The sequence below is a fragment of the Thermodesulfobacteriota bacterium genome (assembly GCA_040754335.1).
Lineage (GTDB): Bacteria > Desulfobacterota_D > UBA1144 > Nemesobacterales > UBA2774 > 2-12-FULL-53-21.
The window spans coordinates 1-57,671 of sequence record JBFMCV010000007.1 but is presented as its reverse complement, the minus strand read 5'-3'; the positions used below and the strand labels follow the sequence as shown (position 1 = coordinate 57,671).

At 54.4% G+C, this 57,671-nt stretch carries 47 protein-coding genes and 2 tRNA genes; 29 read left to right on the top strand and 20 right to left on the bottom strand.

Annotation, left to right across the window (positions count from 1 at the left end):
• Window positions 1-119 precede the first annotated feature (119 nt).
• Entirely contained in the window at window positions 120-749 is a 630-nt protein-coding gene (locus AB1598_13535) for a hypothetical protein (GenBank protein ID MEW6146027.1), read from the top strand.
• Window positions 750-1,358: 609 nt separating this feature from the next.
• On the opposite strand, the gene AB1598_13530 is transcribed toward AB1598_13535, so the two are convergent.
• From AB1598_13530 to def, 7 genes are all read right to left on the bottom strand, one after another.
• Window positions 1,359-1,898: an NTPase gene (locus tag AB1598_13530; protein ID MEW6146026.1), complete on the bottom strand. Its 540-nt coding sequence runs from the start codon at window positions 1,896-1,898 to the stop codon at window positions 1,359-1,361.
• An 89-nt stretch (window positions 1,899-1,987) separates the two neighbouring features.
• Window positions 1,988-3,130, bottom strand: coding sequence for a cysteine desulfurase family protein (locus tag AB1598_13525; protein MEW6146025.1), 1,143 nt, complete (start codon window positions 3,128-3,130; stop codon window positions 1,988-1,990).
• A 370-nt stretch (window positions 3,131-3,500) separates the two neighbouring features.
• Window positions 3,501-3,896, bottom strand: coding sequence for a DUF6573 family protein (locus AB1598_13520; GenBank protein ID MEW6146024.1), 396 nt, complete (start codon window positions 3,894-3,896; stop codon window positions 3,501-3,503).
• A 17-nt stretch (window positions 3,897-3,913) separates the two neighbouring features.
• Window positions 3,914-4,738 carry a cyclase family protein gene (locus tag AB1598_13515; protein MEW6146023.1) on the bottom strand — a complete coding sequence of 275 codons (825 nt, stop codon included), beginning with the start codon at window positions 4,736-4,738 and terminating at the stop codon, window positions 3,914-3,916.
• 22 nt (window positions 4,739-4,760) lie between these two features.
• A complete protein-coding gene (budA, locus tag AB1598_13510; GenBank protein ID MEW6146022.1) occupies window positions 4,761-5,552 on the bottom strand; it encodes an acetolactate decarboxylase in 792 nt (263 codons plus the stop codon).
• Window positions 5,549-5,998, bottom strand: coding sequence for a hypothetical protein (locus tag AB1598_13505; protein MEW6146021.1), 450 nt, complete (start codon window positions 5,996-5,998; stop codon window positions 5,549-5,551). The genes budA and AB1598_13505 overlap by 4 nt, the downstream gene beginning before the upstream one ends.
• A 50-nt stretch (window positions 5,999-6,048) precedes the next feature.
• Window positions 6,049-6,603, bottom strand: coding sequence for a peptide deformylase (def, locus tag AB1598_13500; GenBank protein MEW6146020.1), 555 nt, complete (start codon window positions 6,601-6,603; stop codon window positions 6,049-6,051).
• A 686-nt stretch (window positions 6,604-7,289) separates the two neighbouring features.
• On the opposite strand from def, the gene AB1598_13495 reads away from it, so the two are divergent.
• The 5 genes from AB1598_13495 to gcvP all read left to right on the top strand — a co-directional run bounded on the left by AB1598_13495 (window position 7,290) and on the right by gcvP (window position 14,535).
• A complete protein-coding gene (locus AB1598_13495) occupies window positions 7,290-8,789 on the top strand; it encodes an acyl-CoA synthetase (protein ID MEW6146019.1) in 1,500 nt (499 codons plus the stop codon).
• A 112-nt stretch (window positions 8,790-8,901) separates the two neighbouring features.
• Window positions 8,902-9,618, top strand: coding sequence for a hypothetical protein (locus tag AB1598_13490; protein ID MEW6146018.1), 717 nt, complete (start codon window positions 8,902-8,904; stop codon window positions 9,616-9,618).
• 394 nt (window positions 9,619-10,012) lie between these two features.
• The gene (gene gcvT / locus AB1598_13485; protein MEW6146017.1) at window positions 10,013-11,107 is read left to right on the top strand and encodes a glycine cleavage system aminomethyltransferase GcvT; all 1,095 of its coding nucleotides are present in this window, start codon (window positions 10,013-10,015) and stop codon (window positions 11,105-11,107) included.
• 12 nt (window positions 11,108-11,119) lie between these two features.
• The gene (gene gcvH / locus AB1598_13480; GenBank protein ID MEW6146016.1) at window positions 11,120-11,512 is read left to right on the top strand and encodes a glycine cleavage system protein GcvH; all 393 of its coding nucleotides are present in this window, start codon (window positions 11,120-11,122) and stop codon (window positions 11,510-11,512) included.
• Window positions 11,513-11,631: 119 nt separating this feature from the next.
• Window positions 11,632-14,535: an aminomethyl-transferring glycine dehydrogenase gene (gcvP, locus tag AB1598_13475; protein ID MEW6146015.1), complete on the top strand. Its 2,904-nt coding sequence runs from the start codon at window positions 11,632-11,634 to the stop codon at window positions 14,533-14,535.
• 335 nt (window positions 14,536-14,870) lie between these two features.
• Here gcvP and AB1598_13470 read toward each other — a convergent pair whose 3' ends face one another.
• The 4 genes from AB1598_13470 to AB1598_13455 all read right to left on the bottom strand — a co-directional run bounded on the left by AB1598_13470 (window position 14,871) and on the right by AB1598_13455 (window position 18,802).
• Complete coding sequence (locus tag AB1598_13470; protein MEW6146014.1) at window positions 14,871-15,758, bottom strand: prohibitin family protein; 888 nt, start codon at window positions 15,756-15,758, stop codon at window positions 14,871-14,873.
• An 86-nt stretch (window positions 15,759-15,844) separates the two neighbouring features.
• Window positions 15,845-17,539 carry a single-stranded-DNA-specific exonuclease RecJ gene (gene recJ / locus AB1598_13465; protein ID MEW6146013.1) on the bottom strand — a complete coding sequence of 565 codons (1,695 nt, stop codon included), beginning with the start codon at window positions 17,537-17,539 and terminating at the stop codon, window positions 15,845-15,847.
• Window positions 17,540-17,609: 70 nt separating this feature from the next.
• A complete protein-coding gene (gene aroQ, locus AB1598_13460; protein ID MEW6146012.1) occupies window positions 17,610-18,056 on the bottom strand; it encodes a type II 3-dehydroquinate dehydratase in 447 nt (148 codons plus the stop codon).
• A gap of 8 nt (window positions 18,057-18,064) precedes the next feature.
• Window positions 18,065-18,802, bottom strand: coding sequence for a tetratricopeptide repeat protein (locus tag AB1598_13455; protein ID MEW6146011.1), 738 nt, complete (start codon window positions 18,800-18,802; stop codon window positions 18,065-18,067).
• A gap of 151 nt (window positions 18,803-18,953) precedes the next feature.
• On the opposite strand from AB1598_13455, the gene AB1598_13450 reads away from it, so the two are divergent.
• Window positions 18,954-20,798 (top strand): cellulase family glycosylhydrolase, encoded by a 1,845-nt coding sequence (locus tag AB1598_13450; GenBank protein ID MEW6146010.1) that lies wholly within the window; start codon window positions 18,954-18,956, stop codon window positions 20,796-20,798.
• A gap of 518 nt (window positions 20,799-21,316) precedes the next feature.
• On the opposite strand, the gene murJ is transcribed toward AB1598_13450, so the two are convergent.
• Both murJ and AB1598_13440 read right to left on the bottom strand, forming a co-directional pair.
• On the bottom strand, window positions 21,317-22,894 hold the full coding sequence (gene murJ / locus AB1598_13445; protein MEW6146009.1) for a murein biosynthesis integral membrane protein MurJ: 1,578 nt from the start codon (window positions 22,892-22,894) through the stop codon (window positions 21,317-21,319).
• A 20-nt stretch (window positions 22,895-22,914) separates the two neighbouring features.
• Complete coding sequence (locus AB1598_13440) at window positions 22,915-23,139, bottom strand: DUF4911 domain-containing protein (protein MEW6146008.1); 225 nt, start codon at window positions 23,137-23,139, stop codon at window positions 22,915-22,917.
• 860 nt (window positions 23,140-23,999) lie between these two features.
• On the opposite strand from AB1598_13440, the gene mraZ reads away from it, so the two are divergent.
• From mraZ to ftsZ, 15 genes are all read left to right on the top strand, one after another.
• Window positions 24,000-24,446, top strand: a complete 447-nt coding sequence (gene mraZ / locus AB1598_13435) for a division/cell wall cluster transcriptional repressor MraZ (GenBank protein ID MEW6146007.1) — start codon at window positions 24,000-24,002, stop codon at window positions 24,444-24,446.
• Window positions 24,447-24,450: 4 nt separating this feature from the next.
• Complete coding sequence (rsmH, locus tag AB1598_13430; GenBank protein MEW6146006.1) at window positions 24,451-25,410, top strand: 16S rRNA (cytosine(1402)-N(4))-methyltransferase RsmH; 960 nt, start codon at window positions 24,451-24,453, stop codon at window positions 25,408-25,410.
• A gap of 2 nt (window positions 25,411-25,412) precedes the next feature.
• On the top strand, window positions 25,413-25,751 hold the full coding sequence (locus tag AB1598_13425) for a hypothetical protein (GenBank protein ID MEW6146005.1): 339 nt from the start codon (window positions 25,413-25,415) through the stop codon (window positions 25,749-25,751).
• Window positions 25,748-27,685 carry a penicillin-binding transpeptidase domain-containing protein gene (locus AB1598_13420; protein MEW6146004.1) on the top strand — a complete coding sequence of 646 codons (1,938 nt, stop codon included), beginning with the start codon at window positions 25,748-25,750 and terminating at the stop codon, window positions 27,683-27,685. The genes AB1598_13425 and AB1598_13420 overlap by 4 nt, the downstream gene beginning before the upstream one ends.
• On the top strand, window positions 27,682-29,172 hold the full coding sequence (locus AB1598_13415; GenBank protein MEW6146003.1) for a UDP-N-acetylmuramoyl-L-alanyl-D-glutamate--2,6-diaminopimelate ligase: 1,491 nt from the start codon (window positions 27,682-27,684) through the stop codon (window positions 29,170-29,172). The genes AB1598_13420 and AB1598_13415 overlap by 4 nt, the downstream gene beginning before the upstream one ends.
• Before the next feature lie 14 nt (window positions 29,173-29,186).
• On the top strand, window positions 29,187-30,551 hold the full coding sequence (murF, locus tag AB1598_13410) for a UDP-N-acetylmuramoyl-tripeptide--D-alanyl-D-alanine ligase (protein ID MEW6146002.1): 1,365 nt from the start codon (window positions 29,187-29,189) through the stop codon (window positions 30,549-30,551).
• 11 nt (window positions 30,552-30,562) lie between these two features.
• The gene (mraY, locus tag AB1598_13405; protein ID MEW6146001.1) at window positions 30,563-31,672 is read left to right on the top strand and encodes a phospho-N-acetylmuramoyl-pentapeptide-transferase; all 1,110 of its coding nucleotides are present in this window, start codon (window positions 30,563-30,565) and stop codon (window positions 31,670-31,672) included.
• Between the two features lie 71 nt (window positions 31,673-31,743).
• The gene (gene murD / locus AB1598_13400) at window positions 31,744-33,087 is read left to right on the top strand and encodes a UDP-N-acetylmuramoyl-L-alanine--D-glutamate ligase (GenBank protein ID MEW6146000.1); all 1,344 of its coding nucleotides are present in this window, start codon (window positions 31,744-31,746) and stop codon (window positions 33,085-33,087) included.
• Window positions 33,062-34,177, top strand: a complete 1,116-nt coding sequence (ftsW, locus tag AB1598_13395) for a putative lipid II flippase FtsW (protein ID MEW6145999.1) — start codon at window positions 33,062-33,064, stop codon at window positions 34,175-34,177. The genes murD and ftsW overlap by 26 nt, the downstream gene beginning before the upstream one ends.
• A complete protein-coding gene (gene murG, locus AB1598_13390; protein MEW6145998.1) occupies window positions 34,174-35,244 on the top strand; it encodes an undecaprenyldiphospho-muramoylpentapeptide beta-N-acetylglucosaminyltransferase in 1,071 nt (356 codons plus the stop codon). The genes ftsW and murG overlap by 4 nt, the downstream gene beginning before the upstream one ends.
• Window positions 35,244-36,611, top strand: coding sequence for a UDP-N-acetylmuramate--L-alanine ligase (murC, locus tag AB1598_13385; GenBank protein MEW6145997.1), 1,368 nt, complete (start codon window positions 35,244-35,246; stop codon window positions 36,609-36,611). Before murG ends, murC begins: the two co-directional genes overlap by 1 nt.
• Window positions 36,608-37,513, top strand: a complete 906-nt coding sequence (gene murB, locus AB1598_13380; protein ID MEW6145996.1) for a UDP-N-acetylmuramate dehydrogenase — start codon at window positions 36,608-36,610, stop codon at window positions 37,511-37,513. Before murC ends, murB begins: the two co-directional genes overlap by 4 nt.
• The gene (locus AB1598_13375) at window positions 37,503-38,258 is read left to right on the top strand and encodes an FtsQ-type POTRA domain-containing protein (GenBank protein ID MEW6145995.1); all 756 of its coding nucleotides are present in this window, start codon (window positions 37,503-37,505) and stop codon (window positions 38,256-38,258) included. The genes murB and AB1598_13375 overlap by 11 nt, the downstream gene beginning before the upstream one ends.
• Complete coding sequence (gene ftsA, locus AB1598_13370) at window positions 38,251-39,483, top strand: cell division protein FtsA (protein ID MEW6145994.1); 1,233 nt, start codon at window positions 38,251-38,253, stop codon at window positions 39,481-39,483. The genes AB1598_13375 and ftsA overlap by 8 nt, the downstream gene beginning before the upstream one ends.
• Before the next feature lie 39 nt (window positions 39,484-39,522).
• Window positions 39,523-40,599: a cell division protein FtsZ gene (gene ftsZ, locus AB1598_13365; protein MEW6145993.1), complete on the top strand. Its 1,077-nt coding sequence runs from the start codon at window positions 39,523-39,525 to the stop codon at window positions 40,597-40,599.
• Window positions 40,600-41,191: 592 nt separating this feature from the next.
• On the opposite strand, the gene rsfS is transcribed toward ftsZ, so the two are convergent.
• The 4 genes from rsfS to ftsY are packed head-to-tail and all read right to left on the bottom strand — an operon-like array spanning window position 41,192 to window position 44,841.
• Window positions 41,192-41,563, bottom strand: a complete 372-nt coding sequence (gene rsfS / locus AB1598_13360) for a ribosome silencing factor (GenBank protein ID MEW6145992.1) — start codon at window positions 41,561-41,563, stop codon at window positions 41,192-41,194.
• 23 nt (window positions 41,564-41,586) lie between these two features.
• Window positions 41,587-42,267 carry a nicotinate-nucleotide adenylyltransferase gene (gene nadD / locus AB1598_13355; protein MEW6145991.1) on the bottom strand — a complete coding sequence of 227 codons (681 nt, stop codon included), beginning with the start codon at window positions 42,265-42,267 and terminating at the stop codon, window positions 41,587-41,589.
• A gap of 34 nt (window positions 42,268-42,301) precedes the next feature.
• On the bottom strand, window positions 42,302-43,414 hold the full coding sequence (gene ribD / locus AB1598_13350) for a bifunctional diaminohydroxyphosphoribosylaminopyrimidine deaminase/5-amino-6-(5-phosphoribosylamino)uracil reductase RibD (GenBank protein MEW6145990.1): 1,113 nt from the start codon (window positions 43,412-43,414) through the stop codon (window positions 42,302-42,304).
• Window positions 43,415-43,458: 44 nt separating this feature from the next.
• A complete protein-coding gene (gene ftsY / locus AB1598_13345; GenBank protein MEW6145989.1) occupies window positions 43,459-44,841 on the bottom strand; it encodes a signal recognition particle-docking protein FtsY in 1,383 nt (460 codons plus the stop codon).
• A 299-nt stretch (window positions 44,842-45,140) separates the two neighbouring features.
• On the opposite strand from ftsY, the gene dnaE reads away from it, so the two are divergent.
• Window positions 45,141-48,581 (top strand): DNA polymerase III subunit alpha, encoded by a 3,441-nt coding sequence (gene dnaE / locus AB1598_13340; protein MEW6145988.1) that lies wholly within the window; start codon window positions 45,141-45,143, stop codon window positions 48,579-48,581.
• Between the two features lie 3 nt (window positions 48,582-48,584).
• On the opposite strand, the gene AB1598_13335 is transcribed toward dnaE, so the two are convergent.
• The 3 genes from AB1598_13335 to AB1598_13325 form a co-directional block, all read right to left on the bottom strand.
• Window positions 48,585-48,872 carry a DUF2103 domain-containing protein gene (locus AB1598_13335; GenBank protein MEW6145987.1) on the bottom strand — a complete coding sequence of 96 codons (288 nt, stop codon included), beginning with the start codon at window positions 48,870-48,872 and terminating at the stop codon, window positions 48,585-48,587.
• Between the two features lie 574 nt (window positions 48,873-49,446).
• Window positions 49,447-51,582, bottom strand: a complete 2,136-nt coding sequence (locus tag AB1598_13330) for a UvrD-helicase domain-containing protein (protein MEW6145986.1) — start codon at window positions 51,580-51,582, stop codon at window positions 49,447-49,449.
• 68 nt (window positions 51,583-51,650) lie between these two features.
• Window positions 51,651-51,724, bottom strand: a tRNA-Gln gene (locus AB1598_13325).
• Window positions 51,725-52,437: 713 nt separating this feature from the next.
• Between AB1598_13325 and AB1598_13320 the strand changes: the two genes are divergently transcribed.
• The 6 genes from AB1598_13320 (at window position 52,438) to rplT (ending at window position 56,684) form a co-directional block, all read left to right on the top strand.
• Window positions 52,438-53,322 carry a glycosyltransferase family 10 gene (locus AB1598_13320; protein ID MEW6145985.1) on the top strand — a complete coding sequence of 295 codons (885 nt, stop codon included), beginning with the start codon at window positions 52,438-52,440 and terminating at the stop codon, window positions 53,320-53,322.
• A 178-nt stretch (window positions 53,323-53,500) separates the two neighbouring features.
• A tRNA-Val gene (locus AB1598_13315) sits at window positions 53,501-53,575 on the top strand.
• A 16-nt stretch (window positions 53,576-53,591) separates the two neighbouring features.
• Window positions 53,592-55,526 carry a threonine--tRNA ligase gene (gene thrS, locus AB1598_13310; protein ID MEW6145984.1) on the top strand — a complete coding sequence of 645 codons (1,935 nt, stop codon included), beginning with the start codon at window positions 53,592-53,594 and terminating at the stop codon, window positions 55,524-55,526.
• Window positions 55,523-56,086, top strand: coding sequence for a translation initiation factor IF-3 (gene infC / locus AB1598_13305; protein MEW6145983.1), 564 nt, complete (start codon window positions 55,523-55,525; stop codon window positions 56,084-56,086). The genes thrS and infC overlap by 4 nt, the downstream gene beginning before the upstream one ends.
• The gene (rpmI, locus tag AB1598_13300) at window positions 56,067-56,270 is read left to right on the top strand and encodes a 50S ribosomal protein L35 (GenBank protein ID MEW6145982.1); all 204 of its coding nucleotides are present in this window, start codon (window positions 56,067-56,069) and stop codon (window positions 56,268-56,270) included. Before infC ends, rpmI begins: the two co-directional genes overlap by 20 nt.
• Before the next feature lie 60 nt (window positions 56,271-56,330).
• On the top strand, window positions 56,331-56,684 hold the full coding sequence (gene rplT, locus AB1598_13295; protein MEW6145981.1) for a 50S ribosomal protein L20: 354 nt from the start codon (window positions 56,331-56,333) through the stop codon (window positions 56,682-56,684).
• Window positions 56,685-57,671 lie beyond the last annotated feature (987 nt).

Genomic DNA, 57,671 nt, shown 5'->3' with positions numbered 1-57,671 from the left:
AACAACAAACCGGGGTGAGGCTCTCTCGGCCCAAGGCTCCTCGCTAGTGATCTCTCTCGTTTTATAATCATTGAAATTACGGGTAGATTCTAGGAAAGGATAATTTTAAGAATAAAACGATGATAAGAACCCTTCAGGCGTTCGGGATACTGCACTTCCTCTTGCTGGTTATTTTCATGCACTTAGCCCTCGCTGCGGACGATGCCCCCGAAGTTCCTTGCCCCGAAAGCTGTGATGACTCCCGGAAGAATTGCGAGCTCTCCTGTACCCAGATCGTAGGCGGAGGGGTCGAGAGCGGGAAAAAGAGGGAGTGTCTGGAAGCCTGCGCGGATGAGGAGATCGCATGCGACGAGAGTTGTCTCCACCCTACGCCGCGTCCCACGCCCAAACCCGGGCCTTACAGCGACAAGACCTGCGCTGTCGCGTGCGAGTACAGGTCGAGGGACTGCATCGAGTCGTGCACGAAACACGTAGGGGGAGGCGCCGCGAGCGTGGAGAGGGCCGCTTGCGAAAGGGACTGCGGTGATGAGCTCGATAAATGCAACAACCTGTGCGCGAATCCGGCTCCCGCTCCGACGTTAGACCCCCGGGTCTACGAGAATAACCCCTGCACCGCGACTTGCACGTCCGGGCTCGGGGAATGTGAGGGGAACTGCTCCATGTTCTCGGGTGAAGGCGGAAAGCGCGGCGAGTGCATGGAGGGATGTAAAACAGCCGAGTACGACTGCCTTTCTTCCTGCCCTCGATGAGGCCGGCTGAACAAACTTTACCAGCCCGTTTTTCCCGCAAAATAGATTCATCGGTTTTCGGTCTGAAGACGGCACATTCCGGCGGTCTGTAGATGTTTAAATAATTCGCGGCCGGAATATTTCTGGATAGCATGTAATGAAGGTGGGTTTGTATTTCCCGACATTCACAGAATCCGACAGCGGGTGAGCACCCGCGGGCATAAAGTCCATTCACCGACTCTGCTCAACCCCACCCGTTCGCCCTGAGGCGCAGAATCTGCGCTCATAAACGATTCTTTCCAACTTCCTCTGTCCGACTCGCAAGTGAGTCCCTACCCGTTCGTCCTGCATGTCCGGCGTAGTTTTAATGAAGCCGGAAGCCTGTCGAAGGACGGTCCCCGCTAGCATACGATCCTTCCATATCTCTTCCGCTTAAACCGGCAACGAAACCCAACCCGTTCGTACTGAGTTTATCGAAGTATGAATGGGTTGGGCTTACAATCAAACGCCTGAGCAGGAGCCTGTCCTGAGCGAAGTCGCTTAGACGAGTCATCAAGGAAAAGAAGAACAATATATCGCTTTTTATATATTGCTTTTATATATTGCGATGGGACTATTTTTGTCCTCGAATTACTTGACATCTGCAAGACCCTCGACCGCTTCTATTATCTCGTATCTTATCCTGTCCCTGTTTTCGAGGTTCATTTTAAAGAGCCTTACGTCGTCCCGTTCCTTGATCTTGCCCTTGATGCCCCCGTCGGTATGGGCTATGGTCGCGATGATGATATTTTTCGAGTCCAGCAGCTCCTGTATCATGCGCACGAATTTCGGGGAAAGACATTCCATTTTCCCTATCTCGTCGATTACTATGATGCCCTCTTCCGGCTCCGTTAGCTTGAGGGAATCGAGGAACGAATCAAAAGCCGTGACGTCGACCTTGTATTTCCCGATCTGGTACGGGCTGTCGATGAACACGTGGGCTAGTATGGATTTTCTCCCGTCTAGGCCGACGAGCTGAAACCCCTTCCTCTCCCCTTTGTGGCGTATCTCCTCGGTGTAGAACCCTGCCGGGCGGTATCTCGCGAGCTCGTATACGAGCTGCTTTATGAGTGTGGTCTTCCCGATTCCGGGGAGGCCCGTTATCAGGATGTTCTTTCTTGCCCTGTCCATGTTTTTTAGTTGATTTTATCAGACGGTGCGCGGTGAGCTCGGCCGGAGGTGTCCGAGAGAAGCGGGGGTGCTGGGAAATGGTGCGTCAGCTAGGTTCTCATTCTTTCGCAGATGTCTCTTATGATGCGGGCGGCCGTGTCTGCTTCATCGAGGGTGTTCTCTACCGAAAAACTGAACCTGATGCTTGAGTACGCTTCTTCCTCCGTGAGGCCCATCGCACACAAAACGTACGAGGGCGAGACCTCGAAGTTGGTGCACGCCGAGCTCTGCGAGCACCTCACGCCCGCCTCGTCGAGCTCCCTTACGAGCTTCCTCCCGTCTATCCCTCCGAACATGATATTCGTGGTGTTGCAAACCCTGTTCTTTACTTCGCCGTTCACCCTGGTCCCCGGGACGAAGTCGAGCACCATGGCTTCGAACCTGTCCCTCACATCCTTCATGTATGCCGTAAGCCGTAGGAGCTCGTTCTTTCTCAGCTCAGCGGCCTTGCCGAGCCCGACTATCCCCGGCAGGTTCTGGGTCCCCGGCCTGAAACCCTCCTCCTGGAACCCTCCGAACATCATCGGCGCGAGAAGGAATTTGTCTTTCGTGTAGATGGCTCCGGCTCCCTGGGGGCCGTGGAATTTGTGCCCTGTGAACGTAAGGAAATCGAACGGCAGTTCTTCGACCCTCATTTCGAGCTTTCCAACGGCCTGCGCCGCGTCAGTGTGGAAAGGCACGCCTCTCTCACGGCACATCTCTCCGACCTCGACTACGGGCTGAACGACGCCCGTTTCGTTGTTCACCCACTGCACGGAAACGAGCGAAGTATCTCCGTTCATCATTTTCCTGAACCCGTCGAGGTCGATCAGGCCTTTACCGTCGACCTCTACGAGCTTAATTTCCACGCCGTTGATGCAGAGATAGCTGCACATCTTCCTTATAGAGGAATGTTCTACGGTAGTCGTGATGATGCGGCATTTCTTCCCCTTGTCCCTGGTCGAGGAATAAAACGCCATGTTGTTCGACTCCGTCCCCGAGCTCGTGAACGTGATCTTGGACGGCTTCGAGCCTATGAGCTCAGCTACTTTTTCCCTGGCGCCCGCTAGGTGCTTCCTCGCTCTTTCTCCTCTGGAATGGGCGCTCGAGGGGTTTCCGAATTCGTCGCCCAGTATCTCATAGACCTCTTCCCTCACCTCGGGAAGCGGCTTCGTCGTTGCGTTGTTATCGAGATAAATTTCCCTGTATTCCATAACCCTGCCCGGTCATAAGATATTATACATCATCTGTGGTTTTTGTTCGTCAATGTAAATGTTAAACACTTCGGGCTGAAATTCTCCAATTTTCTTGTCGTGCTGAACTCGTTTCAGCATCTCGTCTTTTCCCGACATGTACAGAATCGGCGGCGGGTGAGCACCCCTCAGGCATGCGACTCTCGGCTCCTACTCTGCTAAACCAAACCCGTTCGCACTGCTAGTTCGGCGTAGTCACAACGCTCGTCTCGGCGACGGACCGAGCCGGGGCTGTCTCAACTATTATCCCCGTCCTCTGCATCGTCTTTTGTCCTCGGCTAAATTCGCGGCTTAAGATGGATGGGTCGTACGTGTCGGCAGGCGGGTTCAATCAAGGCTCTCTTTCAAGGTCGTATTCCTCAGGGGTCATAATAGTGATGCATGGCCTCCGGTCGGCCTTTTCGAGAGGGCCCAGGTGCGACATGAGCTGCACGTTCTCCTCTTTCCCTCCCCTCGTGAGCGGCACCGGAAAGTAAATCAGGTTGGATTTGTTGGTCTGGCGGTGGACTCTTATGAAATATAGAAGCTTGTCGAGTATGCTCCTCAGCCTTCTCTTCTCGTCCTCTTCCGTCTTCGCGCCCGGCCCCTCGGGCGTGATCCAGGTATCCCAGACGGCAGCAGTAATAAAGACGGGGACGAGCAGGCCCGCTTCCTTCGCCGTCTCCGTGATGTCCCTCTGCTTCCCTTCTTCGAGCGCCTGCTTTCTCGTCTGAATGCCGGGCTTCATTCTTATATTTTACCCGCTTAATCGGTTTCAGGTATGAGCGCAACGATCCTGAGAGGCCCTCCGCTCCCGCCCTTTATCTTCATCGGAAGAGCGACGACAAGGGCGCCCTTCGCCGGAACCAAGTCCAGGTTCGCAACGTTCTCGAAAGCCGGGATGTTCTCCTTGAACAAAATCCTGTGGCTTTCGAAAAGCACGGATTGCCCGTAATCTATGCTCGGGGTGTCGAGGCCGATCGCGCTTATCTTGCGGTTCTCCGTGAGCCACTTCGCTGCCGCCGGGTCGAGGCCCGGGAAATGGAGGTTTTTTATCGCTTCCTGTCCTTTTTTGTCGGTCCCCATGTATTTCACCCTGTCGGGCCAGTACTTCGCATAACCCGTATTGAGTAGGACTATGGCGTTGTCGGGGATCCTTCCGTTGGCGCCCTCCCATGCGGTAAAGTCCGCGACGCCTGCCTGGTAATCACGGTCGGAAGCGGCTTTCTTCGAAACGTCGATCACGACGGCGGTGCCGATGAGGCTTTCGAGCGGTATCTCGTCGAGTGTCTGCCTGCCCTCGGCGAAATGGCGCGGCGCGTCTATGTGCGTCCCCCCGTGCTCCTCGGCCGTATATTTATTAGCCGCGTAGTAGTAGCCCTTGTCTGTTGTGCCCTGGAATACCGTCTCGAGCCTGAAACCTTCCCCCGTCGGCCAGTAGACCGTATTGCCCGCGAAATCGTGCGTGAGGTCTACCCATTTCCCATCGGAGAACTGCAGAGCGGCCTCCCCGGAGAATGCCGTCCGCGTAAAATCCGCGGAGAGAAGCACGGCAATAACTAGCAGAGCTGCTTTGATTATGTTCTTCATATTTCACCTTTATCGACGAAGTTTATTTCTTTCCTTTTTCCACACTGCTCACGTCACTCCCGCTCGTCTCCGTGAGGTCCGCGTTGTAAAATCCGCCCGTTTCCGGGAGCGACAGGTCGAGGTCTCTCGAGTAATCGATTTCAATCTTCACGTCTCTTACCGTGCAGTCGAGCACGTGTCCCCCGGATTCTTTATCTTGTGTAATAAAATGCAGGTGGAATCCGGCCACGTTTATGTCCTTCACGTATGCGGGGAGCCAGAATCCCGCCATAGTGCCCTTAATGTCGCTGAGCTCGAAGTACGACTGGCGCTTCACCACTTCTGTGAGAGGCGGGTACGGTTTTTTCTGCCTCGGCACGCTCCTCGTTTTTACATGATCGAAGCTGCCTTCTATCTTGACGGCGTAGAAAATATTTTTCGAAGGGAAAAGGGATTCGAGATAACTCTCGAGATCCTTACAACTTAGCGCTTTTGTGAGAGTAAGGCTCCTGTCCGGCTCGAAAAAAGTCACGGCCGCAAAAGGCGTCACGGCCGTATCTGGCACGACAACGACCTTCCCGTCCGACCTCACCTGATAGAAGACCCCGTCCACTCCTATCATTTCCCCGTCGAGGCCGTTGAGCGTGCCGAGGCCGAGGTCCCCGTGCTTTTTCAATTCGCCGAACGTGAAGTCCCCGTCGTATACCCCCTCCATGAGCGCGCCTATGGTCGAGGTCTGGAAAATCGTATCGCTCCCGCCCTCTGCGTGTGTAATGGCGGTGAAAAAAAAGAGGGCCGCCGCGGCTGTGGATAGTCTCAGGAGAGTCGTCTTCATTCCGTCATTCCTGTAGATGGTAAATAGTTCATGGCTGGACTCTCCGGGCTAACATATAATGGGCGATCCGTATTTCCCGACATTACAGATTTGGCGTCAATAAAATCAGCTGTTAACGCGTTAAAAAATCTATCAGGGGACGATTCCGAACAAGTAAGGAATCGGTCGCCCTTGCTTATGAGCAACAACGTAAGTTCTTCTAGCATGTCAAATCTACATCGCACCTTATGGGCTGAATTGATAGATTTTAGCGTTAACTTGGGATTTTTAGCCAATTCTGTACAGTCGGTTGATTTTTGCTTCTTTTCATCAAGGAAAAGAAGGATAAAAAAATAGCCTTTCTCATTTTTTTGTATATTCATAAAAATCACGACGCGTGCACCTTCTTCAAGCTTTCCGAGTCCATAAGCGGGCTTAGAGAAGACAACGATCCGGGTTTGTCTCAACTTTAAATTCCTTCCTCCAAATCATTTTTTGTCACTGAGTTACTTGACGTCTACAATTCCGTCTCCCTCCGCAGCAGCTTCGCGTATTCTTTTTCCGTCATCAGATCAGCGCTCGAAAGGATACGGTCGAGGAAGAGCACACCGTTCAGGTGGTCGTACTCGTGCTGGAATATGCGCGCGATGAAGTCGGAGAAATCCTTCTCTTCCATTATTCCCTCCCTCGTCAGGTATTTGACATGCACTGACCTGTGCCGAGGGACGAGCCCCCTTATGCCCGGTATGCTGAGGCACCCCTCCCAGTCTTTCACCGTTTCGTCGGAGTATGAAATTATCTCGGGGTTGATCACGGCCGCGGGCTCCATCACAGGCGCGTTCGGATACCTTATGTTCGGGCGGGAGGAGATTATGAATATGCGCTTCTTGACGCTCACCTGAGGAGCGGCGATTCCGACGCCGTTCGCATTGCTGCCGGTCGCTATGAGGTCGTCGATAAATTTCTGAAGCTCGGGGTCGTGTATCTCCTCGACCTCCACCGCCCTCTCCCTGAGCACGGGGTTTCCCATCTCCGCAATCTCCAGAATTTTCCCCGCATCGATTTTATCCAAAATGAGCTGCCCCCTCCGACTATCGACTAATTTTACCAAATAATCCCGATAAATTATAATAATAGCTCTGAATTAAGCCGGAGTATCGGAATTGAAGATGTTAAAAACTCAGGGGTGGGATTCTCCTGTATAACATGTAATGAAGGGGGTTTGTATTTTCCGACATTCACAGAATCCGACGGCGAGTGAATACCCACAAATAAATTTCCTCCCCCTTGTGGGACGATTGCAAGCAACAGTTCTGAGCAGGCGTAAGAACTGGTCACTTCCGGCTGATTACTATTTAGGAGCTGTGTATGGTAATTGTGACATTAATACAAATTGCGCAATCGGTCGCTATTGAACAAAGGCATGAAACCACATCGACTACAGGTTAAATGTTGCATGAAATAAAATTAAGATTAAGGTGGGGGTGTCACCTTTCACTCATACATTTAACAAATCCCGTTCGCCCTTCCTTATAATTCCTTCCCCCTTGAGGGGGGAAGGGTAGGATGGGGGTGATAAAAACCAATTCGTGCTACCTGCGGCATGTCGCCCAAAGGCTATGAGCCGTAGGGGGATCGAAGTATGAACGGGTATCATTCCTGTATGGATGCAGCGGCATTACTAGAATTTCGACGAAATAAGGTATTTTAGCCAGGCGTATTATCTGACTTCCACAGGCAGGAGTACGGTATTTATCCATGGCACGATTGGAGTTCTTCGATAGACTCGCATCATTTGAAAACGATATAGCGATAATCGACAGGAACGGCTCGTACAGTTACGAAGCTCTGCTCGCTTACGCCCGCTCTGTCGCGTCGTGTCTTCTTTCGAACGAGAAAGACCTGAGGGAAAAACGGGTCGCGTTCATGGTCCCGTCCTCGTTCGACTACGCGGCCGTCATGCTCGGCGTGTGGCTCGCGGGCGGCATAGCCGTTCCTCTCTGCGTATCTCACCCCGACCCCGAGCTCGATTACGCGCTCCGGGACTCGGGGGCGGGATTCGTTATCGCATCGCCTGAATTCGAAGACAGGCTCAGACTACTCGCGGGTGAGAGGAATGCGGAATTCATCACCGTCGCGGATGCGCTCTCCTCCCGGCATCGGGACTTGCCTCGTCTGAGCGGAGAGAGGAGGGCGATGATAATTTACACGAGCGGTACAACGAGCAGGCACAAGGGCGTTGTCACGACACACGAAAACATCGGGGCGCAGATCGGATCCCTAGTCACCGCGTGGGAATGGTCCCGGAGCGATTTCGTTCTCGACGTGCTGCCCCTCCACCACCTCCACGGCATATTGAACGTGCTCCTCTGCGCCCTCTTCACGGGCGCGCAGTGCGAGATGATGCAGGGGTTCGATCCCCGGCGCGTGTGGGAGAAATTCATGGAGTGGGATTACACGCTCTTCATGGCGGTCCCGACCGTATATTCGAGGCTCATACGTACGTGGGACGAAGCCGGGGAGGAGGAAAAGAAAAGAATGAGCGCTGCCTGCCGGAAGATGCGTCTCATGGTCTCGGGCTCGGCGGCCCTGCCTGTGAGCACACTCGAGAAGTGGAGGGAGATAAGCGGACACGTGCTTCTCGAAAGGTACGGCATGACAGAGATCGGTATGGCGCTCTCGAACCCGCTCCGGGGCGAGAGGCGTCCCGGCCGCGTGGGCGCGCCGCTCCCGGGAGTAGATGTAAAGGTGATCGATGAGAGCGGGAATGTAATCGAGGGAGAAGGGGCAGGAGAGATCATAGTGAAGGGTAAAAACGTCTTCCTCGAATACTGGAACAACCCCGAGGCCACGAGAGAGGCTTTCATGGAAGAGGGGTGGTTCGTGACGGGCGACCTGGCCGAGAGGGACGCTCACGGGAGCTACAGGATACTCGGTAGGAAGTCGGTCGATATTATAAAGAGCGGCGGCTACAAGATTTCGGCGCTAGAGGTAGAAGAGGCCCTGAGAGAGCACCCTTCCATAGAAGAGTGCGCCGTCGTCGGCATCGAGGACGAGGAGTGGGGAGAGAGAGTGTGCGCCGCCCTCGTCCTTTCGAGGGGCGGTGAGGTGCATCTGCAATCGCTGAGAGAGTGGTGCAGGGAGAGACTCGCCCCCTACAAAATCCCTTCCCGAATCATTACGGTCGGCGAGCTCCCCCGGAACCAGATGGGCAAGGTCATAAAGCCCGGAGTCATTGAATTATTCAGAGACATTTAAGCCGCCCCCCCGCAACGATCCCGCCGGTTTGCCGAACGAAAGATATGTTAAACAGAGAACCGATTCCGTATACTATACGTATCGTATTGGGAGGGAATGACGGGTTCGTGTAATGAACATTAAACTTCTATTCTCTTTGGCTCTCGCGTTGATCGTTGTGTCGTTTCCGCTCTGGGCTCACGGACAGAGCTTGGGCTCCAAAAGCGGAAACCTCGGTCAAAAAGTAGGGCAGTCGAAACTTTCTGCGAACAAGCAGGCCGGGCCCAATAATACGGCCGGCATGAGCGTTAACCCTAACTCGGGCCGGAATAATGGCCCCGGCAACAACTTTAACAAAACCCATAATAACCGCCGCGATTCCGGCGGTAACAAGGATAATTGGCACGGCGGCAAGGACAAGTGGCATGGTAAACATGACGACCACAAGTGGCGTCATAAATTTAACCCGCTCTATGCACCGTATTACTATCTCGGTTACTACGGCTATCCGCCTTATACCGGTTATTACGCTTACATAGACCCCGACTATCCATTCGGTTACGGGACTACGCTCGGCACAACTCTCGAAAGGCCAAGCAATCTGGAGGTTAACCAATTCCTCGAAGGCGCTCCTGCCCCTCAGGACTACCGTCAGGACGATTCCGGTGCCGGGGATGCATATACCGAACCCCCTCAGGATGCCGTCGTCGAGTATTACAATCCTTCTCCCTCCGGTGAGCAAACCATATATGTATGGGTCGACGAGGGCGGAGTGCGGAATTATGCGAACGACATCGACCTCGTGCCGGAGAGATACAGGGACATAGTGACGATCGTGGGCGCCGAATGACACTCTCTCCGCAATAAACCCGAAATCTTTACACGATTGGTGGCGGGTGAGCACCCGCGGGCGTACGATACTCAGCGCCAGCTGTGCTCAACAAAACCCGTTCGTCCTGAGGCGCGGAATCTGCGCTCATATATGATTACTCTGTTACTCCTCAGCTTTCGCCAAACAATGGAGCCCTGATAATACTGATCTGCGAGCCTGTCCTGAGCGAAGTCGAAGGGTCGAAGGACGCAGTTTTTCCCCTCCCCCATTTAAAAAAGGGGGGAGGGGCTGGATGGGGGTCTACCCTAGTGTTCAATCAATTAAGAAATCTTTTCCCTTCACTAACCCAGCCCCCCAAATATCTGCCCTTCCCATTATTGACAATCCCATTCTGAGTCGTTAAACAATTAGTGTGAAATTAAAGAGGACGGCGATGTTTCCCATCCACCAAGAGCTGGGAGCGAGGATTGTAGAGTTTGCGGGATGGGAGATGCCGGTTCAGTACGAGGGTCTACGGGAGGAGCATCTCGCAGTCAGACGCGATGCGGGCCTGTTCGATGTGAGTCACATGGGAGAGATAGAGATAAGGGGAAAGGAAGCCGCGCTCTTCTGCCAGCGTATAACGACGAACGACGTCGGCGTCGTGCGGGACTTCCAGGCCCAGTACACGCTCTTCTGTAACCATCAAGGCGGTGTCGTCGACGACGTGATTTTGTACAAGCTCGCGGAGGATAATTTCTTATTCTGCGTGAACGCTTCGAACACGGCGAAAGACTACGAATGGATAATCGGGGCCAACGATAATTACGATATAGAGATCGAGGACAGGAGCGCTCAATACTCGCAGATCGCGCTGCAGGGCCCGCGCTCCGGGACTATTTTATCGGAATGCCTGTCGGCGGATATGAGCTCGCTGAGGAGGTTCCATTTTCTTCCGTTTACGTGGAAAGGCATGGATATGCTTGTGGCGAGGACGGGTTACACGGGAGAAGACGGGTTCGAGATATTCCTGCCCTGGGACGGGGGTCCTGCGCTCTGGAACGGCCTCACGGAGTCCGGACGGGCTTGCGGGGTCAAGCCCTGCGGGTTAGGCGCGCGCGACACGCTCAGGATCGATATGGGCTACTCCCTCTACGGGCACGAGATAAGCGACGACATAAACCCTTTCGAGGCGGGGCTCGGAAGGTACGTGAAGATGGACGCAGGTGATTTCATCGGCAGGGACGCGCTGAACAAGGTTCTCGCCGAAGGCGTCAAACGCCGCATATACGGATTTCGGATGATAGACCGCGGCATACCGAGGGAGGGTTACAGGGTGTTCAGGGACGGTACTGAGATCGGCCGCGTTACCAGCGGGACTTTATCCCCTAGCCTTGAAAAATCGATAGGGATGGGTTATCTAACAAGTGAAGTCGCGATCGGCGACAGGATACAAATCGAGATTAGGAATACTTTCAGGGAGGCTCAGGTGGTAAATATTCCCTTCTATAAAAAGGATATTAATTAAGGAGATCTGACGATGGTGCAAATTCCTGACGAACTCAAATACACCGGAGATCACGAATGGGCGATGGAAGAAGGTGATTTGCTCGTGATCGGTATCACGGATTACGCGCAGGACGCCCTTGGCGAGATCGTCTATATCGAGCTCCCGAGCGAAGGGGACGAAATAACGAAGGGCGACCCTTTCGGCGCAGTGGAATCGACGAAGGCCGTGTCGGATCTCTATGCCCCCGTGAGCGGCGACGTGGTCGAGGTCAACGAAGTTCTGCTCGACGCCCCCGAGACGATTAACGGAGACCCGTACGGGGAAGGGTGGATGATAAAGGTAAGGCCTTACGACCCCAAAGAGCTTAACGATTTGATGGACTTCGAAGAGTACGCGGAATACGTAGAGAAGGAAATGGAATAATAGAATTGAACGACGGGTTCTTTTCGGGCTCCGCATTCGTGAATCGAGCCCGGTCTATTCATTTGGTCGGTCGGTCCTCCGGTATATAATTATAAAATCCCGGTGCAATAAACAGCCACATGGAAACTGAACAGGACGGATACCCTACATTTGCGAGGAGGCATATAGGCCCCGATAAAGCGGAGCTCGATGCCATGCTCGGTGTAGTCGGTGCAGAGTCCCTGGACGAGCTCATTGAAGAGACGGTCCACCCGTCCATCAGACTGAAAAAAAGTTTGAACCTCCCTGAAGGTATAAGCGAATACGAGCTCCTCGAGGATTTAAGAAAGAAAGCCGGTATGAACAAGCTGTTCAAGTCCTATATAGGCCTCGGCTATTACGACTGTGCGACGCCAGGCGTAATTCAGAGAAACATACTCGAGAATCCGGGCTGGTACACGCAGTACACGCCCTATCAGGCGGAGATATCGCAGGGGCGTCTCGAAGCGCTCCTCAATTTCCAGACCATGGTCGTCGATCTCACCGGTATGGATATCGCGAACGCGTCCCTCCTCGATGAAGGGACAGCGGCGGCTGAAGCCATGACTATGCTCCACCGCGTCGCCGACAGGAAGCCCGGCGCAAACGGCCGGGACGTCTTCTTTGTTTCGGAGAAATGCTTCCCACAGACGATAGACGTGCTCAAGACACGCGCCGAGCCTCTGGGAATAGAGCTCGTCGTCGGAGACCACGCGCGGTTCGGTTTCGGTGAAGGCGTCTTCGGTGCGCTCCTCCAGTATCCGGATACCGACGGCGGGGTTCACGACTACTCGGACTTCATAAATAAAGCGCACGAGCGGGGCGTGCTCGTGGCCGTCGCAGCCGATCTCCTTTCCCTCGCGCTCCTTACGTCCCCCGGGGAGTTCGGGGCGGACGCCGTCATAGGCTCGGCGCAGAGGTTCGGCGTCCCCATGGGGTTCGGAGGTCCGCACGCCGCATACTTCGCGACGCGGGAAGGGTTCGCTCGCCAGATACCCGGCAGGATAATCGGCGTATCTATAGACTCCCACGGGGACCCCGCATACAGGATGGCGCTACAGACGAGGGAGCAGCACATCAGGAGAGAGAAAGCGACCTCGAACATATGCACCGCGCAGGCGCTCCTCGCGATCATGGCCTCCATGTACGCGGTCTACCACGGCCCCTCCGGTCTCAAGGCCATAGCAGCGAGAATTCACAGGTCGGCGGCCGTGCTCGAAAGCGAGCTTATCAGGCTGGGAGTCGCACAGAGGAACGAGCATTACTTCGATACGTTGAAAATGGACCTCGGAGAGGGCTCCGGTCCGCTCATGGATAAAATCAGATCGTACGCTGAAAAGTCCCGGATCAATTTCAATTACATAGACGGCAGCCATATCGGAATCTCTCTCGATGAAACGACGAGTCCTGACGATATACGGGAAATCGTGAAAGTCTTTTCCAGCTCGCTAGGTTCGGAATCAAAGGCTCGTAATATCGGTCCCGGCAGCGGGGATTCGGGTCCGAGGATACCGTCCGGACTCGCGCGTAAGAGCCCTTACCTCACACACCCTGTGTTCAACAGCTTTCACTCAGAGACCCTGATGCTCCGGTATATAAAAAAGCTCGAGAGCAAGGACCTCTCGCTCGCGACGTCGATGATACCTCTCGGGTCCTGCACCATGAAGCTCAACGCTACGACGGAGATGGTCCCGGTAACGTGGCCCGAGTTTTCGAAGCTCCATCCGTTCGCGCCAGCAAGCCAGACGCGGGGTTATTCAAAAATATTCAGGGAGCTCGAGCGTTATCTGTCCGTGATCACGGGTTTCCCCGCTGTTTCGCTGCAGCCCAACTCCGGGGCCCAGGGCGAATATTCTGGTCTCATGGTCATAAGGGCTTACTACAAGGACAGGGGCGAGGGCCGGAGGAACGTGGCGCTCATACCGTCTTCGGCGCACGGCACTAACCCAGCGAGCGCCGCTCTCGCGGGCATGAAAGTAGTCGTCGTAGATTGCGACGAGCGCGGGAACATCGACCTCGGCTCGCTCAGGAAGAAGGCGGAAGAGCATAAAAACGAGCTCGCGGCGCTCATGGTCACTTATCCTTCGACTCACGGAGTTTTCGAGGAGAAGATAAAGGAGATATGCTCGATCGTCCACAGGAACGGAGGCCAGGTCTATATGGACGGGGCCAACATGAACGCTCAGGTGGGTCTCACTAACCCCTACATAATCGGCGCCGACATTTGCCACCTGAATCTCCATAAAACATTCAGCATCCCCCACGGCGGAGGCGGTCCCGGAATGGGCCCTATATGCGCGCGCAGGCATCTGGCGCCTTACCTGCCCGGCCACGCCCTCGTAAAGACCGGGGGAGAGAAGCCGATCCACGCAGTGGCGTCGGCCCCCTGGGGGAGCGCGAGCATACTGCTCATCTCCTATGCGTATATCAGGATGCTCGGGAAGGACGGCGTTACGGACGCGACGAAATACGCGATACTCAACGCCAATTACATTAAATCGAGACTCGAAAAGGTCTATGACGTGGTTTATACGGGATCACGCGGAAGGGTGGCTCACGAATTCATACTCGACATGAGACGTTTCAAGAAGGACGCGGGCATCGAGGTCGAGGACGTGGCCAAGAGGCTCATGGATTACGGGTTCCACGCGCCCACCGTCTCATGGCCCGTCGCCGGGACCGTAATGATAGAGCCTACGGAGAGCGAAGCGAAAGCCGAGCTCGACCGCTTTTGTGACGCGCTGCTCTCGATAAATCAAGAGGTAGGGGAGATCGCCGAAGGGGCAGCAGACCGAGAGGACAACGTGCTCAAGAACGCCCCCCTCACGGTTCGTGAGGCTTCGGGAGATGCATGGAATCACCCCTATCCCAGGCACAAGGCGGCATATCCGCTCCCATATTTGGAGGAGTACAAATTCTGGCCCCCTGTCGGCAGGATAAACAACCCCTACGGCGACAGGAACCTAGTCTGCACCTGCCCGGATATTAAGTCCTACGAGGAGTAGTCCCGTCCTTGGGAATCTAGTCTTTATTCTGTATCGTGTATCCCTGCGTCATGCCCCTAGGAGCGGCATCTTGCCGCGACCATCTGAAAACCTAACATACCCTGTCATTTCGAGGCGCGGCCGAGAAATCTATTGTTTGCCTTAGCTTTTCATACCCTCCTTTAGCAAAGGAGGGCTAGGGTGGATTTATATTTCTTTTTTATCTGTAATGCTGAACCCTGTCCTGAACTTGTTTTCAGGACGGGAAAAGAGGAAAACATAAATTGCCCTCTTTATATATTCCAACTCCTTAAGCAAGCTCAGGCTTGGCATCTACAATTACGTCTACCAAGCGGCTACTGCTTATCGTTAATCACCGAATTGATGTCTATAAACGGAATCGCATCTCCCCCCGTGAACTTCGGCAGTGTGCCGTCCCATTTCTCGGACATTCTCAGCTGTATCAGTTCCGGGTTGTCCTTGAGCGCCTTCGCCTCACGCGCGATCGCGTCGGCCTTCGCTTTCGAGCGTGCTTCTATGTCGTATGCGGCGGCATCGGCGGCGAGCTTCTGCTCCTGATATGCGGCTTCCGCCTGCGTGACCCTCTTGGTCTTCTCGTTCCTCGCCTGGAGCGCCTCCTGCTCCGCCTTCACCTTGAGCTCGATCGCCCTGTTGAACTCGTCCGAGAATTCGAAATCGGTGATCGCGACGTTCGAGATCTTGAGGGCTGCCGGGACATTTTTGTCTTTTAAGGTTACGTCGATGAAGTTGTCTATGGCTTCCTGTATCTGGAGCTTGACCTCGGCCCTCTTCGTCACGAGCTGCTCGGCCGTGTACTGGGCGGTGATAGCTTTCACGGACTCCTGGATCGCGGGCTCGATCACCGTAGCCGCAACCACGTCGCGCGTGCCTATCTTCTGGAACGTCTCCGGAGCCGCGGGTCCCAGGAGCGAGTACTGCACCGTGACCTGGGTCTGGACCGTCTGTAAGTCTTTGGACGCCGCCGCGGACTTCGACTGCGCCTTGTTGAGCCTCACGTCTATCTGCTCGACCTTGTCGACGAACGGCTTCTTGAAATGGAAGCCTTCAGAGAGCGGCACGGGCTGTACCGCCCCGAGTGTCCTTACGACGCCGACGTGCCCGCTCTCCACTATGACGAACGAGCTCGTAGCGAGGATTATTATGACGATGATCAAAATAGGGTAAAGAAAATTCAGTCTTTGCAAACCCGGTCTTATTGACATTCTGGAACCCCCCTTTGCTTCTTTGTTATGAGGTTATAAATATAGCCGGAAATGGTCAGTTACATGAGGTGGATTTTAATGCGCTGCTACCATCTTCCGTCGAGCACCCTGAGCCTTATATCTCTCCTTCCGTTCCACTTGTTGAATTCCGGCGTGAATGCGAGATCGATCCTGCCGGGCAGCTCCGGGACCTCCCCGGAGTTGAACCATATCGCCTCGAAGGATTTCGTTCCCTGTTTCACCCTCAGTCCGAGATGCTTGTCCTTGAACGTCCGCTGCGAGAGGACTTCCACCGAACGGGCCACGAGCACCGGCTCCGGGTTCCCTATCCCGTAGGGCTCCAGCATGCCGAACTCGGTGAGGAGCTCGTCCGTCAGCTCCGGGAATTCCACCTCGCAGTCGATATCCAGCCCGGGCTTGTAAGCGTGCCCCGAGCCCGCGATTGCATTCTCGAACATCGCCCTGAACTCGTCTATCTTTTCCGCTCTGATGGAGAGCCCCGCCGCAAGCTCGTGTCCGCCGAACTGCTCGAAGAGCTCCCGGCATTCGGAGATAGCGCTGTATATATTCACGCCTTCGACGCTCCTTCCCGAGCCCTTCCCCAGGCCCTTTCCGTCTATGGCTATAAGTATCGCGGGCTTATCGTATTTCTCGACTATCCTCGATGCGACTATGCCGATTATTCCCGGATGCCATCCGGTCGACGCGAGCACTATTGAATTCGCGTTGAGTATGCCGGGGTCGGATTCGATCTGACTCACGGCTTCGGCGAAAATTTCTGCCTCCATATTCTGCCTCTCCGAATTCTCCCGGCTGAGGGCCTTCGCTATCTCCCTCGCGCTCCCGATGTCGTCCGATATGAAGAGCTCGACGGCTTTTCCCGCCGTGCTCAGCCTTCCCGAAGCGTTCACCCTCGGCCCTAGCTTGAACCCGAGGTCGTACGTATTCACCGCCCCGGTGATGCTGCTCGCTTCCTTTAGTGCGAGCACCCCTGTTCTCTTCGGATTCTCCATCCTCTTTATACCCTCTTTCACGAATATACGGTTCACGTCCATGAGCGGCGCGCAGTCCGCCACGGTCCCTAAAGCGACGAGATCCAGGTAGTCGGCCAGGTTAGGCTCCCCTTGTCTGAAGAAGCCGTCTTCCCTGAGCGCGCGCCTGAGCGCGACCGCCAGGTTGAACATCACTCCGACACCCGCGATGTTTTTCCCGGGATATTTGCAGTCGGATAACTGGGGATTGAGTATCGCTACAGCGTCCGGCAGCTCCTCCGGAGGCTTATGGTGGTCGGTCACGATGAAATCGGCTCCGAGCCGCTTCGCCTCCTCGACCTCTTTCACTGCGGTTATTCCGCAGTCCCCCGAGATTAAGAGCGTTACGCCTCCTCCTGCGAGCTTTTTTACCGCCTCGATATTTACCCCGTACCCTTCCTTTATCCTGTCGGGGTTGTAGAAAATGACATCCGCTCCCAGGCTCTTGAGGAAAGTGTAGAAAAGCGCGGTCGACGTGACCCCGTCCACGTCGTAGTCCCCGTAGATCGCAATTTTTTCCCTGTTCTCGATCGCCCGCTTGATTCGCTCCACGGCCTTGTCCATTCCCTTCATCAGATAAGGCGAAGGGAGGTCGAAGAGCGTGCTGTTGAGAAACAGGTTGGCCTCGGCTTCGCTTCCGATACCCCTGTTTATGAGTATCTGAGCCGTGAGGGGAGAGATACGGAGGTTTTTCGAAATCCTGTCTCTCAGCTTCGGGTTTTCTTTTTTTATTGTCCAGTTTTTCTTCATGGGAGCGGAAATGCAAGCTGTACGATATGTTCGATCCCGGCCGTCGCGGGGATTTGCTCAGGCCGTCTGCTCAGCCCGAATCGCGGCCCCTGAGGTAGTTGACGAGCCCGTTCAGGCCGAGAATATAACTGTCCGAGCCGAACCCGGATATGACTCCGACCGAAACCCCCGATATGAAGGACTTCTGCCTGAAGTCCTCCCTTTTATATATATTCGAGATGTGGACCTCCACCGCGGGCAGCCCGGCTGACAGTATTGCGTCTCTTATGGCGATGCTCGTGTGCGTGTACGCGCCGGGGTTGATGAGAATGCCGTCCGACTTCTTCATCGCGTCCTGTATCCTGCTCACGATCTCCCCTTCCGAGTTCGACTGGAATGTCTCGGTTTTGACGTCGAGTCTCTTCGCCTCTTCCCTGAGTAGCCTGTTTATCTCCTGGAGCGTGTTTGCGCCGTATATCGAAGGCTCCCGCTTGCCGAGCATGTTCAGGTTAGGTCCGTGTATGATGAGTATCTTCATGTGTGCGCTCACTCTCCTAGGAATCCCGCGCTTTTATTTATCAGATGGAGCCTCGACTTTGCGAGCTTCTCCCTGGCTGCCTCGTTTCCGGGGTCGTTCTCGATCATCTTTTCGAGCACCCGGCAGGCGCGCTCGAAGAGGCCCTGTGAGATGTAAATGTCGGCGATCGTCTCCGTGCAGAGCTCCTTCTCCTGTTGTCCCATGCCCGATTCGAGCTCCTCGAGGCTCTTCGATTCGAGCGCCGTCTTTATGCTCTCTCTCGCTGACTTGAATTCCTTCTCTTTTTTTTCCGCCGCCGTCAGCGCGGCTTCTATCTCCCCGAGCTCTGACACTATCGATCCGTCGTGCGGATGATACGCCGAGGCCGCTCTCAGGATTTCGAGTGCTTTCCCATAGGCTTCTTCGCTCTTGTGTATCTGCACCAGCATCTTGCATGCGGCAAGGTTGTCGGGGGCTAGCTCGACTACCGCCTGGAATTCCCTCTTCGCCTGTTCGATCAGCCACCTGTCGTAGTAAATTTTTCCGAGCAGGAACCTGCCCGTAACGCTCTTCTTATTATATCTCAATCCGTTTATCAATACATTTATGGCCTTGTCGACCTTACCCTGCTTGTAGAGCACCTGGGCAAGGAAGATAAAAGCGACGGACGAGGGGTCCTGCGTCAGTATCCTTGCGTACTTCTCTTCGTATTTGACGAGCTCGTCTTCGGCCGAGCGGTTATCTCCCGCCATTTCAACTAGAATCATAACATAAGACTAATATTTGAAACACAGCCCTTCATCCGGACAGCACCCCGTCTCCGTATATATATGTGAAAATATTGGGGGGGGAATTTTTTTTCTTGGAGGAAGCCGGATTAGGGGTTATAACTGAATAAAACTCGAAGGAGGATTTATCATGCTGCGTCGATTGCCGGTGGTTTTCTCACTGCTCCTTATGCTGTCTCTCCCCGCCTGGGGTTATAACACTGATAACGGCGGAATTTACGATGAAGATGGAAACAGGATTCATCTTTACGGCGTAAGCTGGTTCGGCTTCGAGACTGGGGACCACGTGGTCCACGGACTCTGGGCGAGGAACTGGAAAGATATGCTGAGCCAGATTAAGGGGCTCGGGTTCACGGCCGTCAGGCTCCCCTTCTGCCCTGCGACTTTAAACAACACGAACGTATCGAGCATAAACTATTCTCTCAATCCTGATCTCCAGGGTCTGAGGTCCCTCGACATTTTCGACAGGGTGATAAACGAGCTCGACGCTCAGGGAATTTATATAGTCCTCGATTTCCATAATTACGACTGCCAGTCCATAAACGAGCTCTGGTACTCGCCATCCTATACGGAGGATGAGTGGATAGACGACCTCGTCTTCGTCGCCGGGAGATACGAGGGTATCGCTCATTTCGTCGGGATAGACATAAAGAACGAGCCTCACGGCCCCGCGACATGGGGTACGGGAAGCGAACAGACGGACTGGAACACGGCCGCGGAAGAGGCGGCGGGAGAGGTCCTCGCTGCTAACCCCGATGTCCTTGTATTCGTCCAGGGCATTCAGGACAACCCCGTATGCAGCGGCTCAACAGCCCACTGGTGGGGAGGGAACCTCGAGCCCTTCGAGTGCTACCCGCTCGACATACCCGCCGACAAATTGGTGCTGAGCCCGCACGTCTACGGCCCGGACGTTTTCGTCCAGCCGTATTTCAACGCCGCCTCTTTCCCGGATAATATGCCCGCAATCTGGGAGAAGCATTTCGGATACCTCACCGACCTCGGATACTCGGTCGTGATAGGCGAATTCGGGGGGAAGTACGGGCACGGGGGCGATTCGAGAGACAAGACGCTTCAGGACGCGCTCATAGACTACATGGACGGAAAGGGCATGACCGATTTCTTTTACTGGTCGTGGAACCCGAACAGCGGCGACACTGGAGGGATACTCAGGGACGACTGGAAGAACGTCTGGCAGGATAAGGTCGATCTGCTCCGCGTGTTGATGGACGGAAGCGGCGGAGAGCCCGGGGATGAGCCTCAATGCTCGGACGGCACTGATAACGACGGAGACGGGCTTACGGATTATCCCGATGATCCGGGCTGTGCGTCCGCGGACGGCGACAGCGAAGAAGGCGGTCAGCCCGGAGGCGGCGATAACCTCGCCGTCAGCGTTAAGATAAACGACGACTGGAAGACGGGCTACTGCGCTCAGGTCAAGGTTACCAACAACGGCACCCGGGTCTCCGACTGGAAGGTTACGTTCACGGTCGAGGGCAAGGTCAGGGAGATGTGGAATGCGGTCTATGTGCAGTCGGGCGATTCCGTTACGGCCGAAGGGGTCTCGTGGAACAACATGGTCAATCCCGGACAGTCGGTCGATTTCGGCTTCTGCGCCGATAGAACTAGCGCGCCTCCCACACCTGTACCTACGCCTGTTCCTACTCCCAAACCCACTCCGGTGCCTACGCCCGTACCCACGCCCGTGCCGACTCCTTCACCTTCGGGGGATGTTACAGCTACAGTCCGTATAACGGACGACTGGAAGACAGGCTACTGCGCGGATGTGACTGTGGAGAACACTACGTCGGCCAATGTGGACTGGGTCGTGAAGTTCAACATACAGGGAAGGGTAAGGAATATGTGGAACGCCGCCTACACTCAAACGGGGAGCGAGGTAAGAGCCGAAGGTGTCTCGTGGAACAACATCGTACGCGCGCATAGCTCCGTCAATTTCGGCTTCTGCGCTCTGCGATAGATTGTGGAAAGAAAATCGGGTAGCGGGTCGTTTGGGCTTTATCTTTCCCGACATTCACAGAATCCGGCGGCACACAATGTGTGCTCATATATGATCCTACCGGATCTCCTCCGCCTGACCAATTAAATCCCTCTCCCTTGAGGGGAGAGGGATTGGGTGAGGGTGTCACCTTTCACTCATCAATCCAACATATCCCGATCGTCCTGAGCCTGTCGAAGGACGGTTCCCGCAGGCATACGGTCCTTCTGTGTCTCTTCTGCTTAAATCAGCAACGAAACCCAACCCGTTCGCCCTGAGGCGCAGAACCTGCGCTCGTATACGATTCCTTACTTACTCCTCTGCGTTAGCCAGACAATGGAGCAGGAAAATCCTGAACTGCGCGCCTGTCCTGAGCGAAGTCGAAGGATCGAAGGGTTGAACGGGTATCACTAACGTAGGTATAGGGTGGAATTGATGGCTTCCCTTCGGCTTCTGCACTATACGTTATTATCCAAGGGACCGCGTAGTTGCGGGGCCGCTCAGCCCTCTTTCCTCCCCCGCATCTTTCTCCTCATCATGTTGAGGAGGAACCCGGCCTCCTCGATCCTTAATATCTTCGTGAGGATTATAAATACGATCCCCGAGCCGCCTATGGAGAGCGCGAGAACGGCTAGTTTTCTGACCGAGAATGCGGACCCTGTCCAGTCGGCGTAGGTCGATATCCACCACGCGGCTGCGGCCATCACCGCCGAGACGACGACCATCTTGAGGCAGAAAAGTATGATAGTCCCCGCTTTCAGGTCCCCTGTTCTTCTTTCGAGAAGATATATGAGCGTTAGGAAGTTGAATACGGACGAAGCGGAGTTAGCGAGCGCGAGTCCAGTATGGTTGAGCTTGAGGGTGAACCCCAGCACGAACCCGAGCGCGGCGTTAAGAAGGAACGCGAAGAACGCTACAACGACGGGGGTCTTCGTGTCCTGCATCGCGTAAAATGCGGGTGCCGTCACCCTCAGCCCTCCCACGGCCCAGAGCCCGAGGCAGTATCCGAACAGTGTCTGTGAAGTGAATACGGTGGCCTCGTACGTGAACTCCCCCCTCTGGTAGAGGAGGTTGCATATCGGGATGCGGAGCGCGATCAGGCCCGCGAGCGCCGGTATGAGAATGAAGAGCATGAGCTTGAGCGTGAACGTATAGGTCTCGTGGAATTTTTCATAGTCCCCCCTGCTTATGTAACTCGACAGGCTCGGCAGAAGCACGGTCGCGATCGATACCGCGATTATGCCGAGCGGGAATTCCGTCAGCCTCTCCGCGAAGTATAGATAAGAGATCGTGCCCGCGGGCATGAACGAGGCGTATTGAGAGCTTACTATGAGGTTGAGGTTGTATACCGCAAGTCCGAAAAGCTGCGGCACGAGCAGCAGCCCTATGCGCTTGACAGCAGGGTTGCGGAAGTGTGTCGTGAAGCTGAACAGAAAACCTTTCGCCCGGAGGAACGGCAGCTGTATCAGGAGCTGCAGCGCGCCTCCCAGTATCACGCCTGCCGCCGCTGAGAAAATCGGCAGGTCGAAGCTCCTGAAGAGAACGAATATAGCGAGGATCATTGAGACGTTGAGTAGCACCGGGGAAAACGCGGGAGCGAAAAAATGCCTTAGCGAGTTAAGCACTCCCATGGAGAGGGCCGTAAGGGAGATAAAAAATATGTAGGGGAACATTATCCTGTTGAGCGCGACTGATAAATCGAACGTCTCCTTGTCGAAGCCGTACGCGAAGAGCTTTACTATGTAGGGGGAAAAAATTATACCGAGCAGCGAGATTATTATCGTTATCGTGAAGAGGAGGCTGAAGACAATGTCCGAGACCTCCTTCGCATCCTCATTGTTCTTCTTCTCGAGCGTCTCTGTAAAGACGGGGATGAAGGAGATGGTGAGCGACCCCTCGGCGAAGAGCCTCCTCAGCAAGTTCGGTATCCTGAAAGCGATCCAGAATGCGTCCGTGAATGCTGTCGCGCCGAAAAAGTAGGCCATGACCATGTCCCTTATGTACCCTGTTACGCGGCTAAGGAACGTGAGGAAGCCGATCATTCCGGCCGAGCGGGCTATTTCGTGTTTATCGCTCATATCGGACGGGGCTTGGGGCGTTAAGTGCCCCAGGCCCGGCCTACCTCCTCGAACTCTATCTCTTTTTTTAAATTTTCCAGTATGCTGCGAGTTTCTTCCAACAGGTCCGGAGTGGTTATCACCTGAATGATCCCCGATTCCGGGTCGTCCGTCCTCACCCACGCCAGGTGCGAATAGGTGCCCATGATGGATTGGAAATACACGCTTTCACTGTTATTTTTGAGCTTTATCGATATAGTGGGCATAAACTCGGCTTCGGTATTTTAAATCACAAGATTATATACAACTTTATGCTTTTTTCCGAAGGTGTTAAATGATTCAGGGCCGAAATTCACCGATTTTCCTGTCATTGCTGTAGATGTTAAATAACTCGTGGCTGGGATTCTCTAATTTTCTTGTCATGCTGAACTTGTTTCAGCATCTCGTCTTTCTCCTTCCCGACATTCACAAACGATTCCGAACTAGTGAGGAATCGGTCTCTCTCACCTATAGTCCAGATTGCAACTTTCTCAGCTCCGATATTATCTGCTGGCAAATCGGCGGCACGCAATGTATGGCCCAGAATCTGTGCTCACACCCGATACATCTTAACCTCTTCCGCCCAAACCAACACACGAACCCCAACCCGTTCGTGCTGAGCGTGTCGAAGCATGGACGGGTTATGTCCCTCTGCGCCCGCGCCTCACCCGTCCGCACTGCTCGTCTCCCGAAGTTTTCTTGTCGGTCGAAGCTTTAGCGGAGTCCGAAGCGAAGGGGGAATCCCGTCTTTGGGTCGCGTTAACTAGAGCCTACAGAATCGGCGTGCGGACCGACTTTAGTTATCCTGTGGTACAAAGTGGCATTGTTATATTTTTATACCCGCCGGATTGGTAAATAATATATATAGTGATAACAATATGTTACAATGCATTATTAAAGCAAGCTCCCTCGGGATGCCCGAAAAACCATTCTTTTCATGCCAATACGTAAGTTAATTGCGAATGTTTTTATTTTAACCACCCGAACGGACTAAAAAATTGAAAAATAACACAAACTTACTTGACAAACTTAAGACAAAGTTATATAGTGGTTGTGAGTGGTATAAAGTGGCATAAGATGGTATGATATGTTCCGAGGACGATACGAACATACGATGACGGATAAAGGACGCGTGAGTATCCCTGCGAGGTTCCGGGAAGTATGCAGGGAAAAGTACGCGGATGAGACTCTGATCATTACAAATTTCGACAAATGCCTCGCGGCGTACCCGCTCAGGGAATGGAACGAGATCGAAAGAAAAGTGTCCTCCCTCCCCCAGTTCAGGCAGGAGGTCATATCATTCCTGAGATACCTGATGGGAGGCGCGGTCGACTGCCCCCTCGACGGTCAGGGCAGGGTCCTCATACCGCAGCCGCTCAGGAGCCATGCCCGCATCGATAAAGAGGTTATCATGATCGGCATGCTGACGAGGATAGAGATCTGGGCGAAGGAAGTCTGGGAGCAGGAAGAGCAGGGCCGCGCTTACGAAGAATTCAAGAAGAGCAGGGAGATTCTTGCGGGACAAGGACTATAAGGAGATGGAAAACGCGGTCGCTGAAATATCGCAGCCGGTCCATCGATCGGTGCTGAGCGAAGAGGTTGTGAGTTATCTCGTCACCCGGCCCGAGGGCGTATACGTCGACGCCACCCTGGGCATGGGCGGACACACCAAATCCATACTCGATCATACGCATTCGAGGTCTCTCGTCATCGGTCTCGACGTCGACGAGGAGTCGATCTCCATTTCCCGTGAGAGGCTCTCCGCGTATAACGGCCACGTAATTTACAGAAACAGCAATTTCTCCGACATAGATAAAGTGCTCGACGGTCTCGACATCAGGGAGGTCGACGGCATACTGGCCGACCTCGGGATGTCCTCATATCAGATCGAGACGAGCGAAAGGGGATTCAGCTTCATGAGGGAAGAGCCCCTCGATATGAGGATGGACCCGAGGCTCAGGTTTACGGCCTACGACCTCGTCAACGAAATGACCATGGACGAGATATCGAGGGTCCTCAGGATGTACGGGGAGGAGAAGTGGTCGAAAAGGATAGCGAAGAGGATAGTGGAGACGAGGAAAGAGAATCCCATCAGGACGTCCGCCGAGCTCGCGAGAGTTGTGTCGGAAGCCATACCGAGGAAATTCCACCCCGCGAGGATACACCCCGCGACGAAGACGTTCCAGGCGCTCCGCATAGCCGTCAACAACGAGCTCGAGAACATAAAGGAATTTATCGGGAAAGCCGTTTCCCGCCTGAGGATTGGCGGCAGGCTCGTGATAATCTCCTTTCACTCGCTCGAGGACAGGCTGGTTAAATCGAGCTTCCTCCGTATGTCCTCCCCCTGTGTCTGTCCGCCGGGGATGCCTGAATGCGGCTGCGGCAAGAAAAGGATTCTTAAGATAATCACGCGCACCCCGATAGTTCCCGGTGAAGAAGAGATACTTAACAACCCCAGGGCGCGGAGCGCCAAGATGAGGGTTGGGGAAAGGGTGTAGGAATGGGTCAGGTGAAGGTGCTAGGGTCGAGAGAGAAGGAGAAATCGGAGAGAGCCGGCCTCTCTACCGGGTTCGTGATACTCGTGCTTATTGCGCTCGCGCTCGCGCTCTTTTATGTCAGGTTCAAGGTCGAGGAGCTGAGGATCGGCTACGAGATTTCGAGGAACAACAGGCAGACGAACGAGCTGCTCAAGGAGAAGCGGAGACTCCAGTCCGAGTTCATGAGGGCGAAATCCCCCGACAGGCTCGAACAGACCGCGATTGAAATGGGGTTCAAGTACCCGACACAGGAAGACATAATCTATATAGAAGAGACCACTGTCGCAGACGGTAAAAAATGAAGCCGATGAAGAACGCGAAGAAGAGCTCGAAAAGGATTTCCCTCGGCAGGGACCTCGACAGGCCCAGATGGAAGATTGCGATCGTCGGGGCTTTCGTGCTCGTTCTTTTCGCTTCGGTCTGCATTAAAGCGCTCGATTTACAGGTGCTCGACCGCGAGCGGGCGTTCACGATAGCCAGGAAACAGCACCATGGGAGCTCGACGCTCCTCCCGCGCCGCGGGAAGATACTCGACCGCAACCTGAAGGAGCTCGCCGTCAACGTCGAGATAAAATCCGTCTTCGCCAACCCCTATGCGGTGAAGAATCCGGCGGAGCTGTCGAAGACGCTTTCGGAAAAGCTCGGGATGCCGGAAAAGACAGTGCTCCAGAAGCTCACATCGAAGTCCTCGTTCGTATGGCTCGACAGGCTCGTCGATCCCGCTGTTACGACCGAGCTCGAGCAAATGAAGATCGAAGGGATAGGATTTATAGAAGAGCCCAAGCGAGTCTATCCCAACGGGCCGCTCATGGGTCAGGTGCTCGGCTTCACTAATATAGATTCGACCGGCATCGAGGGCATCGAATACCGGTATGACGGCCTCCTTATCGGAAAGCCCGGAAAAATCACGCTCAAGAAAGACGCCCTCGGAAGAAAGATCATAAACAACCCCGATATAGTCGAGGACTTCGACGAAGAGAAAACCGCGGGCCACGACATCATCCTCACAATCGATTCCCAGATACAGCACATAGTCGAGAGGGAGCTCAAAGACGGCATTGAGAAAATGAACGGCGAGAAGGGAATGGCCATCCTCCTCGACCCCGAGACAGGCGAAGTGCTCGCCATGGCTTCCTACCCTTTTCTCGATCCCAACAAATACGGCGACTTCCCGCTCGATTACAGGAGGAACCTCCCCGTCTGGTATACCTACGAGCCCGGCTCCACCATGAAGACCTTTCTCGCCGCGAGCGCGCTCCAGGAAAAGGTCGCGAACCCCTCCACTGAGTTCTACTGCGAGAACGGCAGGAGGCAGGTGGGAGCCAAGATTATAAAGGACGTCCATCCCTACGGCACACTCACGTTTGCGGACGTAATAAGGGTGTCGAGCAACATCTGCGCGTCCAAGATAGGGGAGATGCTCGGCAAGGAAAAATACTACAGCTATCTCAAGAAATTCGGCTTCGGAGACAAGACAGGAATAGACGTCCCGGGAGAATCGAGCGGCAGGGTCACGAGCCCGAAATCGTGGGGCAGGATCGAGCTCGCCACCATCTCGTTCGGCCAGGGAGTCTCCGTCACGTCGCTCCAGCTCGCGTCCGCGCTCTCGGCGATAGCGAACGGCGGATACCTTATGAAGCCTCACATGGTCAGGGAGATAATAGGCCCCGACGGGAATGTAATCAGGGATAATAAACCGGAGGTCGAAAGCCGGGTAATATCATACGACACCGCGGTAGAGATGACGCGGATTCTGGAGAGTGTGGTTGAAGAGGGGACGGGAAAGAAGGCGGCCATCCCCGGCTATAAAGTCGCGGGAAAGACCGGGACCGCGCAGATACCCGACCCGGTCAACGGCGGTTATTATAGCGACCGGTATATAGCTTCCTTCATCGGGTTCGCGCCCTCGGACGACCCTAAGATAACGCTCGTCGTCGTGGTCGAGGCGCCCAAGAAATTGACCTACGGGGGCTCGGTTTCCGCGCCGATTTTCAGGCAGATCGCGGAGAAGGTGCTGTTCCACATGGGTATCTCGCCCCGGAAGGAGCTCGTCGGAGCGAAGATAATGCCCGACTTGAGCGGCAAGAGCGTAAGGGACATACTCAAATGGTCGGAACAGGAAGGCATCAAGGTCGAAGTCAAGGGGAGCGGCTACGTGACCGGTCAGAGTCCCTCTCCGGGGGATATGATTAAAGAAGGTATGGTATGTTCTATAGAGCTTAAACAGAATATATGACGCTAAGGGAAATAATTCGAGGAATAAAAATAAAAAAGTTCGATGGAGACGACGGGTTAGAGATTTCAGGGATTTCAATCGATTCGAATAAGGTGAAAGAGGGATACCTGTTCGCCGCGCTCAAGGGAGAAAAGACAGACGGCCACAGGTACATAGACTCGGCGCTCGGTAACGGCGCGAGGGCTTTACTAGTCGAAGACGAGCCCGGGAGGACCTGCCACGGAGTCTCCGTTATAGTTGCTGAGGATTCGAGGGAGTCGCTCGCGAAGGCTGCGGCGAATTTTTACGGCAATCCCGCTGACGAGCTCTGCCTCGCGGGTGTCACGGGCACGAACGGAAAAACGACGGTTACCTACCTTCTCGAATCGATATGGAAGGAGGAGCGGAGGAACCCGGGCGTCATAGGCACGATCGAATACAGGTACGCGGGCAGGAGGGTCGATGCCCCGATGACGACCCCGGAGTCGCTTGATCTTATGAGGCTGCTTAGAGAAATGAGGGACTCGGGAGTGGACTGTGCGGCTATGGAGGTTTCCTCTCACGCCATCGACAGAAAAAGGGTGCTCGAATGCCACTTCGACGCCGCTGTCTTTACTAACCTGACACAGGACCACCTTGACTACCACGGCACGATGGAGAATTACTATAACGCAAAGAAAAAGCTCTTCACCGAGCTGCTCAGGGATAGCAATAAAAAGAACAAGTTTTCGATTATAAACATCGACGACCCTTTCGGGAGAGAGATCGCCAGAATTGCTCCCGGCGCTGTCTTGACGTACTCGCTCAGGGATAAGAACGCCTCCGTTTTCGCCGAGAGCTACAGGGTCTCCGAGGAAGGCATAACCGCGCGAGTCGATACTCCCTACGGACGGGTCGAAATAAAATCGCCTCTCTTCGGCGAGCACAATCTGTCGAATATACTGGCATCCGTAGCGGCCGCGCTTTCACTGGGTTCCCCGCCCGGGGCCGTGGAGCGCGCCGTGGCAAGCTTCACCGCCGTGCCGGGGAGGCTCGAGAGGGTAGAGAACGCGCTCGGTTTTCAGGTGCTGGTCGATTATGCGCATACCCCTGACGCGCTCAAAAACGTGCTCAACGCGGTAAGGCCGCTTACGGCGGGCAAAGTGATACTCGTGTTCGGATGCGGCGGGGACAGGGACAGGACGAAGAGGCCAAAGATGGGCATTATAGGCAGGGAGCTTACGGACGTCCTGATCGTCACGTCGGACAACCCCCGCACCGAATCACCCGAAGATATAATAGACGATATAGAGCGCGGCGTCTTCGAGTCAGGTACAGACAACAGACCCTATTTCAGGATATCGGACAGGAAAGAGGCCATCAGAAAAGCCCTCGGCATAGCCCGCGAGAAAGATACGGTCCTCATAGCCGGCAAGGGGCACGAGGATTATCAGATACTGGGCACCAGGAAATTCCCTTTCGACGACAGGACGGTCGCAGGGGATATATTGAAGGAGATGCTTAATTAGTTTTCGATACCAAAATGCTCGGACTGGATTTTGTTCTCGATTCTACAAAGGGGAAGCTCGTTTCAGGCCGGGCACACGGTCATTTTTCGGGCGTAAGCACCGATTCGAGGAACATATCCGACGGGGAAATATTCTTCGCCCTTAAAGGCGACAACCACGACGGACACGAATATGTGGACGAGGCTTTGAAAAAAGGCGCGGGCGGCGCGGTGATCGAAGACGGCTCCCGCGCGCACGACGGGGGGAAATCGGTAATCCAGGTCCCTTCCACGCTCAAGGCGCTCGGCGACCTCGCTTCCGGGTGGAGAAAGAGCTTCCCGGAACTCAGGCTCGCCGCAATTACCGGCTCCAACGGCAAGACGACTACGAAGGAGATGGCCTGGAGCATCCTCTCCCGCAAGTACAAGACGCTCCGGAATTCCGGCAATTTCAATAACCTGGTCGGGCTCCCGCTCACGCTCTTCAGGCTCGACGCGAATTATAAAGCGGCCGTCGTCGAGCTCGGCATGAACGATTTCGGAGAAATAAGGAGGCTCGCCGAGATAGCTCTCCCCGATACGGGTGCTATTACGAACATAGGAAGGGCGCACCTCGAAAAGCTGGGCGGCATCGAAGGGGTGGCAAGGGCCAAGGGCGAGCTCGTCGAGGGTTTCGGCGGCGATAACGTATTCGTAGTCAACGCGGACGACCCGCGGATAGTCGAGATCGCACGGAAGGTGGATTGCAGGAAAATCACATACGGCGTAAAATCCGGCGAGGCTGACGTCACAGCGAGAGACATACGCCAGGACGGTTTCTCGGGAATAAGCTTCCGCATGAAGTTAGGCGGCGAGGAGTTTCCCGTCCGCCTGGGCGGCATCGGAATTCACAATGTAATGAACGCCCTCTGCGCCTCGTCAATTGCGCACTCCTTCGGGTGCGGGAAGGACGAGATAACGGAGGGACTCGGGGGTTTTTCACTCCCGCACATGAGGCTCGAGGTCGAGGAGAGCGTGGCGGGCTTCAGGGTAATAAACGATACCTATAACGCGAACCCGGACTCGATGCGGAGCGCAGTGAACGAGCTCACGGCTTTAAAAGGCGGCGGCAGGGCCATAGCCGTTCTCGGGGATATGCTCGAGTTAGGTGAAATGAGCGCGGGCGAGCATATCGGCCTCGGGGAATATCTGTCCGCCTCAGGTGTCGATTACGTCATAGCATTCGGGAGCTTCGGGAAAGCGGTTCTCGAAGGGGCAGGCGATAAGACAAACGGGTTTTATGCGGAGTCTCACGAGGAGGCCGCAAGGATAGTGAGGGAGATCGCAAAGCCCGGCGACCTCGTTCTCGTCAAGGGCTCACGCGGGATGAGGATGGAAGAGGTTACAAAGAGGCTTGTCTAAGGAGAGTTTAAATGTTTCACCTGCTTTATCTGCTGAAGGGCGACTACATTCTTTTCAACGTATTCAAGTACATCACATTCCGCTCCTTCGGCGCGGGTGTCACCGCATTCCTCATAAGCATTATCCTCGGCGGGTTCTTCATAAATTTCCTAAGGAAAGGACAGTTCAAGGAGAATATAAGGGACGACGGTCCGGCCTCGCACAAGACCAAGGCGGGTACACCGACCATGGGCGGCGCCTTTATAATACTGTCGATACTCTTCTCTTCGCTCTTATGGCTCAACCTTACGAGCGAAATAGTGTGGGTGGTGCTCCTCTTCACGCTGAGCTACGCGTTGATCGGTTTTCTCGACGACTGGCTCAAATATACTAAGAAGAAGGGGATGAAGGCAAGGTTGAAGTTCTCTCTCCAGATACTGTTCGGGATACTCTTCGTTCTCCTTATCATGAGCGACCTCGACGGATTTACGATGTCGTTAAGCGCGAACCGGGTGGCCGATTATTCATTCTCTTCGGTCGTATTCCCGTTTTTCAAAAAGGCCGTAATAAACCTCGGCTGGCTGTATATACCTTTCGCTCTGATCGTGGTGGTGGGGGCTTCAAACGGTGTGAACCTCACGGACGGTCTCGACGGGCTCGCTATCGGCTCCATAGCCGTAGCGGCCGCGACATATGTCCTGTTCGCATACCTGGCGGGCCACGCGGAGTTCTCGAGATACCTCCAGATACCCTACATACCGGAAGGCGGGGAGCTCGCGGTCTATCTCGCCGCCGTCGGCGGGGCGTGTCTCGGCTTCCTCTGGTACAACTCTCACCCGGCGGAGGTCTTCATGGGGGACGTCGGCTCCCTCTCTTTAGGAGCGGCGATCGGCTCCGTAGCGCTGATATTGAAGCAGGAGATACTGCTCATCCTCGTCGGCGGGGTCTTCGTGGCGGAGGCCATGTCCGTGATATTACAGGTTGCGTCATTCAAGCTTACAGGGAAAAGGGTCTTCAGGATGGCCCCTCTCCACCATCACTTCGAGCTCAAAGGCTGGTCGGAGTCCAAAGTCGTAATCAGGTTCTGGATAATATCGCTCGTTCTTTCCCTGTTCGCTCTCTCGACCTTGAAGCTGAGATAATTACAGTGGATCATTTACTCGGTTGGCGTTAAAGGCGGTTGCAATAAAATCAGAGGTGGCAATGAAATCCGATGGAGCTAGGTGACAGGAAAGTGCTCGTTGCGGGAGTCGGCAAGACAGGCATCGAGACGGTTAAATTCTTGCTAAAAAGAGGCGCGGACGTGTCCGTAAGCGACAGCTCTCCCATAGAGAAGATATCGGAGCAGGCGAAGCTGCTCGAGTCCTGGGGGGTACGGTTAGAGGCGGGCGGGCACACGAGCGGGACATTCCTCGCGGCCGATACGATAGTTCTGAGCCCGGGCGTCCCTTTCGGCATACCGCCTGTACGGGAAGCTCTCGGGAGGGGCATCGAAGTCATAAGCGAGGTCGAGCTCGCTTCGAGGTTCATAGACAAGGCCAAGCCCGTGATCGCCGTTACGGGATCGAACGGAAAAACGACCACATCCACGCTCATAGCGCGCATTCTCGAAAAGAACGGACTGAAAGTATTCCTCGGGGCCAATATCGGCACACCGCTCATACAGATAGCGGACGACTGCGGCCGATACGACGTACTCGTGCTCGAGCTGAGCAGCTTTCAATTACAGGGGATTGATTCCTTCCGTCCCGGCGTCTCGGTCATCCTCAACGTCTCCCCCAACCACCTCGACCATCATGCGAGCTTCGACGAGTACGCGGAGTCCAAGATGAAGATATTCTCGAACCAGACCGAGAAGGACTGGTGCATATACAAGTCCGACGACGAGGTGATAGGTAAGTATATATGTGACGCCAGGCCGAGGAAGATTCCCTTCGGTCCCGGCCGGGCTGAAGACGGGGTCTCTTACGACGGCCGGGGTATAAGATACGGGAACGATTACTACGACCTCACGGGAGTGAAGCTCATAGGCTATCACAACGTCGAAAATATCATGGCCGCGATCGCTGCTGCGACTATAATGGGGTGCGACCCCGGGCTCATACGTGAGGCCGTTATGGAGTTCGATCCGCTCCCCCACAGGATCGAGTTCATAGGGGAGATACGGGGCGCCCGGTTCTATAACGATTCCAAGTCCACGAGCCCCGCAGCCACGCTGCGCGCGCTCGAGAGCCTGCCTCCCCCGATGATCCTCATCGCTGGGGGGAAGGACAAGGGAGTGAGCTTCGAGCCGCTCAGGGAAGAGATAGAAAAAAAAGTCAAATTCATGGTGCTCATGGGTGAATCAAGGTTCAGGATGCAGAGGGATCTGGGCGGGAAAGTGGATTCTTCGCTTGCCGCCTCCCTCGAGGAAGCAATGGAGAAGACACTCGAGAACCTCGCTCCCGGGGACAGCGTTCTATTCTCGCCCGCGTGCTCGAGTTTCGATATGTTTCAGTCTTACGAAGAACGAGGAAGGAGATACAAAGACCTTGTTAGACATATTCAGCTCATCTAAAGCGAAGGCGTACGATATAGGCGTCATCGTCTCGGCGGTATTCCTCACGGCTGTAGGGGTGCTCATGGTCTACAGCACGAGCTCGGTGTATTCCCTCGAGATGTACGGGAACGCGAACTACTTCCTCATACGCCACGGCATATACCTGGCGATCGGTCTCGCGTCCATGATAGTGCTCATGCGGGTCGATTACCGTCTCCTGAGGAAGTTCGTATATCCGGCTTATCTGATCGGCCTCGCCCTGTTGATAGCCGTGCTCGTCCCCGGCATAGGCAAGGAGGTGGGAGGCGCCAGGAGGTGGATCGACCTCGGTCTCCTCTCGTTCCAGCCCTCCGAGTTCGCAAAATATATACTCGTCCTCTACCTTGCTCATTCTCTCACCAAAAAAAGGGACAAGCTCGACAACTTCATCGTCGGCTTCGCTTCACACATACTTATCGCGGGCGTTTACGTAATACTCGTCCTGCTCGAGCCCGATTTCGGCACAGCGACGATCATGCTTGTCACGCTCTTCTTCATGCTCTTTATAGGCGAAGTCAAGATGAAATACCTGGTTCCCGTGGGCGTCGTTTCGGTCATATTCCTATGTCTCGCCGTCGTGACTAAGGGCTACAGGATGAACCGCGTTATGTCTTTCCTCGATCCCTGGCAGGACCCGCTCGGCTCGGGCTATCAGGCGATACAGTCGTTCATAGCCTTCGCGCTCGGAGGCGTCTCCGGCACCGGGCTCGGCGACAGCTCCCAGAAGCTCTTCTTCCTGCCGCAGGCGCATACGGACTTCATATTCTCCATAATCGGCGAGGAGCTCGGATTCATAGGCATAGTGCTCGTACTCATAGGCTTCGGGGTGCTGCTGGTCAGGAGCCTCAAGGTCTCGCTCAGGGCTCCCGATCTGTTCGGCTGCTACCTCGTCTTCGGGTGCGTCATACTTATAGCCCTCCAGGCCGGGATAAACATGGCCGTAGCGGTGGGCCTGTTCCCGACAAAAGGGCTCACGCTCCCATTTATCAGCTACGGCGGCACCTCTCTCATTGCGACCCTCTCGGCCGTGGGCGTTATACTCAACGTCTCGAGATCGGGATTGAAATGAAGGTCATCATAGCCGGAGGGGGCACCGGGGGGCACATATTCCCGGCGATAGCGGTCGCCGAGGAGATATTGAAGAGGAGCGGGACGAACGAAGTCCTTTTCGTAGGTACGAAAAGAGGGTTGGAAAACGAGTTGCTGTCGAAAAGAGGATACGGAGTCGAGCACATAAGCGCCCGCGGGATCAAGGGCAAAGGGATAAGAAAAAGCGCGGCCGCCCTGTTTTCAGCTTTAAAGGGAGTCTCCGATTCCGTGTCGATAATAAAGAAATTCCGCCCCGACGTCGTTCTCGGCGTCGGCGGCTATGTCTCGGGTCCCATGGTGCTCGCTGCCTCTCTCAGGGGCGTTCCCACGGCGATCTGCGAGCAGAACGGCTATCCCGGCCTCGCAAACCGCATGCTCGGGAAATTCGTGAAGAAGGTATTCGCGGCTTTCGACGATAGCGTTAAGTTTTTCCCCGGCGGAAAGGTCGTCATAACCGGGAACCCCGTGAGGCAGGACATATTGCGCGGCGGGAAGATTAAAAAGGATGCGGAAAAGGTCACCGTTCTGGTATTCGGCGGGAGCCAGGGCGCTCATAAGCTCAACGAATCGGTACCCGAGTCGATCGCCAGGCTCGGGAGGCCCGACATAATGGTAATACACCAGACGGGGCAGAAGGATTTCGAGGCTGTTAAGAATGCATACGCTTCACATCGCATAGAGGCCCGCGTTCTCCCTTTCATAGACGATATGGCGGGCGCATACGGGGAGGCCGATTTCGTGATCGGAAGGTCAGGGGCTGGCACCGTCGCCGAGATCACTGCGCTCGGGAAGCCCTCGCTCCTTATCCCTTATCCGTACGCGACGAACAACCATCAGCTCGAGAACGCAAGGGTTTTGGAGCGTGCGGGAGCTGCGGTGATAGTCGAGGACAGGGACGCCCTGCCTGAAAATCTTTCCGCGGCATTGACCAACCTCCTCCGTAGAGACAAACTAAATGAGATGGCCTCACACGCCCTAAAGCTGGGCCGCCCGGATGCAGCGGCTGTAATCGTGAATGAAATTTCGAGGCTTGCCGGAGAGAATTAGTGTACGGAAAAATAAAGAGGATACATTTCGTGGGAATCGGCGGGATAGGGATGAGCGGCATAGCGGAGGTCCTGCTGAATATGGGTTACGCGGTTTCGGGCTCCGACTTGAAAGAATCGGATACGGTGAGGAGATTAAGGGACCTCGGCGCGGTTATTTCCATCGGGCACGAGGGTGAAAACGTCCACGGCTCCGGTGTGATAGTTATATCGTCCGCGGTGCACGAAACGAACCCTGAAGTCATGGAGGCGCGTAAGAACGGCATACCCGTCATCCCGCGCGCCCAGATGCTTGCAGAGCTCATGCGCCTCAGATACGGCATCGCGGTCGCCGGGAGCCACGGCAAGACGACTACTACCTCGATGGTCGCGACAGTGCTTTCGCACGGCGGGTTCGATCCGACTATCGTCGTAGGGGGCAAGGTCAAGACGCTCGGGACGAACGCCAGGCTCGGGAAGGGCAGCTTCATGGTGGTCGAGGCCGACGAGTCCGACGGCTCCTTTCTCCTCCTCTCTCCCGTAATCTCCGTCCTGACCAACATAGACGAAGAGCACCTAGACCATTACAAGGGTCTGCCGGAGCTCGTTGATGCATTCACCAGCTTCGCGAACAAGATTCCGTTCTACGGCCTTTCGGTCTTCTGCGCCGACTGCCCCAGGGTGAGGGGGATTGCTGAAAAATTCGAAAAAAGATCGGTCACGTACGGTTTTCACGCGGATGCGGAATTAAGAGCCGAGGGCGTGAGTATATCGGGGTTCAACACCGTATTCGAAGCAGTGCTTAACGGCTCCCTGCTCGGTAAAATCAGCCTCAACGTCCCCGGCGGGCATAACGCCCAGAATGCCCTTGCCGCGGTCGCTGTAGGGATGGAGCTCGGCATGAGCTTCGGAGACATAAGGGACGGCCTGGCCGAGTTCAGGGGCATCGACAGGAGGCTCCAGATAAAGGGCAGGGGCCGGGACGTGCTCGTTCTCGACGATTACGCCCACCATCCTAACGAGATAAGGGCGACCATAAAAGCGGTCAGGGATTCCGGGTTAGGCAGGATAGTCGCTATATTCCAGCCCCACCGTTATACGAGGACGAAGCTCCTCTTCGACGACTTCGCGAAGGTGCTCCTCGACATAGACGTGCTCTTCCTCATGGATATATACCCCGCGGGTGAAGACCCCATAGAAGGGGTTTCGTCCAGATCGCTCTACCAGTCCGTTAAGGACATGGGACACGCGAACGTCTTCTACTCTAACGGGAGCGACAATCTCGTATCCTCCGTGTTAGGCGCGGTCAGGCCCGGGGACGTCATTATTACCCTCGGGGCGGGCAACGTATGGGCTGTAGGTGAAAAGATTGCAGAGGAGATCGCATGAACCTGGTGGAAGAGATCGGGCTCATAGGCTGCGAGATCGACCGGAACTATCCCATGAGCAAGTACACATCCCTGCGTGTGGGCGGTCTTGCGGACGTCCTGGTCACACCGAATAACCTCGGGGAATTCATGGAGCTTCTCGGCCTTCTCTCCCGGTCGGAGGTGCCGTGGGTGGTCCTCGGGGCGGGCTCGAACACTGTCGTCTACGACGCCGGTATAGACGGTGTAGTCGTCTCCACGAGAAAACTGAAAAATATAGAGATTACGGAGGACAACAAGGTATATGCCGAGACAGGCGCCGTCCTCGGCACGATACTCAACAGGACTATCAGGGCCGGGTTACGCGGCTTCGAGTTCGCGGCCGGCATACCGGGGACTGTCGGGGGCGGTATCTTCATGAATGCGGGCGCAAACGGCGGCGAGATAAAAGACGTGCTTGAGACCGTATGGGTATGGTTCGGCGGCGGGGAAATTCAGATCGAGAGAAAAGACCTGAAATTCGAGTACCGGAAGAGCCATCTCCCCGAGGGAAGTGTGATCACGAGGGCGAAGTTCGGGCTCAAACCGGGCGACCCGCGGGAGATCGAGCGGAACGTCAAGGAATACATGGACAAGAGGCAGAGGACCCAGCCCATCAAGATGTCCAACACGGGCTCAATATTCAAGAACCCGCCCGAGATACCCGCGGGCAAGCTCCTCGACGAGCTCGGCTTCAAGGGGCTCTCCGTCGGCGGCGCGAAGTTCTCCGAGATGCACGCGAATTTCATCGTCAACGCCGGGTGCGCGAGCGCGGGCGACGTGCTCGAGCTCATCGAGAAGGCGAAGAGGGAAGCGCTCGAGAAGAGGGGAGTCGTGCTCGAGACAGAGGTCAGGATAATAGGGAAAAACAAAGTTGGAAGATAACAAAGGATTCCCGTACCGCAAGGTTATAATCGTTTTCTCGGCTCTCGTCGTAGTCGCAGCGCTCGCTGTGTCTTCCTACATCACGCTCCACCTCGGGATGTTCACCGTGGAAGAGGTGGATATAAGAGGCAACGAGAGAATCGTCGGCAGGGAGATACTCAAGAGGTCGGGCCTGAGGGAAGGGGAGAGCAGCATCTTCTTTTTCGAGAAGCAGGTAGAGGAAGAGATACTCAAGAATCCCTGGATTAAAAAAGTTTCCGTGCATAAAGAGTTCCCCAAAAAAGTAACGATAGAAGTAGAGGAAGAGGACGTCTACTGCATCGTGCTTTCGGAGGGCGGTAAGCCCGTATATATGAGCAGGAGGGGCAGGATGCTCGGCACCGGAAATTTTGACCTGGGGCTTGATTTTCCGGTTCTGATAGGCGATGGTATAAGAGACCCGAAGCTTTTGGAAGAGGCCCTCGAGATCTTGGAGTTATCTAAAAACAGCGCCGTGCTGAAATGGGACGATATTTCAGAGGTCCAGCTGAATCCGATATACGGGATCACCGTATTCACGAACGACAACCGACGCATTGAATTCGACAGAGACGACATAATCGTAAAGTGGGACAAGGTGGAGCGGATTATTAATTATTCGAAATCCCTCGGCCTCGAGGAATCTTATATCAACGTCTCCTCGGGCAGCATGGGGGTGGTGGATTTCAAACACCCTGCAGCGAAACCGGGAGCACAGGATGGGTAAAGAGCAGAATTTGATTATAGGGCTCGATATCGGGACGACAAAAATATGCGCAATTGTGGGTGAGTTAAATTCAAGGACAGGGGAAGTAGAAATAATAGGCGTAGGTACATATCCTTCTTACGGGCTCAAGAGAGGGGTCGTCGTAAATATCGACAATACGATCCAGTCGGTCAAGCACGCGGTCGAAGAAGCCGAGCACATGGCCGGATGCGAAATACGGACGGTCTTCGTGGGGATTGCGGGAGGCCACATTAAAGGCATGAGCGGTCACGGGATGATAACTATCAGGGACCGCGAGGTCGCCAAGCGGGACGTAGAGAGGGTCATAGAGTCCGCAAACGCCGTGCTTATACCGGCAGACAGGGAAATAATTCATGTAATTCCACAGGAATACACTATAGACGGCCAGAGCGGGATAAAAGACCCCGTCGGCATATACGGGATAAAGCTCGAGACCAAGGTGCATATTGTCACAGGGCAGGTGACCGCGGCCCAGAACCTCGTCAAATGCATACACGGCGCGGGCATGGACGTGGCCGACATCGTGCTCGAGCAGCTCGCTTCGAGCGAAGCCGTGCTTACGGAGGACGAGAAGGAAATAGGCGTCGTGCTGATTGACTGCGGCGGCGGGACGACCGACATTGCCATATTCGTCGGCGGCAGCATCCGCTACACCGAGAACGTCACTCTCGGCGGCGATAACATAGACAGGGACATTGCGCTCGGACTCTCCACCCCGCTCGCCGAAGCGAGGAGGATAAAAGAGAAATACGGCACAGCGCTCGCCGAGCTCGTCTCTCCCGATGAGACGATAGAAGTCCCGAGCGTCGGCGGAAAGCATTTCAGGAAGATATCGAGAAGGGACCTCGCGATGATAATCGAGCCGCGCATGGAAGAAATTTTCGCCCTCGCGAAAAGAGAGATAAAAAAGTCCGGCTTCGAGGACCTGGTGCCTGCGGGCGCGGTGATAACGGGCGGGACAGTGATAATGAACGGGACAGTCGAGCTCGCGGAAAGCGTTCTGGAAATGCCCGTAAGAATGGGAATACCGACAGACGTCGGAGGGCTCACCGACATTATTGCCAACCCCGTATACTCGACGGGAGTCGGGCTCGTGCTTTACGGCTGCGGATACAAGGGCGACAAAAAATTACGGATACGCGATGAAAATGTTTTCAAAAAAATTTTTGACAGTATGAAAAACTGGTTTCAGGAGTTTTTTTAGGTTAAAATGACTTAACTATACTGGAGGAGGGCGTTAAATATGGCAAATTTTGAGCTCGAAGACACAAGTATAGAACAAAAGGCTAGAATAAAAGTCATAGGCGCCGGCGGCGCCGGCGGAAACGCGATAAACGCAATGATAGAGAAGGGTCTCCACGGCGTCGATTTCATCGTGGCTAACACAGACGCGCAGGACCTGAGAAAATCCCTCGCATCCACGAAGATACAGATCGGCAGCAGGACCACGAAAGGCCTGGGCTCGGGCGGCAACCCTGTCCTCGGGAGGGAAGCCGCGATCGAAGACCAGGTAAAGATCGCCGAGGCGATAGACGGTGCGGACATGGTATTCATAACTGCGGGCATGGGAGGAGGCACCGGCACCGGAGCGTCGCCCATCATCGCGCAGGTATCCAAAGAAGTAGGCGCCCTCACGGTCGGAGTCGTGACTAGGCCGTTCGGCTTCGAAGGGCCCAAGAGGAACAAGCAGGCGCTCGAAGGGATAGAGAGCCTCGAGAAGGAAGTCGACACCCTCATCGTCATCCCGAACGACCGCCTCACAGAAGTGCACAAGATTACGATACTCGACGCCTTCAAGAGAGCGGACGAGGTGCTCCACCAGGCCGTCCGCGGAATATCGGACATCATCACCGGGACGGGCTACATCAACGTCGACTTCGCAGACGTCAAGAGCATAATGGGCGAGAACGGCGGGAAGGCTCTCATGGGCACGGGTTTCGCCGAGGGCAGCAACAGGGCAATCGAGGCCGCCGAAGCTGCGATCACGAGCCCCCTCCTCGAGGACATATCAATAGACGGCGCAACGGGCATACTCCTCAACGTAACCGCCTCTCCCGACTTCGGAATCGAAGAACTCAACGAAGCCTGCAACTACATAAAGGACCGCGCCCACGAGGACGTAAACCTCATATTCGGCCTCGTATTCAACCCCGAATTCAAGGAATCCGTCCAGCTTACCGTTATCGCGACCGGCATACAGAGCGTGAGGAGCAGCCAGAACATCAAAAAGCTCGTGACCAAGCTCCCTACCGACATCGGGGAAGACGAGTTCGAGATTCCCGCTTTCATCAGGCGCCGCGGCTTCAAAGAAGGGCAGTGATATAGTAGTTACCGTAGATTAAAGAATCCTTACCCGTTCGTCCTGAGGCGCAGAATCTGCGCTCGTATACGGTTCCCCTGTAACTTCTCAGCATTTGCCAATCAATGGAGCCAGGATATTACTGATCTGCGAGCCTGTCCTGAGCGAAGTCGAAGGATCGAAGGACGGCATCCTTCCGACATTACAGAATTTGTGTCACATATATTCCCCTCCGCCTTGAGGGATGATTGCAAGCAAGCGCGCAATCGGTCGCCCCGGAACAGGGGCACAGAATCACATCGACTACAGGCTAAATTTTGCACAAACCAAAACAGGGCTTGGGTGAGGGTGTCACCTTTCTCTCATCAATCCAACAAGTACTGTTCGTACTGTTTGTCTCTCGAAGCTTTTTATCCTCCGACCTTACTTCGCCCGCCGAAGCGGGCTTCGCGAAGGCGGGAGCTTTAGCGAAGGAGGATAGCGAAGACGGAAGCTCGTCGAAGAATGGACGAGACAGGGTAATAAACGTACCTAGCTGACTTGTAAATTCCCGGCGGTATAATGAGCTGATTTTTGTTTGTATTGAGTCGGGTTAATAAATTCTGCGATCGGCTCAGTCTGCCGCCTGTATTTCACGAAACGATTCCGGTTTTTTCTGGACTTCGTCCTTGAAGGACGTCTTTACGCGGGGGGCGTCTATCCAGAGGCTCTCTATATCGTAGAATTTCCTGTTAGGCTCGTAAAAGACGTGCGCGACCACGTCGGCCGAGTCGATGAGCACCCAGTTCCCCTCCGAATACCCCTCGATCCCGATTATCTTTTCTCCCGCTTCCCCGAGCGTCTTTTCTATATTGTCCACGATGGTCTTCACGCCCCTCGTCGAATTCGCGCTGCAGATGAGGAAATAATCGGTAATGTCGCTCGTGGAGCTTACGTCGAGGAGCACGGGATCGTCCGCCTTTTTCTCCCATGCCGCATTAGCCATAAGGAGAGCCTTATTCTTGGAGTTTATAGGGAACCCTCCCTGCGGTATATGTTATTCCGCAGTATGTACTCTTCGACTGATGGAGGGACGAGGTACTTGATCGACCTCCCCGACTTCACGAAACGCCTGATTTCAGTGGAGGATATCTCAAGTCCTTTTATCTTGGAAAAAGCGATTAATCCGGAGTTGTTATCTTTGTAATATATCACGTTGTCTTCTATTTTATAATAACTAAAATCGTTTTCGAGGGCAAGCGGGAGTTTCGCCTCGTCCGTGTCCGGATAACCCGGTCTCGTAATCACCGCGAAATTAGAGAGCTTGAACAGCTCTCTCCATTCCCTCCACGTCTCTATCTCCCTGAAGAGCTCGTTTCCGACCATAAAGTAGTACTCCGACCCCGGATTTGTTTTTTTCAGATGTCTCAGTGTCTCGACGGTATACGACGGTGTATCCTTGCCTAGCTCGTAGTCGCTTACCTCGAAGCAGGGGTTGTCGGAGACGGCCAGCTTCAGCATTTCGAGCCTGTGCGACGGCGGGGCGGAGTGTGCGGTCTTTTTATGCGGAGCCACCGCCGCTGGAATGAAGCACACCTTGTCTAGAGAGAGCATCTCCCTTATCTCTTCCGCCGCGCGCAGGTGTCCCAGGTGCACGGGGTCGAATGTTCCGCCGAAAAGTCCCGCTCTTTCTTTAGTCTGACCGGCCATTGTCGGGTGTTATCATAACATTTCTAATTGTTTATTATTTGGATACGTACCCTTCGGCCATGAATTCATCGCCGAGCTTCGTAATTTTTACCCTTTCTATATTGAGCGAACCGCTTATTCGGGATATGCCCAGCTTTCCGATCATGCTCAGCCCCTCTGCCCCCAATATCCTGGGCGCATAGAAAAACACGACCTTGTCCACGATACCGCTCTTTAGCGCGAGAGCAGCGGTCGCGCTACCCCCTTCTATGAGGAGGCTCGTTATTTCGTTCTTCCCGAGCACCTGGGCGGCCTCTCTCAGGTCGAGGTGCCCGTCCTTATCCGACCCCACTTCGATAATCTTTGCTCCGGCTTCTTCGAGCTTTTTCCTTTTCGCGGGGTCGTGCGTATTCCCCGTAACTATAATCACGTTTTCGTGCGCGGAAAAAATGTTCGATTTTACGGGCGTCTTCAGCTTCATGTCGAGGACGACGGGCACAGGCTGTTTTCCCGCCCGTTTCGAGAGCCTTACGTTTAACTTGGGGTTGTCCTTGAGTATGGTTCCCGTGCCGACCATTACGGCGTCGGCGAGGTTCCTTAATCTGTGCCCTAGCTTTCTCTGCGTCTCGCTTCCGATCCATTTGGAATCGCCCGTGTGCGTTGCGATCTTCCCGTCGAGCGTGGCAGCGAGCTTGAGCGTTACTAACGGAGTGCCTGTTGTTATGTATTTGTTGAACGCCTCGTTAATCTCCCCGGCTTTTTCCGCGAGTATGCCCGAGCTCACGCGGATGCCCGCGTCGATGAGCGTTTTTACCCCTTTTCCGCTCACCCTTGGGTTAGGGTCGAGCGCGCCGATGACTGCCTCCCTCACGCCCTTTTCTATTATCGCGTCCGTGCAGGGCGGCGTTTTCTTCTCCCTGTGGCAGCAGGGCTCGAGCGATACGTATAGCGTGGAGCCCCTCACGGCCTGTCCTTTCCTCTCGGCGTCGATGAATGCCTCTATCTCGGCGTGCGGGAGCCCCGCCTTCCTGTGGTACCCCTTCCCTATGATCTCCCCTTTATTCACGAGCACTGCCCCCACCAGAGGGTTGGGACTCGTCATGCCCTCCGCCCTCTTCGCGAGGCTAATTGCCAGAGACATGTATTTTTCGTGCGGTTCCTTCTTCATGCCTGTTACGCTTACTGATTCATATTATATAGCGGCGGGGTTTGTCAATGGAGCGTTTCCTCGCCCGAATAAAAGAGGGCTTCGACGAATTCCTCCGCGTTGAATTCACGGAGGTCCGACAGGCTCTCTCCTATACCTATGTATTTGACCGGGATATTGAGCTCGTCGGCTATCGCCACTATCACCCCGCCCTTGGCGGTGCCGTCGAGCTTCGTGAGCACAATGCCCGTAATATCGAGAGCTTCGTTGAACATCTTCGCCTGCTGTATGGCGTTCTGTCCCGTCGTAGCGTCCAGCACGAGGAGCGTCTCGTGAGGCGCCTCGGCGAGCTCGCGCGAGATCACCCTCTTCATTTTCTTTATCTCGTCCATGAGGTTCCCTTTCGTGTGGAGCCTCCCGGCGGTGTCTATGATGAGCACGTCTGTCCCTCGGGCCGAGGCCGCTTTCACGGCGTCGAACGCCACTGCTGAAGGGTCAGCCCCGCCCGGCCCCTTGATAAAGTCGGAGCCGACACGCTTCGACCAGATTTCGAGCTGCTCGGTTGCGGCTGCCCTGAACGTATCGCCGGCCGCGACCATCACGCTCAGGTCCTCCTTTTTGAGCCTGTTCGCGAGCTTCCCTATAGTTGTCGTTTTTCCGACCCCGTTCACCCCGGCGATCATTATCACGCAGGGCTTAGCGGTCACGCGTATCGGGCTTCCCTCCGCTTTTTTCAGTATATTCAGTATCTCTTCCTTGAGCGCTCCGGTCACGGCGTCCGCGTCTCGGAGCGATCTTTTCTGAAGACTCGCCCCTATCCTCTCCCTGAGCTTCATCGTCGTCCCGACGCCTATATCCGCCATGATGAGCGTTTCCTCGAAATCGTCCCATACGCTTTCGTCTATCTCTTTTTTGGACAGCACCTCTCCGAGCCTTCCGAAGAGCCCCGTATGTGTTTTGGAGAGGCCCTTTCTCAACCTCGCGAAAAGCCCTTCCTTCGTCTCCTCGGGCTCTTCGACGGGCGCTTCTTCGATAGCCGCTTCCGCGGCGGTTACTTCTGTTTCTACTTCGGCTTCGGGCTCCTCGAAGGTTTCTACCTCCGCTGCTTCTTCGGTGATTACAACTTCGGGAATCGTTTTTTCAGGCTCCCGCATCTGCTTTATTTCCACGGGCTCTGCCGGTGCTTCGAACGCCGAGGGAGTCGTCTCCAGGGAAGGAGGCGCTTTAAACACCTCGAGGTCGGGAGCCTGGATCTGCTGCGGCTTCTCAGCCTCGATCTCGGCGGGCTTTTCCGCTTCGGGTTTTACGGCTTCCTTTTTCGGTTTCTGTTCGAAAAGAAATGCGATTACGAGCGATAAGAGCACGAGCGCTAAAAATAGTACGCCTACGGCTACGAGATCCGAATACGGGCTCGGGATAGTATTCAACACTGCTAAAATATCGTGCATTATGTGTAAAGCCTCCTTGCTCTCAAAAGAGATACGGATATAACTCTATCAGTTATCCGGTAATACTAAAGTATTATACTTATTGAGCAGATTAGGATAACATAACTAACGGGAATCGTTTAATACGTTGTTTGATAAACAGCGGTTAATATACTTTTCTGCTGATTCTTTTCAATATACGCTCCCCATAATTTCAATCAAGATATCGATTGATTTTCGGCTCATGTAACCCGCATGAAACAAATGATGTTTTATAAACTCTTGAACTGCGCGAGTCTTCACGGATATAATAAAAATCGATGTCAGACGGATTCGTCCATCTTCACCTCCATTCCCAATATTCACTGCTAGACGGCGCTATAAAGTTCGAGGATCTCTTCCCCCTCGCAAAGGAATTCGGTATGGATGCCGTCGCTCTGACAGACCACGGCAACCTCTTCGGCGCGTACGAATTTTACAAAAAAGCGAAAGAATCGGGTATAAAGCCCATCATAGGATGCGAGCTTTACGTTACCCCAAAAATCAACCCCGATAACCCGTCCGAAGGCAAGACCCATCACCTGACAGTCTTGTCCATGAACAGGACCGGGTATCAGAACCTTTCGAGGCTCGTGACGAAGGCCTACTTCGACGGGTTTTACAGGAGGCCCAGGGTCGACCACGAGCTCCTCAGCGCGCACAACGAGGGGCTCATCGTATTGAGCGGGTGCCTCAACAGCGAGCTCGCCAAGGCGATATTCAATAAGGACATGAAAGCGGCTTTGAATGTCGCCGCTATGTACAGGGAAATGTTCGGAGACAGGTACTACCTCGAGGTTCAGGCTACCGGTCTTCCGGAACAGAAGAGGGTCAACAAAAAGGTAAGGGAGATAGGAGAGAAGCTCGGCATCCCGATCGTGGCAACGAACGACTGTCATTTCCTCAGACGCGAGGACTCCCGCCCCCACGACGCGCTCCTCTGCATACAAACTGGGTCGTCGCTCAATGACGAGAACAGATTCAGGTTCCAGGGCGACCAGTATTATCTCAAGCCCGAAGGCGAGATGATGAAAGACCTCGAAGGGTTCGAGGACGCGATAAGGATGACGTCCGAGATTGCCAAGAGGTGCAATTTCGAGTTCGAGAGGAACGGCTACAAGCTGCCCGTATTTGAAGCGGAAGGGGGCAAATCGCTCGACGAGTACCTTGCGGAGCTCGCCAGGGAAAAGCTCGAGGGGAGGCTTAAAGAGAACGCGATCCCCTCCGAAAAACATGAGGACTATAAGAACAGGCTCGAGAGCGAGATCGAGATTATCCAGAAGATGGGTTTCTCGGGCTACTTCCTCGTCGTCGCGGATTTCATAAACTACGCTAAGTCAAACGGCATTCCCGTAGGCCCCGGAAGGGGCAGCGCGGCGGGGAGCCTCGTCGCATACGCGCTGGGTATCACGGAGATCGACCCCATCCCTTATAACCTTATCTTCGAGAGGTTCCTCAACCCCGAGCGCGTCAGCATGCCCGATATAGACATAGACTTCTGCGGGGAGGGCAGAGACGAGGTAATAAGATACGTCACGGAAAAATACGGGGCCGACAAGGTCGCGCAGATAGGCACTTTCGGCACCATGTCCGCGAAGGCCGTGGTGAAGGACGTCGGCAGGGTCATGGGCATCCCGTACGCGGACGTCGACAGGGTTACCAAGCTTATACCGTCCTTCAGGGGAAAAGTGTTCAGCATAGACAAGGCGATCGAGAGCGTCGCCGAGCTCAAGAAGCTCATAGAGGACTCCCCCGCGCTCAAGGAGATGATAGAGCTCGCCAGACCGCTCGAGGACATGGTCAGGCACTCATCAACCCATGCGGCGGGCATCGTGATTGCGAACGAGCCGCTCGCGGACCACATCCCGCTCTGCAAAGGCTCGAGGAATGAAATCGTCACGCAGTTCGACATGAACTCGATAGAAGAGCTGGGCTTCGTCAAGTTCGATTTCCTGGGACTCAAGACCCTCACTGTGATAAACAAGGCGCTCGAGCTTATCAAGGAGAACCACGGGAACGGAGAGGAGTTCGATCTCGACATTAATAAAATCCCCCTCGACGACCCTGAAGTCTACGCTCTCCTTTCGAGCGGCAGGACGCGCGGCATATTCCAGATAGAATCGTCGGGCATGAAAGAGCTGATGATAAACCTTCAGCCCACCGGGTTCGAGGACATAATAGCCGTTCTCGCGCTTTACAGGCCCGGCCCGCTCGACAGCGGCATGGTCGACGAATACATAGAGCGCAAGCATGGAAAGCGCAAGATTCAGTACCCGCTCCCCGAGCTCCAGGACATCCTCCGCGACACGTACGGGCTCTTCGTGTACCAGGAGCAGATAATGAGCATAGCGAGCGTCGTCGCCGATTACAGCCTCGGCGAGGCGGACCTTCTCAGGCGCGCGATGGGCAAGAAAAAACCCGAGGAGATGAAAGCCCAGAGGGACAGGTTCCTCGAAGGCGCGAAACAAAAGGGCATAAAGGATAAAAAAGCCAAAGAGATATTCGACGCCATGGAGAAGTTCGCCGAGTACTCTTTCAACAAGAGCCACAGCGCCGCCTACGCGCTGATCACGTATCAGACCGCTTATTTGAAAACCCACTACCCGGCCGAATTCATGGCGGCGCTCATGTCTGTGGAAGCGAGCAACACCGATAAAGTCATATCGAGCATCACCGAGTGCAAGCAGATGGGGATTCCCGTGCTCGCGCCCGACGTGAACGAGAGCCTGGCGGGCTTCACCGCATCGAAAGGCACCATCAGGTTCGGCCTCTCGGCGATAAAGAACGTAGGCGAGGGGACGGTCGAGGCGATTATAAAGGCCAGGCGGGAGAACGGGAAGTTTGATTCGATCTTCGATTTCTGCGAGCACGTCGAGGCGAGGAAGCTCAACAGGAGGACCTTCGAGAGCCTAGTCAAGAGCGGCGCCTTCGATTCCCTCTCCGTAGACAGGGCGACGCTGATGGAGTCACTCGATACGCTCCTCAACTACACGTCGCTCAAGCAGAAGAGCTCCGTCGAAGGCCAGCATTCCCTCTTCGCCATGAACGACTCGGTTTCACTGCCGCGTCTGGCGGAAACGGAGGAGTGGGACGAGAAGGAGGTGCTGAGAAACGAGATGGATGTGCTGGGTTTCTACGTCACGAGCCACCCGATGTCGAAATACGCGTCCGAAATTACGAGGTCGATGGAAAACACCGATACTGAGGCCCTTGCCGAGCTCAAGGAGAGGCGCGACGTTTCCGTCGCGGGCATTGTCCGCTCTCTCACCGTGAAACATACCAAGAGCGGCTCGGGCATATTCGGCAACATGGTGCTCGAGGATCTCAAAGGCTCTGTCGAGGTAGTCATATTCAACGACCTCTTGAGGAAATCGCTCCCGCTGCTCGAGGACAAGATAGAGCCCGTCATAGTGAAGGGCGTACTCGAGCCCGGCGAGGACAGGGTAAAGATGAGGGCTACGGATATACTGCCTATTAAGGCGCTCCGGAACGGCTCCACTGTCCACATCAGTCTCGGCAGCGAAAAGTCCGGCAGGGACAGCTTCATCCATTTGAGGGAAATATTCACGAGCTACCCCGGCGATTCACTCATCCACATACACATAGCCACAGACGACGGTGAGGCCGTCATAGAGGTTGGCGACGTGAGGGTGGATGTCAGGGACGATTTTATACAGGACGTCGAGAATCTTCTTGGAAGGAACTGCCTCAGGCTTGTCTGACGCTCAGTCCTCCTGCGCGTCTTCGATTACCTCTTTGAGCCCCTCCGGGTCGCTCGTCACGACGAATACCTCCTGCACCGAAGTCCCGCTCCTCGCTATCAGCTTCGCCCCGCTGACGGTGCTGTACTTGTATCGGACTTTGAGGTTCTCTCCCGGTTTTTTGCCTACCTTTATCTCTCCGGGGATTATCGACTCCACGTGCTCGAGAGGCGAGACATAAGTTTCGAGAAAGCTCCCGAGCCCTTTGATTATGCTGTGCTGCCGCTTTATCTTATTCTTCCTGTGCTTCATATAACCTTGCGGTAAATATACAACGGTCTTCTCACTCTTCCTAATTCTCTGTGCGTAAATCTCGTCCTGCATCCATCTGTAGGAGCGGCTACCAGCTACGATTATCCGACGACCAACCCTACTTTGTCATTTCGAGCCACAGTTCTGAACTAGTGCAAGAACTGGACGCCTCTGCTTATGAAACACGATGTTAATTAATACTTGTGACGTCGCTTTATCAAATTCTAATAGCGATAAATCTATCTTCTGTTTTTTTCTATTTATTCCCTCCTTTCGTAAAGGAGGGCTAGGGTGGATTTGTTTTTATTCTTTCTTTATTGTCATTCTGAACTGCGTTTCTGAGCAACAATTCCGAGCAAGTGAGGAATTGGTCTCTAGTGGTTGAGTGCTCGAACCCAATATTTCTCCGTACTGTAGCAACAGAAGCCAAACCAGCAAGAAACGGACGTTCATGGCCGAATCCAAAAACGGAATTATTCACAGCAAATTTGTTAAACAAACCATAATATTCAGAATCTCATCCTTTATCCTTTCTCATGTCCGCAGTAGCTGCATCCCGCGGCAACATGCTCAGCTACCCCTCCAGATAACTCGCAATAATCTTCTTGATCCCGTACCGCTGGAACGATACTGTAACTTTCGCATCATCCCCAGTCCCCTCCACCCTCTTTATCGTCCCCTGCCCGAAAGACGGGTGCTCTATCCTCTGCCCCACCTTATACCTGCTCCCGTTCTCTGCGCCAGGGTTCTTTTTCGGTAACGCGGTGCGTTCTCTCTTGTCCGTATCATACTCGCGCCCGGAATAATCTCCGTACGAAGCGACGTAGGAGTAATTCCATTCGACGAGCTCTTTGGGCAGGTCGCTCAGGAACCTCGAAGGCGCGGGTCTCTCCTCCTTCCCGAACACCCTCCTCCTCGCCGCGCTCGTGAGGTGTACCTTCTCCTTCGCCCTCGTGAGCCCCACGTAAAATAGCCTCCGCTCTTCCTCCACCTGTCCTTCCTTCGCGGAATTGAAATGCGGTATGAGGTTCTCTTCGAGCCCGATTATGAACGCGAACGGGAACTCGAGCCCCTTCGCCGAGTGGAGCGTCATGAGCGCGACGCGGTCGTCTTTCTCGTCGTAGCTGTCGACGTCGCTCGCTAGCGTGAGGGTATCGAGGAAGTCGCGGAGGAAGGCCTTACCCGACTCCTTCTCGAATTCCGCGGCGAGGTTAAGTATCTCGCCGACGTTCTCCCTCCTCTCCTCTTCCCTTTCGAGCAAGTCCAGGTATCCCGTCTCTTGCAGCACCAGGTCGAGGAGCTTACCTATCTCGTACTTCTCGCCGTACCCGATGAGCCGTTCCATCATGCGGAGGAACTTGCCCAGGCTAAGGGCAGCCCTCGCGGGCAGCAGGTTATCGTCGAGCGCCTTCCGCATTGCATCCATGAGGGATATGCCCTTGCTTTTCGAGAGCTCGTCCAGTCTCTCCACCGTCCCTTTCCCGATCCCGCGCGGGGGGACGTTGACGATACGTCTCAGGCTCAGGTCGTCGAGCGGGTTCGCAATAACCCTGAGATACGCCATGACGTCCTTTATCTCGGCCCTCTCGTAAAACCCGATCCCCCCGACTATCACGTAAGGGATACCCTTCCTCACGAGCTCGTCCTCTATGGTCCTCGACTGGTTGTTTGTCCTGTATAGGACCGCCGCGTCCCTGTACGAGCGTCCGCGATTCCTCACCAGAGACTCGATCTCCGCTACGACGTATCTCGCCTCGTCCCTGTCGTCGTAAGCCGCATAGTGCCGGAGCTTCTCCCCTTCCGGGTTGTCCGTCCAGAGGTTCTTGTCGTGCCTGTTCGCGTTCTTCCGTATGAGCCCGTTGGCGGCGTTGAGTATTGTCTTTGTCGACCTGTAGTTCTTTTCGAGCTTAATAATCCTGGAATCAGGGAAATCCCTCTCGAAGTTGAGTATGTTCGTTATATCCGCCCCCCGCCAGCCGTAGATCGACTGGTTGTCGTCCCCCACGACGAATATGTTCCTGTGTTTCCTCGAAAGGAGCTCGACCAGCTTGTACTGCATCTGGTTCGTATCCTGGTATTCGTCGACGAGTATGTGGCGGAACGTTTCCTGGTAATGGCGCAGGACGTCCGGTTTTTCCTTAAAGAGCCTTACGGTTAAATAGAGGAGGTCCCCGAAATCGACCGCGTTCAGCTTCCTGAGCTCCTCTTCGTAAAGGCCGTAGATTTTCGAGATCCTCTCGTCGTAGGCTTCCCTCCCGGCCTCGTCCGGGTCGAGCCCTCTGTTCTTCGCCCTGTCTATCTTCGACCTCACCGACTTCGGGTCGAGCTCTTTCTCGCCGATGTTGAGCCGCTCCATGCAGGCCTTGATCAGCTTCAGCTGGTCGCCGTCGTCGTAAATGATGAAGTCCTGCCTGAACCCGTCGAGATGTTTTATCTCCCGCTTCAGTATCCTGAGACAGATCGAGTGGAACGTGCCTAACCAGATGCCCTTCACGGCTGGCCCGATAAGGCGGTTGAGCCTTTCCTTCATCTCGTTCGCCGCTTTGTTCGTGAAAGTGACGGCAAGTATATTCGAAGGGTTCTCGCCTCTTTCCCTTATTAAATAGGCGATCCTCTCCGTGATTATCCTCGTCTTCCCCGAACCCGCGCCTGCGAGCACGAGCACGGGCCCGCCAGCGTGAGTGACGGCTTCCGCCTGGGACGGGTTCAATTTATCTGTATTTCCGGATGTCATCTGAGTTCACTGTGAGAATGAAATATGGAGCAATTCCGCTTCACTGGCTGGGGCGGGTGGACTCGAACCACCACAGCAGGCTCCAAAGGCCTGAGTCCTACCGTTAGACGACGCCCCAACGGCCACCCGGTAATGTTACCAAGACTTGACTGTTATATCAATGAAATCGAGCCGACACCGCACCCCCTATGTTCGCCATCAGCTTTATTATTTCCCTCCCCCCTTTTTAAGTGGGGGAGGGTTCGGGTGGGTGGGGTTACCCTAGTGTTCAATCAACTAAGAAATCCTTTCCCGACATTCAAAAACAATTCCGATCGAGTAACGGTTTCGAGCAAGAGTTGTATTTGGATGAATACATAAATGCTCATGCTCCCGGGATAATACCTTGAAGCCAAATAAATCGATTGCTCTCTCCTGAATGCTAGCATGTAATTTTCTTGGCTCCGATATTTCCTGCTGACACATCGCCTGCGCGACACCAATATTGCCCGCTGTGAAAACAGCGGGCAACAGGGACATTACGGGATTTGCGTCAAGAAAATCGCGTGTTTAAGCGTAAAAATCTTTCAGCCTCCCATTCGAAAGATTTTCGCTTAAACACAAGATTTTTAGCAAACTTCCCGTAGTCCCCAAAAGATTTTTGCTACTTTTGATCTCTCAAAAGTAGAAAGCTTAAGTCCTTTCATGCAGCTTGTCCCGGCGTAGTTTAATTACGAAGCCGGAGCCGCAGGAATCTCGCTTTTCATCTTTCATCCCCTCTCCCCTGCGAGAGTGCATAGACACAGAACCGTGAATATCATAGAATAATCACTAAAACGCGGGCTTTGGCGGATGGACCGGAAAATAATACTCTTTTACAATCGTATGTGGCATGATCCCCTCGTTTACCCGGAGAACGAGCTTCCGGAGGGATACGCCATTACCATGGACAGGAGTCTCATGGACGAGGCTGCCGCGGTAGTATTCCATCTGCCTACGCTCCCGCCTGCCCTGTTTACGGACGGCGGGATCAGTAAAAAGAACGGACAGGTCTGGGTCGCCTGGTATGTGGAATGCGAAGCTCATTACCCTCACTTGAACGATCCCGGTTTTATGAGCCGCTTCGATTTGACCATGTCCCATCGCAGTGGAGCGGATATTCTTTCCCCGTACGTTCCGCCTGACTTCACGGAGCATGCACGTAAGCCAGTCCCGGAAAAGGAGCCGGGGAAAATCGTGAACGCCTTCATATCGAGCCATGTTAACAAAAGCGGGAGGCTCCAGTATCTGATAAGGATGATGAAGGTTCTCGATGTCCATTCCTACGGGCGTATGATTCCGAACATGCCGTCCCGGGACGACTACGGGCACCGGTTCAAATTGGATACGATTTCCGGGTATAAGTTTACGATAGCCTTTGAGAACGCAATCGCGCCCGACTATGTGACCGAGAAATTCTACGACCCGTTGATCATGGGCTCAGTGCCCGTTTACTTGGGCGCTCCCAATATCTCCGATTACGCTCCGGGTGAGAACTGCTTTATCAACACCGCCGATTGGGCTGACCCCGAGTCCCTCGCACGTTATATTCTCGAGGTCTCAAGCGACGAAGCATTGTACAATAGCTACTTCGAATGGAAGAAAAAGCCGTTCCTGCCGGAATTCAATGAACTGATCGAGGTCAAGAAGATCCATCCGTTCGTCAGGCTCTGCAGGAAGGTCGAGGAATTGACCTAACAGGCTTCAGGGATTCGCGGGATAAACCTTGCCGGGCCTCCGTCATAGGTGTAAACGAACGGGAAAGTTTATAGGCGCTTTTTCGAGTAAATTTTAACGGTTAATAAGGAGAATGGCAGTCCTGAATCTTGACAGCTATTATTTTATGTAAGAAAATTAAGGGTTCTGATAATTTTTCGAGCGCGTAGCTCAGGGGGAGAGCGCTTGCTTGACACGCAAGAGGTCGCAGGTTCAAATCCTGCCGTGCTCACCATGTGTAACCGGAATATATGAAAGAAGTGCACATAAACCTTCCCGACGGGGCGGAAAGAACCTTTCCCGAAGGCACGACCGTTGGGGAAATCATTGAGACTATCGGAATCCGGAACGGTGCCATAGGCGCCAGGGTAAACGGCACGCTCGTCGACTTCTGGCACGAGATATATTCCGATTCCGAGCTTGAGCCCGTAAAAGCAGGCTCCGAGGAAGGCCTCACGCTCATAAGGCACACGGCGGCTCACGTTATGGCCGAAGCCGTTCAGTCCCTCTTCCCCGAGGCGAAGGTCACGATCGGCCCGGTGATAGAGAACGGGTTCTACTACGATTTCGAGTACCCTAAAGGCTTCACTCCCGAAGACCTCGAGAAGATCGAGGAGAAGATGAGGGAGATAGTCGAGCAGAAAAAGCCCCTCGTGAGGAAAAAAGTATCCAGGGAAAAAGCGATCGACATATTCAGGTCGGAGGGAGAGAAATACAAGGTCGAGATAGTGAACGACCTCCCTCCCGACCAGCAGATAACGATATACGAGCAGGGCGGCTGGCACGACCTCTGCCGTGGCCCCCACGCGCCTTCGACCGATTACGTCAAGGCGTTCAAGCTCCTCAGCATCGCTGGGGCATACTGGCGCGGGGACGAGAAGAACCCCATGCTCCAGCGTATTTACGGCACCGCTTTCTGGGACAGAAAGGCGCTCAAGGAATATCTCGACAAGCTCGAGGAGGCCCGGAAGCGCGACCACAGAAAGGTCGGCAAGGAGCTCGACCTTTTCTCCATACAGGAAGAAACCGGGGCAGGGCTCGTGCTCTGGCATCCCAAGGGCTCCCGCATAAGACGCGTCATCGAGGACTTCTGGCGCGACCAGCACGAGCGCTACGACTACGAGCTCCTCTACACCCCGCACATAGCCAAAATCGACCTCTGGAAGACTAGCGGACACCTCGAGTTCTATAACGAGAACATGTATCCCCGCATGGAGGTTGAGAATACCGAGTTCCAGATAAAGCCGATGAACTGCCCTTTTCATATCATGATCTATAAAACGGGGATAAGGAGCTACAGGGACCTTCCGCTCAGATGGGCCGAGATAGGGACCGTCTACCGCTACGAGCGCTCGGGAGTGCTCCACGGGCTCATGAGGGTGAGGGGTTTTTCCCAGGACGACGCCCACATATTCTGCAGGCCCGACCAGATGGAGGACGAGGTCCTGGGCGTCCTCGACCTGACTATACTTTTTCTCAAGACGTTCGGCTTCGACGATTACGAGGTGTTCCTTTCTACCAGGCCCGAGAAATACGTCGGCAATATTGAAGGCTGGGACAGGGCTACCGAAGCCCTCAGGCGCTCTCTCGACAAGAAAGGTCTCAAATACGAGGTCGACGAGGGCGGGGGGGCTTTCTACGGGCCCAAGATAGACCTCAAGATCAAGGACGTTTTAGGCAGAGCTTGGCAGTGCTCGACAGTTCAGGTAGATTTTAACCTTCCCGAAAGGTTCGATATGACCTACGTCGGGGAAGATAACGCGCGTCATCAGCCCATTATGATCCACCGCGCTATCTTCGGTTCTATGGAAAGGTTTTTCGGAGTGTTGATAGAGCATTACGGTGGGGCTTTCCCGCTCTGGCTTAGTCCCGTGCAGGTGCGTATTGCTACTGTAGGCGACGAGCAGTCGGCTTATGCGGACGAGCTTAACCGGAAGCTCCGGGCGAGCAGGATAAGGGTCGAGAACGATAAGAGGAACGAAAAACTGGGACTCAAGGTCAGAGAGGCGCAGCTCGCGAAGATTCCGTATCTCCTGGTAGTCGGAAAAAACGAGGCGGAATCCGGGACAGTGGCCCCGAGGAAGCTCGGGGGAAAGAACCTGCCTCCGATGACGATAGAAGAGTTTCTTCACAGCATAGCGGTTGAGCTTGATCCCGAGACATGGAGGGAGGTTGAACGGCAATAGCTAAAGGGTTTAAAGCAAAAGAGGCTGAAGTCCGGATTAATCAGAGGATTAAAGCGCGGGAAGTCAGATTGATTTCCGATACCGGGGAGCAGCTTGGCGTGGTTCCGATCCGGGAAGCGCTCCAGATGTCTGAAGAAAGGGGCGTCGACCTGGTCGAGGTCGCTCCGAACGCGAATCCGCCGGTATGCAGGCTGATGGATTACGGGAAGTACAAATACGAGCTCAAAAAGCAGGCGACCGCAAAGAGACAGAAAACGCAGACGATCAAGGAATTGAAATTCCGCCCCAATATAGGCGATCACGACCTCGACGTCAAGATAAACCGAATCAGGGAGTTTTTAGAGGACGATAACAAAACGAAGATAAGGATATTTTTCAGGGGCAGGGAAATTGTCCATCCCGAGCTGGGAAGGGTGCTCGCTAACAGGATAATCGAGAGGGTGTCCGATATCGGCGGCGTAGACATGCCGCCCAAGCTCGAGGGGAAAAACCTCATTATGGTCATATCGCCCAAGAAAAGTACGCAAGCCGGGAGGGAAAATGCCAAAACAGAAGGTTAAGACGAACAGGAGCGCCGCCAAGAGGTTCAGTGTAACCGGAAGCGGCAAGATAAAGAGGTCGAGCGGCGGCAAGAGTCATTCAAATGCGAAGAAGGGCAGGAAGCGAATGAGGAGGCTCGGCTCAGCCAAGATCGAAGAGGGAGCAGAGGCCAGGAGGATCAGGTCCTATATCCCTTATAAATAAGATATCGTTATAGCAAGTCCGGGTCGAACCGGCTGACTGTATAAAAGACGGGAGATAAAGATGAGAATAAAAAGAGGGGTAGCTTCGAGAAAGAGGAGAAAGAGAGTCCTTAAGCTCGCGAAGGGGTTCTGGGGACGGAGGAAGAGCAACATCAGGAGGGCGAAGGAGACTGTAATCCGCGCCATGGCGTATGCCTTCAGGCACAGGCGGCTCAAGAAGAGGGACTTCAGGAAACTCTGGATCACCAGGATCAACGCAGCCGTAAGGCCTTACGGTCTTTCATACAGCGCCTTCATGGGCTCGCTAAAGAAGGCCGGCATCGAGCTCGACAGAAAGACCCTGTCGGAGATGGCCATAAGGGAGCCCGAGAGCTTCAAGGCCGTCGTCGACGCCGCCAAATCCGGATTGAATTAGCCGAGCATTTCCTTTTTTCATACCCACAATAATAGATAAATATACGCGGCCCGCATTCACACCGAATGCGGGCCGTGTTCTTATATAAATTCCCTCCCCCTCATGGGAGGGGGAGGGTAAGGGTGGGGGGTGTGCCTCTTTATTCTTGTCTTTGCGAGCTGCGAAGCAGCGCGGCAATCTCGCCGTTCGCAGTTAATTCCCTCCTTAGAAAAAGAACGGTTCTGAGCGTGTGCAAGAACCGGACGCCATACCAACAAAGGCGGATGAGTAAATTATCTTCCGCGTCGTCGTTGCCTAAGCCAAAATAGGTTATGGAGGATTTTCTTTTTTGTCATTCCCGACCCTGAATTGATCTCGTATCAAGTACGGGACATGGTTCAGGGCAGGAACCGATCAGGAATCCACTTCTTTAATCCTGTATCTTGCATCCTGGCTGTAGGAGCGGCTTCCAGCCGCGATTCCTTTAATTCCCTCCTTTGTAAAGGAGGGTTAGGGTGGATTTTAAATCATTCAATCCCCGTCTGTCCCCCTGTCCGTCGTAACCTGAAGGGCGAAGTCGGATGCTCGTCCGTCGAAGTCTCGACGTAGCCGGAAGCTTGTCGAATGGCATATTATTGTCTTTGCGAGGGAACGGTTCTGAACAACAATTCTGAGCAAGTGAAGAATTGGTCTCTGATGGTTGAGTACGAGGACCTTATTTTCTCTCTGCACCGTCACGAAAGAAGCCAAAATACAAGAACCGGTCGCTGTTGGCTGATTGCAACGAAGAAAGTTATCCGGTGCCATGCCGGGTGAATACCGTGACCGCGGCAATCTCATCTTTTCTGTCATTCCCGACACCGATCGGGAATCCACTTGTAGTCATCCTTGTATCTTGTATCTTAAAAACAACGGATTAAATTGTATAAAATATCAAGAAGCTATAATACGGGAGCGGAGAGATACTCGTGTCATCCTAAGGTTTTAAAACCGGGAGTTCAGATTAGT

Coding starts and splice junctions, on each gene's coding strand:
- budA (MEW6146022.1), bottom strand. CDS start 5,552: ATGAAGACGACTCTCCTGAGACTATCCACAGCCGCGGCGGCCCTCTTT.
- mraY (MEW6146001.1), top strand. CDS start 30,563: ATGTTTCACCTGCTTTATCTGCTGAAGGGCGACTACATTCTTTTCAAC.
- gcvH (MEW6146016.1), top strand. CDS start 11,120: ATGGTGCAAATTCCTGACGAACTCAAATACACCGGAGATCACGAATGG.
- ftsA (MEW6145994.1), top strand. CDS start 38,251: ATGGGTAAAGAGCAGAATTTGATTATAGGGCTCGATATCGGGACGACA.
- mraZ (MEW6146007.1), top strand. CDS start 24,000: ATGTTCCGAGGACGATACGAACATACGATGACGGATAAAGGACGCGTG.
- rsmH (MEW6146006.1), top strand. CDS start 24,451: ATGGAAAACGCGGTCGCTGAAATATCGCAGCCGGTCCATCGATCGGTG.
- AB1598_13495 (MEW6146019.1), top strand. CDS start 7,290: ATGGCACGATTGGAGTTCTTCGATAGACTCGCATCATTTGAAAACGAT.
- gcvP (MEW6146015.1), top strand. CDS start 11,632: ATGGAAACTGAACAGGACGGATACCCTACATTTGCGAGGAGGCATATA.
- AB1598_13535 (MEW6146027.1), top strand. CDS start 120: ATGATAAGAACCCTTCAGGCGTTCGGGATACTGCACTTCCTCTTGCTG.
- ribD (MEW6145990.1), bottom strand. CDS start 43,414: ATGAAGAAGGAACCGCACGAAAAATACATGTCTCTGGCAATTAGCCTC.
- murB (MEW6145996.1), top strand. CDS start 36,608: ATGAACCTGGTGGAAGAGATCGGGCTCATAGGCTGCGAGATCGACCGG.
- aroQ (MEW6146012.1), bottom strand. CDS start 18,056: ATGAAGATACTCATCATACACGGACCTAACCTGAACATGCTCGGCAAG.
- rsfS (MEW6145992.1), bottom strand. CDS start 41,563: ATGGCTAATGCGGCATGGGAGAAAAAGGCGGACGATCCCGTGCTCCTC.
- AB1598_13530 (MEW6146026.1), bottom strand. CDS start 1,898: ATGGACAGGGCAAGAAAGAACATCCTGATAACGGGCCTCCCCGGAATC.
- AB1598_13520 (MEW6146024.1), bottom strand. CDS start 3,896: ATGAAGCCCGGCATTCAGACGAGAAAGCAGGCGCTCGAAGAAGGGAAG.
- recJ (MEW6146013.1), bottom strand. CDS start 17,539: ATGAAGAAAAACTGGACAATAAAAAAAGAAAACCCGAAGCTGAGAGAC.
- AB1598_13470 (MEW6146014.1), bottom strand. CDS start 15,758: ATGTCAATAAGACCGGGTTTGCAAAGACTGAATTTTCTTTACCCTATT.
- murJ (MEW6146009.1), bottom strand. CDS start 22,894: ATGAGCGATAAACACGAAATAGCCCGCTCGGCCGGAATGATCGGCTTC.
- AB1598_13420 (MEW6146004.1), top strand. CDS start 25,748: ATGAAGCCGATGAAGAACGCGAAGAAGAGCTCGAAAAGGATTTCCCTC.
- AB1598_13425 (MEW6146005.1), top strand. CDS start 25,413: ATGGGTCAGGTGAAGGTGCTAGGGTCGAGAGAGAAGGAGAAATCGGAG.
- AB1598_13450 (MEW6146010.1), top strand. CDS start 18,954: ATGCTGCGTCGATTGCCGGTGGTTTTCTCACTGCTCCTTATGCTGTCT.
- murG (MEW6145998.1), top strand. CDS start 34,174: ATGAAGGTCATCATAGCCGGAGGGGGCACCGGGGGGCACATATTCCCG.
- AB1598_13455 (MEW6146011.1), bottom strand. CDS start 18,802: ATGATTCTAGTTGAAATGGCGGGAGATAACCGCTCGGCCGAAGACGAG.
- dnaE (MEW6145988.1), top strand. CDS start 45,141: ATGTCAGACGGATTCGTCCATCTTCACCTCCATTCCCAATATTCACTG.
- AB1598_13335 (MEW6145987.1), bottom strand. CDS start 48,872: ATGAAGCACAGGAAGAATAAGATAAAGCGGCAGCACAGCATAATCAAA.
- AB1598_13320 (MEW6145985.1), top strand. CDS start 52,438: ATGGACCGGAAAATAATACTCTTTTACAATCGTATGTGGCATGATCCC.
- murF (MEW6146002.1), top strand. CDS start 29,187: ATGCTCGGACTGGATTTTGTTCTCGATTCTACAAAGGGGAAGCTCGTT.
- AB1598_13515 (MEW6146023.1), bottom strand. CDS start 4,738: ATGAAGAACATAATCAAAGCAGCTCTGCTAGTTATTGCCGTGCTTCTC.
- nadD (MEW6145991.1), bottom strand. CDS start 42,267: ATGGCCGGTCAGACTAAAGAAAGAGCGGGACTTTTCGGCGGAACATTC.
- AB1598_13415 (MEW6146003.1), top strand. CDS start 27,682: ATGACGCTAAGGGAAATAATTCGAGGAATAAAAATAAAAAAGTTCGAT.
- AB1598_13440 (MEW6146008.1), bottom strand. CDS start 23,139: ATGCCCACTATATCGATAAAGCTCAAAAATAACAGTGAAAGCGTGTAT.
- ftsY (MEW6145989.1), bottom strand. CDS start 44,841: ATGCACGATATTTTAGCAGTGTTGAATACTATCCCGAGCCCGTATTCG.
- murD (MEW6146000.1), top strand. CDS start 31,744: ATGGAGCTAGGTGACAGGAAAGTGCTCGTTGCGGGAGTCGGCAAGACA.
- ftsZ (MEW6145993.1), top strand. CDS start 39,523: ATGGCAAATTTTGAGCTCGAAGACACAAGTATAGAACAAAAGGCTAGA.
- AB1598_13490 (MEW6146018.1), top strand. CDS start 8,902: ATGAACATTAAACTTCTATTCTCTTTGGCTCTCGCGTTGATCGTTGTG.
- AB1598_13525 (MEW6146025.1), bottom strand. CDS start 3,130: ATGGAATACAGGGAAATTTATCTCGATAACAACGCAACGACGAAGCCG.
- rpmI (MEW6145982.1), top strand. CDS start 56,067: ATGCCAAAACAGAAGGTTAAGACGAACAGGAGCGCCGCCAAGAGGTTC.
- thrS (MEW6145984.1), top strand. CDS start 53,592: ATGAAAGAAGTGCACATAAACCTTCCCGACGGGGCGGAAAGAACCTTT.
- rplT (MEW6145981.1), top strand. CDS start 56,331: ATGAGAATAAAAAGAGGGGTAGCTTCGAGAAAGAGGAGAAAGAGAGTC.